Here is a 52166-nt window from a genome sequence, read left to right as displayed (position 1 = left end):
CGAGAGACGATTTGCCCGCGTCATCGTTGCATCCATATGGGCGTGTCCCGCGGCAACCTCCCCGATTGCGCCGCGAAAATGGTCGATCCGGCCGGAAATCTCCGCCGCCGCATCGCGTGTTTGCGCAGCCAGGGATTGCACCTCTCTGGCGACGACCGCGAAGCCTTCCCCCGCAGCGCCCGCGCGGGCAGCCTCGATGCTGGCGTTGAGCGCCAGCATGCTGGTTGCCCGCGCGATATTATCGATCAGGGCGATGACCGCGCCGATATCGTCAGCCTCCTGCGCCAGCGCCTCGCTGCGCGCCGCTCCGGAACGGCTGCGGGCCACCGCTTCCTTTATTGCGTCGCCGGCATCCCGGACCTCGGCTTCCATCGTCGCGAACAGATTCCCCAGTTCCGAGCCGCCTGCGGCGATTCCCGCAAGCCGGTCGGCCGTCTGGAGCGCGGCTACCGCCATCGCCCCTGCATCCGCATCATCGAGCGCCGCACGCTCCGTCGCCTCGCCGGCCAGGGTCGCCAATTGGTCCGCCATCACCACCAGGTCGGTGATCAATCGTTCGACATCGGCCCTGAAGTCGGCGCTTTCCTGCGCGATTTTCTCGATACGCTCGGTCCGGGCCATAGCCACGCGCGCGTCCCGCTCCGCAGTCAGCCGCAACAACAGCGATCCACTGAGCACGCCGGCAAAAGCGCCAGCGTCGGTCACGATCAACCCTTCGCACCCGTCCCCCTGCGCAGCGTAGAGATCGACCAACGCCTCTATGCCCATCGCCCGATCCGCGATCGCGCAAGGCCGGACATGGTCATCCAAGCGACCGCCGAAGCTGGGATTGCGCAGCAGGGCGTGGCCAAAGGGATTGAAAAGGATCCGGCGCATGTCGCGCTCATAAATTGCGCCCAACGGCCTGCCGGCGCAGTCCAGCACTGGCAACAAACGCAGCCCGGAATCGCGCTGGAAATGATCCACAGCCTCACTAAGCGGGCAGTCGAGGCGAACAGCCGGCGCATGCGCGGTCAGATACAGGTCGGCCGGAGCCAAAGAGGCCGCCGAGGCAGGCGGTGCGAAGGGCAGCACGGTTGCGGTCATGGCCCGAACCATAGGGCCAAATCGTAAAGGCACCGTTAGGCTTACGTTACAATTATATGACAACCACTTGTTTTTTCATGTTTTTCTTTATCGCTCCGCACGGTAGCCAAATGCCTCCTCCGCAAGCTTCACCACCGCCGGATCCGCTTCCGGAAAGTGAAGCGGCACAAGCTTTTCGAGGCGGTCAGCGACATAGGTGAGCGCCGCGATGCGTCCTGCCTTGCGATGATTATTGTCGATGACATGCCAGGGCGCATCTTTCCGGTCCGTCTTGCAAAACATGTCATGCATCGCGTCGAGATAATCGTCGCGCCGTGCCCGATTGCGATAATCGTCCGGTCCCGTTTTCCAGCGTTTCCAAGGGGTGTCGAGCCGCTGCGCCAGTTGTTCGTCCTGTGTTTCCTGCGTGATATGGACGAAGAGTTTCACGATATTGGTGCCGGCGTCGATCTGCTGCCGTTCGAAGGCGTTAATCTCCTCATAGGCGCGCTTCCAGTCGGCCTTGTCGCAATATCCCTCGACCCGTTCCACCAGAACCCGGCCATACCAGCTACGATCGAAGATCGCGATGTTGCGGCCCGCGGGCAGGCGCGTCCAGAAGCGCCAAAGATAATGATGATCGCGCTCTTCCTGCGACGGCGCGGAAATGGGATGCACCTGATAATAGCGCGGATCCCAATCGGCCGTCATCCGCTTGATGATCCCGCCCTTTCCCGCCGCATCCCATCCTTCCAGCAGGATGACGCTGCGCCGATTATGGACGATATGCGCCACCTGGATCTTGGCCAGCCGTTCCTGGAGGGCCGCCAGATCGGCGTCATAATCGCCTTTGTATTTCTTGCCCTTTTCATAGTCGGACAGGTCGATTGTCATGGGCGCGTCTCCTGCGTGTCCGTTTCCACGATTAGATCGGACGGCTGGCAGGAGAGCAAGGCCTTCAGCGCAGCGCAACGCGCGTATCGACCAGTCGAACGTCGTGCATCATGTTCAGATAGGCCTGAAGATAAAATTTGTGGGACGCCCCCACGATCACCAGCATGCGCTGCCCCGGCGCCGCCCCCAATATATCACGGATGTTCGCCGCCATGCGCAGATTCCGTGTTTCCCAATAACCAGCGTAGTTTCGCCCATATCGCTGCGGCGAGGGTTCGTTCAAGGCTGCTCCAAAATCGCTGTCATAGATAATGCGGGCCTGGTCGGGCGCGTTATAGTTTCGATAGAGCGTGAGAACCCCTTCGCCCGAACCTATGCCTTTAGACAATGTCGCGTCCGCCGCCTTGCGCCGGTTGGTGGCGGAATTGTCCCATGCCTTCATGAGCGCTTCGCCAGCGGCCTTTTCTTCCTCGGCATTGCGATAGGCGCGATCGGCGCTATGATCATCTATCTGGGCCAGCCGCTCCAGCCCCAGCCGCGCGGCGAGCGGCGCCGCGATCAAAAACTCCTCATTGCGCCGTCCCCGCAGCATTTCCAGTCGCGCGACCAATGTCGCGTCGAGGCCGTCGCCCGCATGGCGCTCGGACGGCGGCAGCCTCAACCATTGGACCAGCGCCGACCCCTGATCGGCCGATGCGAGAAACAGCGCGGCGAGATGCCGACGATCGCCGGCTGTGGGATTCGCCGGCCAGTTTGCCAGCAGACGATCGACGTGGGCCGTGGCCGCCAGAACGTCCAGCGCGGTCGCCTGCCGGGCTGGTGCCGCGTCCCAGCAATAATCCTTCACCGTGTCGGCATAACGCGAGGGGAAACGGCGCAGCGCATCACATTGCAGTCCGGATAGGGATTCCACGGCAATTGCCTGCGGTTTCCATCCTGCCAGCCTGTCAAGCAGCGGATCGAGTTGCTTCGCCTCGAAACTCTCCGGCCAATTGGACAAATGTGGTGTACCCAACACCATCACCTCATTGGGCGGTCCGGCAACATCCTTGAGCGTGCCGGGATCGAAACCGGCGCCGGCCAGAAATGCGAGAACCCATAAGGAGGCGGGGGACATAAGGGACACTCCTGCTTGACCAAGCCGACCTTATCATAGTGTATTATTCAATCAATACAGCTTGACGCACATAGGGCAAAATGGCCCCCGTCGCGGGACGGGGGCCATTACCTGGTATCGGCTTTCAACGGAGATATTATCCCTTGGCCTGCGGCTCCACCACGCGGACATGGAGTTCGCGCAACTGCTTGAATTCCGCCGCGCTGGGCGCGCCCATCAGCAGGTCCTCGGCGCGCTGGTTCATTGGGAACAGCGTGATTTCGCGCAGATTTTGCGCGCCGCAGAGCAGCATCACGATGCGGTCGACGCCGGCCGCCATGCCGCCATGGGGCGGCGCGCCATATTGGAAGGCGCGGTAGAGGCCGCCGAAGCGCTCCTCGACATCCGCCTTGCTGAGGCCGACCAGCTCGAACGCCTTGACCATAAGGTCAGGCGACTGGTTGCGGATCGAACCGGACGCAATTTCATAGCCGTTGCAGACCATGTCATACTGGAAGGCGTTGATCGTCAGAGGGTCCTGATTTTCCAGCGCGTCCAGGCCGCCCTGCGGCATGGAGAAGGGATTGTGCGCGAAGTCGATCGACTTCGTATCCTCATCATATTCATAGAACGGGAAGTCGACGATCCAGCAAAGCTCGAACCGGTCCTTGTCGATGAGGTCAAGCTGTTCGCCGACACGGATGCGGGCGAGACCGGCGAGCTTGGCTGCCTGCGCTTCCTTGCCGGCGGCGAAGAAGACGCCGTCATTGGGGCCAAGGCCGAGCGCTTCGATCAGCTTTGCGGTCGCTTCGGGTCCATGATTCTTGGCGATCGGGCCGCCGGGGACGCCATCCTTGATGTTGATATAGCCAAGGCCCGAATAGCCTTCGCCGCGCGCCCACACATTCATGTCGTCGAAGAATTTGCGGCTGCCCGCGCCCGCGCCAGGCGCGGGGATCGCGCGGATGCGCGCGCCGCCATCGACCAGCGAAGCAAAAATTCCGAAGCCCGAGCCAACGAAATGGTCGGTCACGTCCTGGATGATGATAGGGTTGCGCAGGTCGGGCTTGTCGCTGCCATATTTCAGCATCGCCTCGGCGTGCGGGATGCGCGGGAAGCTGCCGGCCGGGGTGACGGGCTTGCCGTCGGAGAAGGCTTCGAACACCTGCGCGATGACCGGCTCCATCGTGTTCCAGACGTCTTCCTGGGTGACGAAGCTCATTTCGAGGTCAAGCTGATAGAATTCGCCGGGCAGGCGGTCAGCGCGCGGATCTTCGTCGCGGAAGCAGGGCGCGATCTGGAAATAGCGGTCGAAGCCCGCGACCATCAGCAGCTGCTTATATTGCTGCGGCGCTTGCGGAAGGGCGTAGAATTTGCCCGGATGGATGCGGCTGGGCACCAGAAAGTCACGCGCGCCTTCCGGGCTGCTCGCGGTCAGGATCGGCGTCGAATATTCGGTAAAGCCCGCGCCTTCCATGCGGCGGCGCATGTCGGAGATGATCTTCGTGCGCTTGACGATGTTGGCATGCAGCGTCTCACGCCGCAGGTCGAGGAAGCGATAGCGCAGGCGGATATCTTCGGGATAGTCCTGTTCGCCCGCGACTGGCAGCGGCAGGTCGGCAGCGGCAGACAGGACGGCCGCGTCCAGCGCTCGAATTTCGATCTCGCCGGTCGGCAGGTTGGGGTTCACCGCTTCCGTGGCGCGGGCGACGACCTTGCCGGTGACGGTGACGACGCTTTCGGCCCGCAGCCCCTCGATCACCTGAAAGACAGGCCCGTCCACTTCGGTCACGATCTGCACCATGCCATAATGATCGCGCAGGTCGATGAAGACCAGATCGCCATGATCGCGCTTCCGATGCACCCAGCCCGATACGCGGACCTCATTGCCGGCATCGGCGATGGTCAGGGCGCCGCAGGTGTGGGTGCGATAGGCGTGCATGGCGTTTTGATCTTTCAGAATCGTTTTACGGAAATGACAAATTGTTGCGGCCCGGCTATGGGCTTGCCTTGTCGACCTTTCGACCAGCCCGCCGGACGCGGGCCAGCCCATAATAAGATCGAAGACCATATGCAAATTCATCCGCTGATTACCGACAGCAAGACGCTTTCAGATTTTTGCGCCCGCATTGCGAATTCCCCCTATGTCGCCGTCGACACGGAATTCATGCGGGAAAATAGCTACTGGCCCGACCTCTGCCTGGTGCAGGTGGCCGATTCCCACGAGGCGGCGGCGATCGACCCCAAGGCGCCGGGCATCGACCTGACGCCGCTGCTCAACCTGCTCGTCGACAATGAGGACGTGCTCAAGGTCTTCCATGCCGGCGGCCAGGACATTGAAATCGTCCACAACCTGACCGGCAAGGCTCCCCACCCCATGTTCGACACCCAGATCGCGGCCATGGCGCTCGGCCTTGGCGAGCAGATCGGCTATGGCAATCTCGTCGATGCATGGCTGGGCGTTCAGCTCGACAAGGGGGCGCGCTTCACCGACTGGGCGCGGCGACCGCTCGACAAGCGGCAGATCGACTATGCGATCGGCGACGTCACCTATCTGATCAAAATCTTCCCAAAAATGCTGGAAGAGTTGAAGAAGACCGGGCGCGGCGACTGGCTGGACCAGGAAATGGAGCGGATCAGCAATCCGAGCAATTATGAGAATGATCCGGCGGATGCGTGGAAGCGCGTGCGCATCGCCAGCCGCAAGGCCGATGTGCTGGGCCGCCTCAAAGCGCTGGCCGCCTGGCGTGAGATGGAAGCGCAGGACAAGAATCTCCCGCGCGGTCGCATCGTGAAAGACGAGACGCTGGCCGATATCGCAAGCCATCCGCCGCGCGCCCAGGAGGATCTTGGCAAAGTGCGGGGCCTGTCCGCCACGTGGAAGACGAACGACATCGGCGCGCGGCTGATGAGCGCGATCAAGGCGTCCCAGCCACTGGACCGCGACGAAATGCCTGAACGCGATCCCAAGCGGCCGGGGCTGGGCAAGGACGGCGCGCTGGTCGCCGACCTGCTGAAACTGCTGCTCAAAATCCGGTCACGCGACATTGATGTGGCCGCGCGCCTGATCGCGCGCAGCGATGATATTGATGCGCTGGCGGCGGGCGTGCGCGAGGGACTGTCGATCCTGGAAGGCTGGCGTTATGAACAATTTGGCCGCGACGCGGTTGATCTGGTCGAGGGGCGGCTTGCCTTTGCGGTCAAGGGCGGGCGGCTGAAAATGACGCGAACCGAATAGGAGACGGAGCGATGCGCTGGGCAATGACGGCATTATCTTTGGCCGGCCTGACCGGCTGTGCCGGTGCCAATGGCTCCGGCCCCCAAACGCCGCCGCCCGCGATGGCGGATGGCCCCTGCCGTGACGCAGGGCTGGACCGGTTCGTTGGACAGAAGGCAAGCGGCGACGTCGGCGCGCAATTGCTAGCTGCATCGGGCGCAAAGACGCTGCGCTGGGGCGCTCCGGGCATGGCCATGACGATGGATTTCCGTCCTGACCGGCTAACCGTCAGCTATGATGAAGCAATGATGATCACCACCGTTCGCTGCGGATAAGCACTCGCGTGTCCAGCATCGTTCGATGACAGCCTCTGCCGATCTGGCCATTCGGATGGCCCGTGCCGCCTTCAACCGCGCTTTGGCCGAGGCGAATTTGAAGGCGATCGAGCCGTTGCTGGCACGCGACGTCGTGCTGGTGACGGGAACGGACAGCGCCGTGCTCATGGGCAAACGCGCGCAACTCGCCACCTGGAAGCGGGACTTCGCCGCATCGGACCGCTTGGTCTACACGCGCACGACCGAACACGTCACAATTTCCGCGGTCGAGCCGATCGCGATGGAAGAAGGACGATGGTCCGGCGCATCCACGGAGGATGGGCGTATCCTGGCAGCTGGAAGCTATTGCGCGAAATGGCGCGAAATGTCGGGCTCCTGGCTGATCGAAGCGGAGATTTTCGTCAGTCTGGCCTGACGCGCGCGATCACAGCTCAAGCCCGATCAGAGTTCCGCTGCCAATACGATCGACATGGCGCTTGCCGTCGATCTCCAGCCAGTCGGGTGTGACTTCCAGCCGCCGTCCGCGGATGGTCGTGCGCAAATGTTCGACCGCGATCCGGTTGCGCGCTACGATGCGCAGCACGCACAGGCCGTCACCCCGTGCGGCCATCATCGAATAGCGATCGCCACGCAGCAGGAAGTGCCAGCTTCCATCCAGCGGCTTCCATTCATTGCCGTCGATCACCTGCATCGCATCGCCGTCCGCATTGCCCAATCGGACGCTGATGCGTGTCGCGCCATTGGTCCGGCGCGGAGGCGCGAACATCAGGATCGCTTCGCCATCCAGCGTGATGGGAATGGGCGTATCACGAAGCAGGCGCGATCCGCCCACGATCAATTGAGGAAGTTCCGCGGAAAATGGCAGGCGATCCCGTGCGAAATGGCGCTGCCGCACGACCGGGTTGGCATGAAAACTATGCACCTGCGTCGGCGTCAGCCGACCTTCCTCCACCAAACCATGGCAAGTGGGGCAGAACAGCGTCACGCCGGGACTGTCGGGCAGACGCAGATAGCGATAGATGGTGACGCCGCACCGGACGCAGGCGAAGCCGCAGGCCTGGCGGACGGTCGCGCGTTCCTCGGCCGTCAGGTCCGGCAAGGACGGCATCACTCGCAAGCCCACCATGGCGACACCCCTTCATTGCCCTGCCCGCCCAAATGCGGCCAAGGGTTCCTGACATGGCGTCCTCACGGTTGGAGCTCTGCCGGCTCCATGATGCTGCTATCGTTGAAATATATGCGCCCAAGTCAAGGGGCTGCGTGAAATAGTCTATCGCTGGGGCAACAGGTCCACGTTTCGCGACGCGGCGATCGCCCTTATCCGGTCCGGGTTCGGCATGTTCTTGATCGCGATCTCGGCATAGTCGCCGGCGCTGAAAAGTTCGACATGGCCCACACCAAAGATGCGCTGCCCGAGCGTCTGGGTTATCCGCACCGACCGGATGCTCGACAGCGCGATTTCCGTCCGCTGCTTGGACAACAGGCCCTTTTCCATCAGTACTTCGCGATCCGACAGCGCCAGTCGCTCGCCCTTGTGCAACACCCACCAGATCGCGATGGCGAGGATGCCGATTATAGATATGAGGAGCAGCACGAACAGCACGGGATGTGCCCGGAACATCGCAGGATGCTCGTCATATAGCCAGGTGTCGCTCATGCCGCCTCCCGCGAATGTCCGGTGTTTCACCATGAGGCCCGGCCGTTCGTCAAGCGGCATGCTCACAGGCGCTTGCCTCATTTGGCGCTGTGCAAGCCTGTGTTCAGCCAAGCCATTACATTTTGCGACAAATTTGTCCGACATATGCCAGAATCTTGCGACAGATGTCAGCTAGATCGGCCATGGAAACTTCAATGATTTGCCCGGGGGTGTTCGTGCGTCGATCCGCATATCTGATCCTGTTGCCTTTGCTGACCGGCGCCGCGCCCGGCGCCCTGATAGCGCAGGAGGTCGATCAGCGGACTGCCCCGCCGCAGGACGACGTGGACGAGGGCGAGGAAATCATCGTCACCGGGCAACCGGAACGGGGTGCGGTGATCGGCGATATCGAACCGGAGCAGAAATTGTCGTCCGCCGACGTAAGGGCGCTGGGCGTCACGTCGATCGCTGAACTTATCACCGAACTGGAGCCGCAGACCAACGGAACGCCGATCATCCTGCTGAACGGAAAGCGGATTTCGAGCTTTTCCGAGATCCGCGACATTCCGTCAGAGGCTGTCGCGCGGGTCGACATTTTGCCCGAGCAGGTTGCCCTCTCCTATGGCTATGCGCCGACGCAGAAGGTCGTCAATGTCGTCCTGCGCCAGCGTTTCCGATCCGAGAAGGCAGAGGTGCAACTGGGAACGACGACAGAGGGCGGTCGGGACAGTGGCGAGGTCGAGGCCGGGCTGCTGCGCATCCGGGGCGATAACCGCTTTTCGCTGGACCTGGAATATAGCCGCGCCGGGCGGCTGCTGGAGAGCGAGCGCGATATTATCACCACGCCGGCCCGTCGCCCCTATGCGCTGGGCGGCAATGTCACGGGAATTGCCGATGGGGCCGAGATCGACCCCGCCCTGTCGGCACTGGCCGGGCAGACCGTCACCGTTGCCGCCGCCCCGGCAAATGCCGCCAATGGCGCGCCGTCGCTGACGGACTTCGTCGCCGGCGCGAACATAGCTGCCGTCACCGACCTGACCGCCTATCGGACGCTCAGCCCAGCGACAGAGAATTTTTCCGCGAACGCAACGTTGGCGCGGGCGCTGGGCGGCGTGTCGGCGACGATCAACGGCCGGTTGGCGCTATCGGAAAACGACACGCTTCAGGGGTTATCGACCGCCGCGCTGGGCTTGGCTGCCGGGTCGCCCTTTTCCCCCTTTGCGCAGGATGTGACCCTCTATCGCTATCTGGCCCAAGGCGGCGCGCTGGCGCAGCAGGTAAGGGGCACAACCGGCCATATCGGCGTAACGCTCAACGGGCAGATCGGGCGCAAATGGCAATGGTCCTTCACCGGCAATGGAGACCTGTCGATCACCCGCACCCGGACTGATCGCGGCATTGATACCGATGCGATACAGACTGCGCTGAATGCCGGCGATCCTTCGGTCAATCCCTATGGCGATTTCGCTCCCGCGCTAATCGCCGCCCGGACCATCGACACGGCGCGCGCCAAAAGCCAGGCCGTAACCGGCGACCTGCTGGTGAGCGGGGCCTTGTTCCGCATGCCGGCCGGGGATGTCATGACATCCATCCGCCTGGGCGCGTCAGCAAATGGGTTTGAAAGCCGGTCGGTGCGATCGGGTATCGAGCGCAACACCGATTACAGCCGCGAAACCGGTAGCGGGCAAATCAGCGTCGACGTGCCGCTGACCAGTCGATCCAAAGGCATATTGGGCGGCGTCGGCGACATCGGAGTCAACCTGAACGTCGCGGCGCAACAGCTTTCGGACTTCGGCACCTTGTCCACTTTGGGCTATGGATTGCGCTGGCAACCGATAAGGGCGGTGCAAATCCTGGCATCCGCCAATCAGGACCGCGCTGCGCCTACCGGCGCGCAGATTACCGATCCGCTGATTTCCACGCCCAATGTGTCCGTGTTCGATTATGCCACAGGGCAAAGCGTGTTCGTGACGCAATTGTCGGGCGGCAACGGTGCGCTGAAAGAAAGCGTGCGCGATCAGTTTCGCCTGAGCGCACGCATAAAGCCGTTCGACAAGCCCAATCTGACGCTGACAGCGACCTATCTCAACAGCCGGACCAGCAACCCTATCGCCGCCTTTCCCACGCCCACGCCCGATTTGGAGGCCGCATTTCCGCAACGCTTCGTGCGCGACGAGGATGGCAGCCTGATCCAGGTGGACGCGCGGCCGATCAATTTCCTGCAATCGCGCAGCGAGCAGCTGCGGTGGGGCTTTGACCTGTCCGTGCCGTTGAAGTCGCATATCCAGAAGGTCATCGAGGCGTGGCGGGCCAACGGAGCACGGCCGGAGGATCGTCCGAAAGAGCTGGACGACATGCGCACGGCCTATGGCGGCAGCCGGAGGCGGAGCGAAGGATCGCCGGGCGGCGGACGCCGAAACACCGACGGCGAAAGGGACAGGTCGAACGATAGTGCCGGAAACGGCGATGGTGGGCAGGCGCGCGGCGATGGCGGCGGGCCGAGGCGGGGCTTTGGCGGCGGACGCGGGCGTGGCGGCGGTCAGGGCGGCGGGCGGCTGAGCTTCAGCCTCTATCACACTTGGCATCTGGACGAGAGCATCCTGATCGCGCCTGGCGTGCCCGAGCTTGACCTGCTCAACGGCGACGCGACCGGATCATCGGGCGGGCAGCCCCGTCACGAGATCAAGGCGCGCGTGGGCTATTCCAACAATGGGATCGGCGCGCGGCTGGGGGTCGACTGGGAAAGTGGTACCCATGTCGATGGCGCGCTGGGCGGGAATTCACGGCTGGAGTTTGGCAGCCTGGCGACAGCGAACCTGCGCCTGTTCGCCAATCTGGGGCAGATGCCCGATCTGGTGAAATCCATGCCATTCCTAAAGGGATCGCGCATTTCGTTGCGATTGGACAATGTCTTCAATCAGCGGCGCGAGGTGCGCGATGCGACGGGGATGACTCCACTGCGTTATCGGCAGGATTATCTTGATCCGCTCGGGCGGACCATTTCGATCCAGTTCCGCAAACTGTTCACGCCGGCTTTTGGCGGCGGGCGATAGCGCGACGAGAGGTAGGATGGGGGTAAGATGACATCCGCGGTCCCACCGTCCCCCATGGCTGGCGGAAATGGCCTGATTGCGTCCTTTCCCCTGTAGCCGATTCGCTATAGGGCGGGCCCATGACCAATATTCTTCTCGTGATGGGGGGCGGCGCGGTCGGCGCGGCGCTGCGCTACCAGCTTGGCCGCCTGGCCGGGCATCTGACGCCGGGCGCGACTTGGCCCTGGGGCACCTTCGCCGCCAATCTGATCGGCGCCTTGACCATGGGCCTGCTGGCCGGATGGCTGACGCGCGAAAGCGGTGCGACCGGGCCGCTTAACAGCGAATCGCTTCGCCTGCTGCTGGGCGTCGGCCTGCTGGGCGGTTTCACCACCTTTTCCGCCTTCAGCCTGGAAACGATGCTGATGATAGACCGGGGCCAGGCACTCATGGCGATGGTATATGCCCTGGCATCGGTTGGCGGCGCGGTATGCGCGCTGGGGCTGGGCCTGATGCTGACGCGGAGCGCTGGCGCATGAAAGGGCGTCCTCCTGGCAAAAGCGGCCCGCCTTCGCGCGGCGGCAAGGGGAATGGAGGCCGCACGCCGGACCGCAAGCCAGCGGCTCGTGGCAAGGCGCCAGGGGCGCGCACGCGCGATGGCGACAAACCTGCCTTCAAGCCCCGCGCGCCGGCAGCGGCGAAATCGGGCGCCGCCCGCAGCGCACCGCCCAAGCCCGCCGTCGCCAAGTCCGTTGCTGTAAAGCCCAATCCCGCCAAGGGCGTATCGCTCGACGTGCGGCAATATCGCGTGGCTGCCGACGATGACGGCATCCGGCTGGATCGCTGGTTCCAGCGGCATTTGCCCGATGTTGGCTTCAACCTGGTATCGCGCTGGTCGCGCACGGGGCAGTTGCGGGTCGATGGCGCGCGCGCCGCGCCGGGCGACCGCATCAGCGAAGGGCAGATGATCCGGGTGCCGCCGGCCGAACAGAAGCCCGACGCGGCCGACCGGCCCAAGCGCGCCCGCATCGTCGATCTGACACCCGACGAGATCAGCTACGCGCAGGACATGGTGATCCATCGCGATGCGCAAGCCATCGTCATCAACAAGCCGCCAGGCCTTGCGACGCAGGGCGGGACCAAGACTGACGAGCATGTCGACAAATTGCTCGACGCGCTGCTGTTCGACGCCGAATCGCGCCCGAAGCTGGTGCATCGACTGGACAAGGACACATCGGGCGCGCTGTTGCTGGCGCGCACCAGCCGCGCCGCCGCCCATTTCGCCAAGGCCTTTTCCAGCCGCACCGCGCGCAAGGTCTATTGGGCGCTGGTGATGGGCGTACCCTCGATCGAGGATGGCATGATCGAATTGCCGATCGCCAAGCAACCGGGAACCGGCGGTGAGAAAATGCATGTCGATGAGGAGGAAGGGCTGCCCGCGCGGTCGCGCTATCGCGTGATCGAACGGGCGGGCAACCGCGCCGCCTGGGTCGAGTTGCAACCCTATACCGGACGCACCCATCAGTTGCGCGTGCACATGGCAGCGATCGGCCACCCGATCGTGGGTGACGGCAAATATGGCGGCAAGGACGCCTTCCTGTCTGGCACGATCAGCCGTAAGATGCATCTGCATGCGCGACGCATCCGGGTCGATCATCCCGATGGCGGGCGCGTCGACATGACGGCGGAGCTGCCCACCCATTTCGCCAACAGCCTGCACGAACTGGGGTTCGACCTGGCGCTGGGCGACATGCCGCTGGACGACGAAATCGACCGGACGCCCACGCGCGAGGATGAAAAGAAAGCCGCGCGCCAGCACGCCAAACAATATCGCAAGGGGCGCAAGGGCGAACGGCGCGCCCGCGGCAGCGCGCGCAAGGCGTGAGACAGCGCGCATGACCAATCGCCTGGCCGTGTTCGATTGCGACGGAACGCTGGTCGACAGCCAGCATAACATCTGCGCCGCCATGACCCGTGCGTTCGAGGCGGTGCAGATCATGCCGCCAGAACGGCTGGCGATCCTGGCGGTGGTCGGGCTGTCGTTGCCGGTCGCGATGGCGCGTCTGCTGCCGGAGGCGGAGAGCGATTTCCACGACCATCTGGCCGAGCATTACAAACAGGCCTTCCGGTCCCTGCGGCAGGACAATGCTGTGTCGGAACCGCTTTATCCCGGCATTGCCGACCTGGTCACGGAACTGGATGCGGCGGGTTGGCTGCTGGGCGTGGCGACAGGCAAGTCCGATCGGGGCCTCAATCTCTGCCTCACGCATCATGGCATCATTGACCGATTCGTGACGCTCCAGACCGCCGACCGTCACCCGTCAAAGCCCCATCCGTCGATGCTGCTGACGGCGATGGCAGAAGCAGGCGCGGCACCCGAGACAACAGTCATGATCGGCGACACGAGTTTCGACATCGACATGGGGCTGGCGGCCGGCGCGCGCGCGATCGGCGTCGCATGGGGCTATCATCCGCCGCAGGAACTGACAGCGGCGGGCGCCCATGGCATAGCCATGGACAGCGCAGACCTGCGCCGCCATATCGGCGCGCCATGAACGACAGCCCCCCTCCCCCACCCGTTGATCCAGAAAAGGTCGCGCGGCAGCGCCATTTCGCCATCGGCCTGTTCCGTCTGTCCGGCGCCTTCATCGTCATGTTCGGCTTCCTGGCGATCATGCAGCGATTTTCCTGGGTGCAGGGCGGCAAGGCCAAGGCATTCGGGACCATCATGGTGCTGACCGGCTTGTTCCAGTTCGCCGTGGTGCCCCGCTTATTACTGGCGCTGTTTCGCAAGAGGCCGCCGCAATGAAACGCTTTTACAAGGATGTGGCCATCGTCGCGGGCAGCGAAGGCTTTGCCATCGAACTGGATGGCCGGGCGGTGCGCACGCCCGCGCGCGCTTTGCTAGCGCTGCCCACCCGGAACCTGGCCGAGGCCGTCGCGGCCGAATGGCGGGCGCAGGAGGACGAAATCGATCCGGCGGCGATGATCTTCACCGGCCTGTCGAACGCAGCCATCGATCACATCGCGCCCAATCCGGGGGCGTTCGCGGCCGGCATCGCCCGCTATGCGCAGAGCGACCTGCTCTGCTATCGCGCGGACGGCCCAGAGGCGCTCGTGGCGCGGCAGGCGGGAACATGGGACCCGCTGCTGGACTGGGCAGCAAGCCGATATGATGCGCCTATGATCGTGACTCAAGGTGTCATTCCAGTGTCGCAACCCGAAGACAGCCTCGCGCGCCTGGAGGCGGCCGTGCGAACGCATGATCCTTTCATGCTCGCAGGATTGTCGACGCTCGTAACGCTGAGCGGATCGCTAATATGCGGGCTGGCGATCGCCGAGGGCGGGCATGAGCCCACAACAATCTGGCAAGCCGTGCAGGTCGACGAACAATGGCAGAGCGAACAATGGGGGGAAGATTCAGAGGCAGCGGCGCGGAACCTGCTGCGCGCCCGCGAGTTTTCCACAGCCGGAGCGTTTTGCACGATGAGCCGAGTTTAAGGGACTCGGAACCGGGCTATTGCTTCGTTCATTGAAGGAGTTGAGACGCGCGGAAATCGCGCTGGATCGATTGTTTCGATGCAACCAGTTCAAGGAGACCCTGACATTGGCCCGATATGCCAAATTCGCCTATCTGATGTTCGCCGCGCCGCTTGCCCTGGCCGCGCCCGCCATGGCGCAGCAGACGCCTGCTGCTTCGACCAGTCCGGCAGCTCCAACCACTCCGGCTACCCCCGCCGATCCGGCAGCGCCGGCTGACGCCACCGCAATGCCCGCCGATGGCGCCACTACACCCGCGCCGGCCACAACGGCACGCGAAATGACGCCGGACGAGATTGCCGCTTTCAATCAGGCCGTGACCGACTTCACGGCTGGCCAGAGCGCTCAGCAGGCCGGCGACAATGCCGGTGCCGTGGCGAAATATGACGCGGCGATCCCAGCCATCCGTACCGCGGTTGAGGCTGATCCCAGCAAGATCGACAATGTGAACTTCCTGGCCAATGCGCTATACGCAGACGCCGCCGCCTATGGGGCGATGGGGCAGATGGACAAGGTGGTGTCGCTGTACGACGAGGCCCTGCCCTACTGGCGCAAGGTCGTGGAAGCCAAGCCCGAGGATACGGCCAGTCGCAATATTCTGGCCGGCATGCTGATCCAGATGGGCAACCAGAAGCTGGCGGCGCAGGACACGGATGGCGCTGATCCCTATTATCAGGAGGCGCTGACGCTGGCCCGCAAGTCCGCCGCCGCCCAGCCGGCCGACGCGGTGAGCAAGAATATCCTTCTGTCCGCACTGATCGGCGCCAGCCAGACGACGACGGAAGAAGGTCTGCGCGATGAAGCGTTGAACATGGGCAAAGCGATGATGGCCGACGGCACGATCGATGCGACAAATCGCCCTTCGATCGAAATCATGACCGGCGCGAAAGCCAGCTGAATGACGGGCCGGGATCAGGCATGGACACGCCTGATCCCGGCACATCGCGTCATCCCTGATCCTGATAAGCCATTTGCAATACGCCCCAGTGGCGTCCGCAAATGTGGATGGATGCAATGACCTGTTTCAACAGGATGATGGCGCCTTCGGCAGTGGGGCGGCGATAGGCCTTGATGCAAAAGGGTTGCGTCGTACGGCACTGCTCGCGCGTATCGGGGAAATCGAAAATCAGCCCCTGACGCGAATGTTCGGCATTCCAGACTGACTGCCCCGGGCGTTGGGGATATGCGCGCTCTGGCATGGCGACCGCGCCAAAGGCATTGCGGTCCGTAAAGGTCATGCCGAACAGGCCCGTATAGGTCTTTGCCATTTCCTGGCGCACGCGGGCTGCCGGAACCATGATCGCTTGTACGGGATGGGTATATTGTTCGGGATCCGTGCCCGATATCGGCACATAGTCTTCGCTGAAAACGTCCGCTTCGGTGATATGCCCCTGAGCGATCGCCTGTTCGACCGCATCGGCCACGGCCTGGGCTGATTCGAGGCTGAACCGTATATAGGGCGAATCGGGAATATCGACGCCGCTTTCGGCCAGATATTGGAGCAGCAGATTGGTGTCTTCGCTGGCGCTGGTGATGCGGCCGGACAGACGCTGCAAACCACCGGCATTGTCGCTGGACGTGCTGGCCAAGGCTGACAGCCCAGCCCGGATTTCCCCCGCAGAACCCACCATCGATCCGATGCGTTGCGCGACCGTTTCGCTATTGCTCGACAGATCCAGCATCAGCGCGGCGAGGCGTTCGACCAGCGCTTCGATATTGCGCGTATCGGACTGGGCCGTCCGGGCCGTCTGGGCACCGCGCGAAATGCTGTCCAACATGCCGTCCGCCTCACCGGTCAGCGCAGCGATCGATCGTTCGATCGTCTGGGTCGCCGCTCCTGTTTCCTGGGCGAGCTTTTTCACCTCCGCCGCGACTACGGCGAAACCTCGCCCGGCGTCGCCAGCGCGGGCGGCTTCGATCGTGGCGTTGAGCGCAAGAAGATTGGTCTGGCTGGCGATGCCGCTGATCACGCTGGTGACATGGGCGACGGTTTTGAGCGCCTCACCAAAGCCGTCGAGCCGCGCATGGATACGGCTGACCTGCTCGATCAAGTCCACGAAATTCATATTGGCTGCCGACAGCTGCCGCCCGGAATCATCGATGATCGAGCGGGCTGCAATAGCCTTTTCGCGGGCATCCTGTCCGGCAAGCGACACGCGTTCGCCATCCTGCGAAAGCTGGGCCGCGGCAGAGCTGATCGCTTCAATCGTGCATGCCTGCTGCGTCACGCGTGTGGCCAATTCGCCGATATCGGCCTGAAGATCGAGCGTGCGGATGCCAAGGTCGCCAGATAATTTGGCGACCTTCATCACCGCGCGCGCGACATTGTCTGAATGCGTGTCCCTCATCACCATGTAGCCTTATGCCGGCATAGTAAATTATCGGTTAGCGCCACTTGCTTACCCTCTAGAGTGTCCCCGCGAGCGCGAGAATGACGCCTGCCGCGACAAGAATGAGACCAGCCAATTCGCTGCGACGCATGGTTTCGCACAGGTAGAAATGTCCGAACGCCATGGTGAATGCCACCTCCACCTGACCCACGATTCGCACGAGCGCGACGGGAGCGGTGGCAAAGCCGGTAAACCAGCAGGCCGAACCCAAGGCCGACAGAAGGCCGACCTGGCCGGACACGCGCCAGCTGCTCAAGACCCTGCGCATTTCGGCCGGCTCCCGCCACAATAGCCAGCCGCCCTGCATCATAGTCTGCAACGGGACCGTGACCGCCAACACGATCAAGGCGGCAAATACCGGAGTGTCGGTGTCCACACCCTGCGTCGCGCGGCGGATGCCGATCGCCGTGAGCGCAAAGAAAAAGCCGGAGGCGATGCCCGTGACTGCGGCTGGCTGACCTAAGGCGCGCACAAAATCCCATAGGCCCAATTTGCGACCGCCGGTCGACAGCAGCATGACGCCCGCGACCCCGCAACCGATCCCCGCCCAACTAAGCGGGGGCAGCGTTTCCCCCAGAAGAAAGAAAGACAAAACAGCGCCTTGGGCGGCTTCCGTTTTGGAATAGGCTGTGCCAACCACGAAATTGCGATACCGGAACGCACTGATCAGCAAATTGGTCGCGATGATCTGCGCCAGGCCACCAGCGCCGCAGAACAGCAGAAAATCCGCATTCAGCCGCGGCCAAGGGGTCGGAAAGACGACCAGATACAGTGCCAGCAGCGCCGTCGTGAAGGGCATGCCGTAAAGATAGCGGACAAGGCCCGCCCCGTTCAGGGAGAGGCTTTCGCTCACCCGGCGCTGAACCGCCGTGCGCCACGCCTGAAGCGCGCCTGCGACCAAGGTAGCCGGCAGCCAGATGGGTGAACTGAACATGCCGCGTCCTATAACGGGGACGCGCGCCCCGTCATCCCATCATCGCAACGAAGGTGAAGAAGAGCGATAACGATATGCAGGCAAAACCATAGAGCAGCGGCAAACGCAGAAGCGTGCTTGTCCGCGACAAATGGTAGGCATCCTTGAATTGCCGGTACATATGCCACGCCGCGAACAGCAGCAGCCCGGTCGTCACAATTCCGCTGGTCACATGCAGCGCCGTCAATATCATCGACAAGGAGAACAGCAGCGACATAAAAGCAATGGAATAGGTCACGTAAATGGCGTGATCATATATTTTATAGCGGCGGCTGAAGGGAAAGAGCAGCCACATGAACGGCAGCGAGATCAGGATCAGCGCCCAGGAAAATTTATAGGCGTTGGCCTTTAGCTTGTAGTAAGCGAGTTCGGGATTTTTGGCGGCGGCGTTGATGGTTTTTCCCACTGTCTTCGCGACGCCGCCATTGACGCCGTCGGAGGTCAGGGAGTTGGCGATATTGCCGGCCAGCGTCAATCCTTCCCGGTCCTCCCGCGCATCCTCCAATGTGCTGGCCAGTGCCTTGCGCCGTTCGCTCGACAGATCAGGCTTGGCCAGGTCTGCCTCCAGCGCGCGAATGCGGGCGTCAGCCTTTGCCTGTTCCTGGGTGAGTTCGGCCCGGGCGGCTGCATTCATCTGCACGCCCTTGCCTTCGCCTTCCGGCCCGTGATGGCTGGTCAGCGAAAAGACCGCATACATCAGGAAGGCACTGAACAAAAACAGCGCGAAAGGCGACACGAACTTCGCCCGCTCCCCATGCACATAACGCCGGGTCAGCTTGCCTGGCCGCAGCGCGAGTTCGGGCAGCGTCGTGAATATCTTGCCTTCCAGATGCAGCACGCCATGCACAAGGTCATGCCCGATCGCGGCGAAGCTGCGATGCATATGCGCCGCCTGGCCGCATTGCGCACAGTAAGGCCCGCCAAGCGGCGCGCCGCAGTTCAGACAATCGCCATGGCCGGCCTGGTGCGCCTCCCCATGGGCGGGCTCGACAGCCCGCGCCAGCATCGCCCCGGTGACCGCGTCACCTGTCGCCTCGATTCCCCCGTTCATACCGGCAGACTATCAGCGGTGTATCACCAACGCCAGACAGCGAATGAGCGCCTTACGATGTTGTCGGATCAGGCTGCGCCAAGCTTGCCCGAATACAGCAGTCGGCCCTGCCCCAGCAGTCCCAGCACCTGTGGCACCAAATGCGGCGCGACGGCAAAGCAGCCTTCGCTGCGGCCGCATTTGCCCCAGGTCGCCACATGATCTTCCGTCACATAATCCGCGCCATGAACGACGATGGCGCGCGCTTCGGCATTGTTGTTCTGGGGATCAAGCCCGGCAAGACGCATCGACCGCCCATGCTGGCCGACATATTCCGCCTCCGTGCGGAACGCCCCCCGGCAACTGGCGAGGGAATTGAATTCGTTGGAGAAGCTATGCAGCCAGCCGGAATGGCCAGGGTCCGATCCCCGCCCGTGCGACACGAGATAACTATTTGCCTGCCCGCTCACCAGGTCGACGATATGCATCCGCATGTCCTTCGATGGGGCGTCGAAATCGACGATGCCGACACGGTCACGCAGAGGGAAGGCCGATCCATGCTGGTCCAGCGCGGCGCGCGCGCGATCCAGCAGCGCAGCATAGCGCGGCGTCGGCCTGGCAGGCGCAGCCGCGACAGGAGGAACCGGAGACGGCGCAGCGGGTTGAGGCATGACGGGCGGCGCGGCACGGCCCATGCTGTCCGACAGAAACGAAAAAGCGAGCCCGCTCAAAGCGAACTTCGTAAAATTGCGGCGATCCATGGCCGCTCTTATAGCAAAAGACGCGCGCCGATTGAACCCGGGCTCTGGCCGGTCACTCGCTGCTGTTGCTCGCTTCGTCGGCAGGCTGCACCGCTTCGCCGTCACGCGGAAGGCGCGACGTCATGCCGGTCGCCTCCGCGTCATCGAGAATCTGTTGCTCCTGTGAGATTGACGGCGGCGGCGCAACAGGGGCGGCCTCGACCTCGTTCTTCGGCTCGGGCATCGGTACGTCCGGTTCCTCGACAATCACATTTTCGACTGGCGGTTCGACCAGATTGTTGACCGGCGCCGGGGCATCTTCTTCCTTCTTGCCGCAAGCGGCCAGAGCAAGGGCGCCAGACAGCGCGATCAGGGCGAATTTACGCATGGAATCAGTCCTTTGATGCGATGGAGGCGGGAGCGGGAGCGGCGGTGGGATCGGCGCGGCTGCTCGATGCCTCAATCTTTTGCGCCAGCAGTTTGTCCCAGCCATAGGGGTCGTTGCGGAAGGACACGACGCCATCACCATTGGCGAAGGCCGTCCAGTAGAGGAGGTAGACCGCGACATCTTGAGGCAGCGACACCCGCTGCGTCTTGCCTTCGTCGATCAGGTTCTGAATCTGGCCGTTGAGGTCGGGGGAGGCGGCGACCATCTGCTCGGCCAGCGCCACCGGCTTTTCCAGGCGGATGCAGCCGTGGCTTGCCAGGCGATCATAGCTCGAAAATTTCCCGCGCGCGGGCGTGTCGTGCAGGTAAACGGCGAACGGGTTGTTAAAGTCGAACTTCAAACGGCCCAGCGCGCTGTTGGGACCTGCCGGCTGCACGATGCGCTCGCCCCCTTCGGGCGTCTTGACGATCTTGTAACCCTGCCGGATCAGCGTCGCCCGTCCTTTAGGGAAAAGTTCACGCCTGGCGATCGACATCGGCACATTCCAGGGCGGATTGACGACAATTGAATGGATGCTGGACGACAGCATCGGCGTCTGGTTATCCGGGCTGCCAGTAACGGCACGCATGGAGGTAACCGGCTGATCCCCTTCGAACAGGGTCAGCACGGCAGCGGCGATGTTCACCTGTACCCGATTGACGGGCAAGCTGCGCGGCATCCAGCGCCACCGTTCCATATTGGCCATGATCGCGGCGATACGATCATCAACGCCGACGTTGAGCGCGGCAAGCGTTCGGGCATCCAGATTGCCGGTGGGGTTGAGGCCATAGCGGCGTTGCGCCCGTTGGATAATGTCGGCCAGTTTTTCGTCCGGCGAGACGCTGGGGTCCTCCATCGCAATGCGTTTGCGAATAGCGTCGGACGACGAAGAGGCGGACAGCGACTGCCAACCACCCTGGTCCCGAATTGCCTCGTAGCGGGCGAGCCCCTGCCGCAATGTCTCATACCCCGCCCAGGGCGGGGTCAGCCGGTTGGCCCAGCGGTCCAGATCATCGTCGGAAACGGCCTTGGCCAAGCCGGGGCGCGGATCGAATTTTTCCGGGCGCAGCGCCCAGATGTCGAGGAAGTCGGCCGTGTCGACGCGCCCGGTGCTGAGCGCGCGGGCGCGGTCGAGCATGGCATTCACGAGCGCTTCGCCATGGAGCGGGCCGCTGCGCTTCTGGCGGGCCATCAGCCCCTGCGCCGCGCCGGTCTTGAGCCAGTCATTGGCCCACGCCTCCTGCGCGGCGGACAGCGGCGGAATAGGGACGGGCGGACGAATTGCAGGAATGGGCTGCACCATGCCCGATCCAGGCAGGGTTGGCGCAACGGCGGGCGGCGGCGTCTGCGCCAGGGCAGGTTGAGCGGCAAGCGATGAAGCGGCAAGGCCGATCATCGCCGCGACGGGAAAACGGGTCATGGAGGGGCGGTTCATGCTGGACCAGATAGCGCAAAGCTCTCTAGGTTCAAATCGCGATAGTGGAAAAGATCATGCTGCACGTTGTTCACCATCCTGCCTATGTCTCCCCTGCAACACCCGGCAGCGCCTATCGTTTCGACAAATATGGGCTGGTGATGGATGCCCTGACAGAGAGCGGAACGGCGATGACGGTTCATACGCCCGAGGTGATGCCGCGCGAATGGATCGAGGCCGTGCATGACCCCGCTTATGTGGACGAGGTGATAAGCCTGAGCGTCCCGCCCGAAAAGATGCGCAGGATTGGATTTCCGATCACCGATCGCGTGGCGGCGCGGTCGCTGCTATCGCCGGGCGGCACGTGGGCCGCCGCGCGGCTGGCGAAAATCTATGGCTATGCAGCCAATGCAGCGGGCGGCAGCCACCATGCGCTGCACGACACAGGCGCTGGATATTGCGTGTTCAACGACCTGGCGATCGCGGCCACCCGGCTGATCGCGGAAGGTGACGCGAAACATGTCCTGATCCTGGATTTGGACGTGCATCAAGGAGACGGCACGGCGGCGCTGATGGCGGGGCGCACCGACGTCTTTACGCTATCCATTCATGCCGAGCGCAACTTTCCCGTGCGCAAGGCGCGATCCAGCCTGGACATCGGGCTGGAGGATGGCATCGATGACCATGGTTATATGGCGGTCCTGACTGATGCCCTGCCGCGCGTGCTGGACGACTTCGCGCCCGACCTCATCCTGTATCAAGCTGGAGTCGACCCCCATGGCGAGGATCGGCTGGGCAGGTTGAAGCTGACCGACGCCGGCCTTGACGCGCGGGACCGTTTTGTCCTGCGACAGGCCCGCAAGCGCACTATTCCGGTCGCCAGCACCATGGGTGGCGGCTATGGCGCGGATCGCATGCTGGTTGCGCGGCGCCATGCGGACTGCATGATCCGCATGGCGCAGGAAATCGGAGACTAACGGATCAGTGGGTGGTGGACGCAGTTGCAGCCACCCTGGATTCCATGATTTTAGCCGCGATCAGGCCCGCAGCGGCGAGCGCGACGAAATCGCTGAACGCAAGATAGAGGAAATAGCCCCAGGGCGCATGGTTGAAGACCGGCTGACCGATATGCAGCCAGAGCACGGCCGCAATCGAAAACAGGATGGTCACGCGCATGCGGCTGCCGAAATCGGCCAGAGCGAAACGCAGCGCGAGCGCGATCAGGATACCGACCGCCAGCGCGAGGATCAGCCCGCCGATCAGGGACGCGCCATCAGTGACCGGAAATCCGCTGCTGTTATAGAAGACCTGGGCGATGGGGCCGCGACCATAGAGGATGGTGCCCTGCGCGGTGGCCGGATCCGGGATGACATAGACGCCGGTGCCGGTGGCGTTCAGCCCCTGGGCGAGCGCAGCCTGAAGATTGGCGCTTTCCTGATCGCCCGCGCGGCTGAACGCGAGTGCGCTGAGCGGCGTGCCCCAGAAGATGAAGCCGATAATATACATGGCGAGACCGCCAAGCAGCCCCCCGATGACCGAACGAACCATGATAGACCCCCATCCCTGCGGTGAAATCGCCGATTAAACGCGGGGTGAGGCAATTTTATCCGTTCAGTCGGACGGTCGGGCCGCCTTTTCCACGATTCCCGACACACCTTCGCGACGATCCAACTCGTCAAGGACGCTATCCAGCGGGATATCAAGATCAGCCAGCAGCATCAGCAGATGGAAAAGCAGGTCCGCGCTTTCGCCCACGGCGCCGGCGCGATCATCGGCCATGGCCGCGATCACCGTTTCCACCGCTTCCTCGCCGACCTTCTGCGCAATCTTCGCGCGGCCTTTGGCCGCCAGCTTTGCGACATAGGACGCCGTCGGGTCGGCCGTGCGCCGCTGGCGGATGGTCTGTTCGAGATGATGAAGAGTCGCGCGCATGGGGCGCATCAAGCGCCGCGCGCGCGACCCGTCAAATGAATTTTACTTCCGGCGATTCTTGCGGCGCGCGACAACCGCGCGGCCACACAGAACGGCCGCGCCCATCGCGAACAGCGCCATTTGCTCGGGCTCGGGCACCGGCGTCGGCGTGCCGCCCGACGAACCGCCAGTGGACGAGCCGCCGCCCGACGAGGACGAACCACCGCCGCACTTGCCGAACCAGCATCCCCAGGTCGCCTGCGCCGGCGCGGGCACGGCCGCGCCCATCAAACCAGCGACCCCAACCATCAAAAGCATCTTCCCGTATTTCATGTCACACCCCTGCTGCCAAAGAATGGAATAGTTCGAGGGCAGGAAATACGGGACGCGCACGCATCTTTCCAATGGATTAACCACGATAACGGCGGCGGGAATGTATCGTTATGATCCACCCGTTAATCAGGCGGCGCGGACCGGCACCCCTGCGGCCGCCAGCGCGCGATGCGCGTCGCCCACGCTATGCTGACCAAAATGGAAGATCGAAGCGGCCAGAACGGCGCTGGCATGCCCCTTGATCACGCCGTCGACAAGGTGATCGAGCGTGCCGACGCCGCCGCTGGCGATCACGGGCACGGATACCGCGTCGGCAATGGTGCGGGTGAGCGCCAGATCATAGCCCTGCCGCGTCCCGTCCCCATCCATCGAAGTGACCAGCAATTCGCCCGCGCCCAGTTCCGCGAGGCGCAGCGCATGCTCCAGCGCGTCGATGCCAGTGGGCTGGCGCCCGCCATGGGTGAAGATTTCCCAGCGCCCCTCCCCAACCTCGCGCGCGTCCACGGAGCCGACGATACACTGGCTTCCGAAGCGATCGGCGATGTCGGCGACCAGTTCGGGACGGACGACCGCGGCGCTGTTGACCGCGACCTTGTCCGCACCCGCCAGAAGCAGCGCGCGCGCGTCATCCGCGCTGCGCACGCCGCCGCCGACCGTGACCGGCATGAAGCACACCTCCGCCGTGCGCCGCACCACGTCCAATATCGTGCCGCGCGCCTCATGCGTGGCGGTAATGTCAAGGAAGCAGAGTTCATCCGCGCCGGCCGCGTCATAGAGCCGCGCCTGCTCCACCGGGTCGCCGGCATCCTTGAGGTCAACAAAATTGACGCCCTTGACCACGCGGCCATTGGCGACGTCGAGGCAGGGAATGACGCGGGTGCGGACGGTCATGCCGCCGCCTGCGCGACCGCCATGGCCGTCTTGAGATCAAGGCGGCCGTCGTAGAGCGCCCGGCCCGTAATGACGCCTTCGATCCCTTCATCGGCGTGAAGGCTAAGAATGCGAATGTCGGCAATGCCCGCCACGCCGCCGCTGGCGATCACGGGAATATCGGTGGCGCGCGCAAGATCGACAGTGGCGTCAATGTTGCACCCCTTGAGCAGGCCGTCACGGCCGACATCGGTGAAAAGCAGGCTGGCAACACCCGCATCTTCAAACCGGCGCGCCAGATCGACGACCGGCATGTCGCTCTTTTCCGCCCAGCCGTCGGTGGCGACGAACCCATCGCGCGCATCCACTGCGACGACGATGCCGCCCGGAAAGTCGCGGGCCGCCGCCTTGACAAAGGCGGGGTCCTTGAGCGCCGCAGTCCCGATCACGATGCGCGACACGCCAAGGTCGAACCAGCGTTCCACCGCAGCACGATTCCTGATGCCGCCGCCCAACTGCACATGCCCCGGAAAGGCATCGATGATGGCTTCCACCGCAGCGGCGTTGACGGCTTCGCCAGCAAAGCTGCCGTCTAGGTCCACCACATGGAGATGCTGCGCGCCTGCCTGAGCAAATATGTGCGCCTGCGCGGCAGGATCGTCGCCATAAATGGTGGCGCGATCCATGTCGCCTTCGGCCAGACGGACGACCTGGCCACCTTTTAAATCAATGGCTGGAAAGACGATCAGGGACATGAGCGAAACCTTTACGCGCAGCGGCCGTCAGGGCCGCCAGTCGAGAAAGCGGGACAGGAAGGACAAGCCATAAGCCTGGCTTTTTTCCGGGTGAAACTGACAACCGATGATCGTGTCGCGCGCGACCGCAGCGATCAGCGGGCCGCCATGATCGGTCCTAGCAGCGACATGAGCGGGATCGGCCGCCTCGAAATGATAGCTGTGCAGGAAATAGGCTTCCCCCGGCTGGAGCAGACCGGGCGCGCCCGTCAGCGCCACATCGTTCCATCCCATATGCGGCACCTTGGCTTCGGCGTCGGCCGGTTCGATCCGCCGCACCGTGCCCGGAATCCAGCCCAGCCCTTCATGGCGACCAAATTCCTCGCCCGCGTCGGCGAGCAGTTGCATGCCCACGCACACGCCTAGGAAAGGCGTGCCCCGCTGATTCACGGCCTCGCCCATCGCCTCGACCATGCCGGGAATCGCGACCAGCGCGTCGCGACAGGCCCGGAACGCGCCGACGCCCGGCAGCACAATACGGTCGGCCCGCGCCACCACCTCCGGATCGGCAGTGATAGCGACGTCCTGCGCGCCCGCTTTTTTCAGCGCATTATGCACCGAATGAAGATTGCCCGCGCCATAGTCGATGAGGGCGATGGTCATCGGCTTACAACATGCCCTTGGTCGACGGGATGGCGTCGGCCTTGCGCGGATCGACCTCCACCGCCTGACGCAACGCCCGTGCCAGCCCCTTGAACGCGCTTTCAACGATATGATGATTGTTGCTGCCGTAAAGCAGTTCGATATGCAGCGTGATGCCGGCCGCCTGGGCGAAGCTGTGGAAGAAATGCTCCACCATTTCGGTGTCCCATTCGCCCACCTTCGTGACGGTGAAGGGCAGCTTGCACACCAGCCATGGACGGCCGGAAATGTCGAGCGCAACGCGGCTCAGCGTCTCGTCCATCGGCGAATAGACGCTGCCGTAGCGGCTGATCCCGCGCTTGTCGCCCAGCGCCTTTGCCACGGCTTCGCCAATGGCGATCGCGGTGTCCTCTGTGGTGTGGTGCTGATCGACATGCAGGTCGCCGACCGTCTTGACGGTCATGTCGATCAGCGAATGGCGCGAAAGCTGTTCGAGCATATGGTCGAAAAAGCCGATGCCGGTCGACACGGTGTAAAGCCCGGTGCCATCCAGGTTGACGGTCACATCGATCTGCGTTTCCGCAGTGTTGCGGTGAATTTCGGCCGTGCGCATGGCCGCCCTATAGCGTGTGGGACGCAGCATGCAATGTGCGCGCGCAAGCTGGAGCGGGCTTGACCCCATGCTTAGGGCCGTTAGGACATTGCGCCATGAGCGATGACCTGCCCGACAGCCTGATTCCCTATGACGAAATCGTGCAGGAGGCGCTGCGCGCGGTCGTCGGCCGCGTGCTGGACGAAGTGCAGCAGACGGGCGGGCTGCCTGGGACGCATCATTTTTACATCACCTTCAAGACACAGGCTCCGGGCGTCGACATTCCCAAGCATCTGGTCGAACGCTTCCCTGACGAAATGACGATCGTACTCCAGAATAAATTCTGGGACTTGAAGGTCAGCGATCAGCATTTCGAGGTGAGCCTGACCTTCAACCAGGTCGCGGCGCATCTGGTCATCCCTTTCAGCGCGATCACGGCCTTCGTCGATCCGGCCGTCAATTTCGCGCTCCAATTTCAGGTGCAGTCGGATGAAGTCCCCGAACCGCATGACGAAGCGGAAAATGACGGGCCGCAGGTGACGAACGAGGATGGATCGAACGTCGTCACGGTGGATTTCGGCAAGAAGAAATAAGCGGCGGCCAACGCCTCTGGTTCAAATCGCATCGCCTGTTACAAGGTCCGCATGCGCAGTCTCTATCCACCCATCGAACCCTTTGCCTCCGGCCACCTCGACGTTGGCGACGGGCATCGCATCTTCTGGGAACGGTGCGGCACCCCGGGCGAGAAGCCTGCCGTCTTTTTACACGGCGGGCCGGGCGGCGGCTTCAGCTCCGATCATCGGCGGCTGTTCGATCCCGCCCGCTACGATCTGCTCCTGTTCGACCAGCGCGGATGTGGGCAGTCCACACCGCATGCATCGCTGGACGCAAACACGACCTGGCATCTGGTCGCCGATATCGAACGGCTGCGGGCCATGATGGGCGTCGACCAATGGCTGGTGTTTGGCGGCAGTTGGGGATCGACGCTGGCGCTTGCCTATGCGCAGGCGCATCGCGCGCAGGTGAGCGAACTGGTGCTGCGCGGCATCTTCATGATCCGCCAATCGGAAATAGACTGGTATTATCAGGAAGGCGCGAGCCGCATCTATCCCGACAAATGGGAAAGGTTCGTCGCCCCCGTCCCTGAAACAGAACGCGGCGATCTGGTTGCGGCCTATCGACAACTGCTGACCGGCGACGATCCTGCCGCACGGATCGCTGCGGCGCGGGCCTGGAGCGTGTGGGAGGGCGAGACCGTGCGCCTGCTACCCGACCCGGCGCTGTCGGCGGTGCATGACGCGGATGATTTCGCGCTCGCCTTCGCACGGATCGAAAATCATTATTTCACGCATCGCGGCTGGCTGGACGATGGTCAATTGATCGCCAATGCCGCTATACTGGCCGACATTCCCGGCGTCATCATCCATGGCCGCTACGACATGGCCTGCCCCGCCGAAACCGCCTGGGCTTTGCACAAGGCGTGGCCGCAGGCGCGCTTCGAACTGATTGAGGGCGCGGGCCATGCCTATAATGAACCGGGCATATTGGACGCACTGATCCGCGCGACCGACGGTTTTGCAGGCTGAAGGGAGAGCATGCAATGATAAGATTGACCGGAACGGGCATGCTGGGCATCGCCATCCTCTTCATGGTCACGCTATCCGGCGTTCTATGGGGCTGTCCGGCCTATAATGTCTACAGCAAGGAACTGTCGGGCCGCGCCGCCCTGGCCGAAGCGCAATCCTCCCGCCAGATCGCGGTGCTCGAAGCGCGGGCGCGGCTGGAAAGTGCGAAGATGCTCGCTGATGCAGAAGTCGTGCGCGCAGAAGGCGCGGCACGTGCCAACCGAATCTTGCAGGATAGTCTGGGCGGTCCGGACGGCTATTTGCGCTATCTTCAGATTCAGGCCATCGACGCTAAAGACGCGAGCATCATTTACGTCCCAACCGAGAGCGGATTGCCTCTGCTGGAAAGCAGCCGGCTGGCGCCACGGACGAATGCGGCTAACTGATTTGGAACTGTCGAACGAAACCTGCTTTTGCCTTGAAAGAACGCGACCAGGAGTGGTGCAAATGATGACACGGATGCTGGGATGGGCGATGGTGCCCATGATCGCAACGCTTGCCGGTTGCGGGGAGCCCGCCAGGGATCAGGCCGTGACCGGGGGCAATCAGGCCATCGCTGAAAGCGGCGCTGCGGCGCAGGTCGCCCAGCTGACGCCCGAGCAGCGCAATGGTGTCTTCGAGAAGGCGATCCGTGATTCGGGCGTCGCGTGCCCCGCCGTCACGGGATCGGAGCGGACGGAGATTCGACCGGGCGTCAAAGGCTGGAAAGCGCAATGCGACAATGACAGCGCGCATCTGATCGAAATCACGCCGGACGGTACCGCGAAGGTGACAAGCCGGACTTACTGATAACGGATTAAGCGGCGTAGATGGCAGGGCGGTAGCGGGCTTCCGGAATGGGATGACCGTGCTCGCGCGCGAAATCGAGCCATAGCCCGATCGCTACTTGGACCTCCGCAATGGCTTCACCTGGCGTGTCGCCATGCGCGGAGCACGGTTTGAGGTCAGGCACATCTGCAATCCAGACCTTGTCCTCCTTCGACCAGAAGACATTGATGTGATACTGATGGTCCATCATTCGTCCATGCTGAGTCCTTGTGCTTCGATCATATCAAGGAATTGCTCGACCTGATAGGTATTGGCATCCTTGCCATTGGGTTGGATAATCAAAGGACGGTCGATGCCGGCGCGGCCGTAGACATGATGACTGCCGCTGACGCGGGTAAGGCGAAAGCCGAAGGCTTCGAGTAGCCTTTGGAAATCGCGAAAGCTGATGTTGCGGCTGCCTTGGAGCAGTCGTTGCAAGAGTTTGGCGGGTTTGACCATCGGGACATCCTTTCGATCCAACTTTTGCCAACTCGTGACATCGATTTGAATCGACTTCGCTATCCCCAGGAAGAAACTCTGGGATTTTCCACACAGCCCTACCGCCCGAATTTCCGCTGTGTCTTCCCATATCGCAGCTTCCGCGTCCCCGGTTTGCCCTCCGTCGCGCGGCCACGTGGGGCGGCAACCTGCTCGTCTGCGGGCAGGCCAAGTTCCTCCGCTTCCAGCTTGCGGATTTCGTCGCGAATGCGGCCGGCTTCCTCGAACTCCAGATCGGCGGCGGCGGCGCGCATTTTCTTTTCCAGGTCCTCGATATAGGCGCGCAGATTGTGGCCGACCATATGCGGGCGATCGTCCAGCCCAGTGTCGACCGTGACCTGATCCTTGGATGCCACATGGGCGATGATGTCCCCGATCTGCCGCTTGATCGTGGTCGGCGTGATGCCATGCTCCAGATTATAGGCCTGCTGCTTCTCGCGCCGTCGCGACGTTTCGTTGAGCGCGCGTTCCATCGACCCGGTAATGCGGTCGGCATAGAGGATCACGCGGCCCTCCACATTGCGCGCCGCGCGGCCAATCGTCTGAATGAGCGAGGTTTCGGAGCGCAGGAAACCCTCCTTGTCCGCGTCGAGGATTGCGACCAACCCACATTCAGGGATGTCCAGCCCCTCGCGCAGCAGGTTGATGCCGATGAGAACGTCGTAGACGCCCAGCCTCAGATCGCGGATCAGTTCAATGCGCTCCAGCGTCTCGACGTCGCTGTGCATGTAGCGAACCTTGATCCCGGCTTCATGCATGAACTCGGTCAAGTCCTCGGCCATCCGCTTGGTGAGAGTGGTCACGAGCGTGCGATAGCCCTGCGCCGCGACCTTGCGGCATTCATTGATGAGGTCGTCGACCTGATCCTCGACCGGCTTGATCTCGACCGGCGGGTCGATGAGGCCGGTGGGGCGAATCACCTGTTCGGAAAACACGCCGCCGGTCTGCTCCATCTCCCATGGGCCGGGGGTGGCGGACACGCTGACCGTCTGCGGCCGCATCGCGTCCCATTCGTTGAAGCGCAGCGGGCGGTTGTCGATGCAGCTAGGCAGGCGAAAGCCATATTCGGCGAGCGTGATCTTGCGCCGGTGGTCGCCCCGCGCCATCGCGCCGATCTGCGGCACGGTCTGATGGCTTTCATCCACGAACAGCACGGCATTTTCGGGCAGATATTCGAACAAAGTCGGCGGCGGTTCGCCAGGCAGGCGGCCAGTCAGGAAGCGGGAATAATTCTCGATCCCCGCGCAGCTTCCTGTCGCCGCGATCATTTCCAGATCGAAATTGGTGCGCTGTTCAAGGCGCTGCGCTTCCAGCAGCTTGCCCTCAGCCACCAGTTCCTTGAGGCGCTCGGCCAATTCGAACCGGATCGCTTCCATGGCCTGCTTCAGCGTCGGGCCGGGGGTGACATGGTGACTGTTGGGGAACACTTTCACATAATCGAGGCTGGCGATCTTCTTGCCAGTGAGCGGATCGAATTCGACGATATCCTCAATCTCGTTGCCGAAGAAGCTGACGCGCCAGGCCGTGTCCTCATAGTGTGAGGGGAAGACTTCCAGATTGTCGCCCTTCACGCGAAAGTTGCCGCGGGCAAAGCCTGCATCGTTGCGCTTATATTGGAGCGCGACGAGCTTGCGGATGATCTCGCGCTGATCCTCCACCCCGCCCTTCTTCATCGAAAAGGTCATGGCCGAATAGGTTTCGACCGATCCGATGCCATAAAGGCAGGACACCGACGCCACGATGATGACGTCGTCGCGTTCCAGCAGCGCGCGGGTGGCCGAATGGCGCATCCGGTCGATGCTCTCGTTTACGCTCGACTCCTTCTCGATATAGGTGTCGGACCGCGGCACATAGGCTTCGGGCTGGTAATAATCATAATAGCTGACGAAATATTCGACCGCATTGTCGGGAAAGAAGCTCTTGAACTCGCCATAGAGCTGGGCCGCCAAAATCTTGTTGGGCGCAAGGATGAGCGCGGGGCGCTGCAACGCCTCGATCGTCTTGGCCATGGTGAAGGTCTTGCCCGAGCCGGTGACGCCGAGCAGCACCTGGTCCTTTTCGCCTTGCCTGGCCGCCGCCACCAGTTCGGCGATCGCGGTCGGTTGGTCGCCGGAGGGTTCATAGTCGCTTACCAGCGTGAACGGCCGCCCGCCCTCGCTCTTTTCCGGGCGCGCCGGACGATGCGGGACGAAGCTCTGGCCGGTTTCCGGCTCGGACAGGTCGGTGCGGATTTGAATTGTCATCGCGCCTTGATATGGTACCGGAACATAAGGGGTGCAACAGGGAGATCGGACGATGCGCGGAGCGTTTTTGACGATGCTGGGCTTGACCATGACGCTAGCGGCGTGCGGGGACCAGCCAGGCGAAAAGGCCGGTGACATTGCCGCGACCGACGCCATGAGCAAGGCGCAGGTGAAAGAAGCCGTGGACAAGGTGCAGTTGAAACCCGGCCAGTGGCAGGGGCGCTTTACCATCCAGGACATCGACCTGTCCGGCATGCCCGGTGCGCCGGCAACGATGGAAGAGCAGATGAAGCGGATGATGAGCCAGACATCCCTCACCTATTGCGTGACCCCCGAAGAAGCCGCCAATCCCGGTGCGGAGATGTTCTCGGGGCAGGACGACAAGAATTGCCGCTTCGCCGATTTTTCTGCCACGGGCGGCAAGGTGAAGGGCCGCGTCTCCTGCAAGGCGGAGGGCGGCACCATGAACGCCGCCATGTCGGGCAGCTACGCGCCCGACAGCTATGCGATGGACATGGACATGAAGATGGAGGGCGGCCCCGAAGGCCAGACCATGGCAATGACAGCGCGTTCCGAGGGCAAGTGGATCGGCCCGAAATGTGAAGAGAATAAGTGATTGTCCGGCTGATCCTTTTACTGTCACTCGGCCTGAGCATCTGTTGCAGGCTTGCGAACGCTGCCGAGCCGGACACGATCGTGGTGAACGGTCAGCGACTGACGAAAGAGGAAGCGCGCGCACGGGCGACCGACTTTGTCCGGCGCCTGGGCGTCGTCCAGGGAGACAGGCCGGCCGCGCGGTGGTCGTCGGGCATTTGCCTCAAGATCAAAGGTGTTTCGGCCGATATCGCGGACATTGTTGCGGCGCGCATGACGTCGACGGTCCAGAGGGTCGGCGCTCCAATCGCGGCGCGAAAATGCGAAACCAACCTTTTGGTCGCATTCGTAAGCGACGGACAAGAACTCGCCGCCCTTGTCAATGAACGGCAGCCCGGCAGCATGACGGATATCCAAGGTCCAGAACGCCGCGAATTGCTCGAAGGCGATGCGCCTATTCGCTGGTGGTATACGATTGCCTACGGATCGGGCGACGGCGACGCCCTGTCATCGACCCCCTCTCCCATCACCGGTGGCAATGGCGAGGCAGGGGCATCCATATTGCCCGATGGCGTGCCAACGGGTGGCTCCTATGCGCCGAGCCTTATCCGCAGTCAGGCGATCCGGCTCATAAGTGCTGCCACCGTCATCATCGACGTGAACAGGGCCGAGGGCATCACGTTGAACGCCGCCGCAGACTACGCCGCGTTCGTTGGCCTCGCCGAAATCCGCCGAAATTCGCCGTCTTCTGTTCGATCGATCATCAACCTCTTCCAGGCTGAATATGGGTCCGACAGCCTGACGGACTGGGATTTCCGTTTCCTCACCGAATTATATTCTCTTCCGCTCAACCGTCTGGGTCGGCTTCAGCGTGGCTATCTGGTCAAGGCGCTTGTCGACGATGATGATATTGGCGAGGGTGAATAGGGGTTTGCCCTGCTGGCTCTGCGACCGGCCGCTGGGTGCGCGGATCGAGTGGCATCATCCGGTTCCCAAGAGCCGGGGCGGGCGGGAGACGGTGGCGGTGCATCCCCTTTGTCATCGCACCATCCATGCAACCTTTACCAACGCGCAGCTGGCGCGCGACTTTGCCGGCCCCGCCGACTTACGCGCGGCCCCAGCGATCGCCACCTTCCTACGCTGGATCGAGGGAAAGCCGGCCGATTTCCATGTGCCCACGCGCGGCGCCCCACGACGGCGATGACAGGCCCCGGCGCGCTTTGGCCTTGCACTTTGCGGCCGGGCAGTAGAGCCTTGCGCCATGGATCGATAACGGTTGGGAAGAGAGGATATGCGATTTGTGATGCTGGGCGCGATGGCCGCGCCGATGCTGGCCCTCGGCGCGTGCGGCAGTGATCCGACGCCGGCGCCGCAGGCCGAAGAGCCGCCCATCGTCATGCAGGCCGGGGAATGGGAACTGACCCGCAAGACCACCGGCTATAATACGCCGACCGTGACGCCCGCCCAATATCAGGAGGCGTTGAAGCAGATTGGCGAGGAGAAACTGTGCATCGCCTTCGACGCCGATAATGCGCCGGACGCCGATGCACTGGCCGGACCCGAGGGGCAGGATTGCGTCTACAAGGACAAGCTGGTGCGCAAGGGACGGCTGATCGCGACGCTTAGTTGCAAGGCCGGCGCGGGCGTGTCGGAACTGGTGGTGGAGGGCAATTATACCAACGACAGCATGACGCTGGGCACGACGATGACCAAGACGGAGGGCGGAAAGCCGGTGCTGCGCACCACGCACGACCTGACCGCCCGGCGCGTGGGCGATTGTCCGAAGGCGGGCTGACCCGGCCCGCGACATCGACTGCGACAGGTGCACGGCTTTGCGCCGGGCTTCCGGTAAACGCGACAGCCATGCACCCGCTGTCGCGTTTGCCGAAATGCCCCTACCCCGCCTTGCTCCGCGCCGCCGCCAGCACATCACCGGCAAGCCGCGCGTAGTCGGCGCAGGCGTGCTGGAGCGCCGGGCCGCTGCCCGCGTCGCGCCATGCGCCAAAGCAATGGCGATTTTGCGCGGCGCGCATCTGCCGCAGGCGCGCGCGGCCTTCGACAGACAGGCCGAGGCGCGGCGCGGCCCGCCGCCAGGCTTCGGCGGCGCTGAAGATGCGGCGCTGCGGATGGACGCCAGGGTCCACCCCGGCGGCCACGCCCAGCCGATCTAGGCGGTCGGCCTCGACAATCAGGTCGGTCAGGAACAGGTCCAGTTCGCGCAGACCATTGCCGATGAGCCGAGCCGGCATGGCGTCGCGGCGACGCACCGAGGCGTCAGGACAGCCACTCAACGACATGCCATTGGCAAGGAAGGCGGCGGCGCGTTCGATACGGGCGACCTGATCGGCCAGAGCCGAATAGGGATCGCCCGGCACGGTCAGCTTTCGTCGCCCATCCGCAGCGCGGCAATGAAGGCTTCCTGCGGAATCTGCACGCTGCCATATTCGCGCATCCGCTTTTTCCCCTCCTTCTGCTTATCGAGCAGCTTTTTCTTGCGGCTGATGTCGCCGCCATAGCATTTGGCGGTGACGTCCTTACGCATCGCCGCGATCGTTTCGCGCGCGATCACCTTTCCGCCGATCGCCGCCTGGATCGGGATTTTGAACAGGTGGCGGGGGATGAGGTCCTTTAGGCGCTCGCACATGTGCCGGCCGCGCGCTTCGGCGGCCGAGCGGTGGACGATCATGGAGAGCGCATCGACCGGCTCATTATTGACGAGGATGCTCATCTTGACGAGGTCGCCCTCGCGCGTGCCGATCTGGTGATAATCGAAGCTGGCATAGCCGCGGCTGATCGATTTCAGCCGATCGTAGAAATCGAACACGACTTCGTTGAGCGGCAATTCATAGGTTACCTGGGCACGCCCGCCGACATAGGTAAGGTTCTTCTGGATGCCGCGCCGGTCCTGGCAGAGCTTCAGGATGCTGCCCAGATATTCGTCGGGGCAGTAGATCACTGCCTCGATCCAGGGCTCCTCGATCATCTCGATATGGTTGGGATCGGGCATGTCGGCGGGATTGTGCAGATGGCGCACCGTCCCGTCCTTCATATGCATGTCATAGACGACCGATGGCGCGGTGGTGATGAGGTCGAGATCATATTCGCGGGTCAGCCGCTCCTGGATGATCTCCAGATGCAAAAGGCCCAGGAATCCGCACCGAAAACCGAAGCCCAGCGCTGCCGAGGTTTCCATTTCGAACGAGAAGCTGGCGTCGTTAAGGCGCAGCTTGCCGATAGAATCGCGCAGCTTTTCAAAGTCGTTGGCATCAACCGGGAAGAGGCCGCAGAAGACGACGGACTGGACTTCCTTGAATCCCGGCAACGGCTTGGTTGCCGGGTTCTTGACCGTGGTGATGGTGTCGCCCACGCGCGTCTGACTGATGTCCTTGATCTGCGCGGTGATGAAGCCGATTTCGCCCGGTCCCAACTCAGCCAGCTGCTCGATCTTGGGCCGGAAACAACCCACCCGGTCGATCAGATGTTCGGTGCCGCCGATCATGAACTTGATATTCTGGCCCTTCTTGATGACGCCATTCATGACGCGCACCAGAATGACAACGCCGAGATACGGGTCATACCAGCTGTCGACCAGCATCGCTTCTAAGGATGCGTCCCGGTCCCCCTTGGGCGCGGGGATCTTGGTGACGATCGCTTCCAATATGTCGTCAATGCCGATCCCGGACTTGGCGCTGGCCAGCACCGCTTCGGACGCATCGAGGCCGATCACCTCCTCAATTTCCGCCTTCACCTTTTCTGGTTCGGCGGCCGGCAGGTCGATCTTGTTGATGACGGGCACGATTTCGTGATCATGCTCGATCGACTGATAGACGTTGGCCAGCGTTTGCGCCTCCACCCCCTGGGCGGCGTCGACCACCAGCAGCGCGCCTTCGCAGGCGGCCAGGCTGCGCGAGACTTCATAGGCGAAATCGACATGGCCCGGCGTGTCCATGAGGTTGAGCGCGTAGGTTTGCCCGTCCTTCGCGACATAATCGAGGCGCACGGTCTGCGCCTTGATCGTGATGCCGCGTTCCTTTTCGATATCCATATTGTCGAGCACCTGCGCGCTCATTTCGCGGTCGGTCAGGCCACCGGTGCGCTGAATAAGGCGGTCGGCCAGGGTCGATTTGCCATGGTCGATATGCGCGATGATCGAGAAGTTACGGATCTGGGACAGGTCAGTCATCGGCGCCCGATAGCAGCGATTCTCCGCCCTGTCAGCACGGCTGACGCGCGGTGCGCCATCTGTAGGCAAGTGGGTCACTCTATGCTAAGGGAAGCGCTCCTTTGCCGGGTCGCGCCATAAGAAAAAACGGCTGAACTTCACCGCATCAAGGGGAAAATTGGGGCAATGTCGAAAATCCTATCCGCGCTGGCCGCCACGGCGGTTCTGACCGCCGCGCCAGCGACGACCATCGCGCAGACCAACATGAGTTCCTCGGGCAAAACCTACAAGGACGGCACGACCAAGGGCGCGTCGTCCGGCCGGCGCTCGCAGGAGCGCGCAACCCGCGAAATCCCGCACTGCACGAAGATGCTGGGAACGGTCGCGATCGTCGAACCGGACAATCAGTGGTGGCGCGAACTTAATCTGGGCAGTCCAGAGGCCATCCTGAAGGTGTTCGTCCAGCAGTCCGGCTGTTTCCGCATGGTCAACCGCGGCCGGTCAATGCAGAGCCGCGCGATGGAACGCGCCATGGCGGACGCCGGCGAATTGCAGGCCGGATCGAATCTGGGCAAGGGCCAGGTGAAGGCGGCGGACTATTATCTGGAGCCCGACATCGTGTCGTCCAACCGCAATTCCGGCGGCGGCGGCATCGGCGGCGCGCTGGGCGGCCTGATGGGCGGCTTTGGCGGCGCGATCCTGGGCGGGCTTAACATCAAGAAGAAGGAAGCCAATGTCACCCTGTCGATCGTGAACGCCCGCACGACCGAGGAAGAGGCGCTGACCGAAGGCTATGCGCGCAAGACCGATGTCGGCTTTGGCGGCGGCGCAGGCGGCGGTTGGTGGGGCGGCTTCGCGGCGGCCGGCGGTGCGGGCTATCAGAATACGGAGATCGGCCAGGTCATCGTGCTGGCCTACCTCGACGCCTATACCAAGCTGGTGACGCAACTGGGCGGCTTGCCCGACAATGCAGCGGCGGCAGCGCCCGTCGCGCAATAAGGGTTGGCAACAAACGAAGCAAAAGGGCGCGGCCAGCGATGGCCGCGCCCTTGTCATGTCTGGCTGGGCGTCACGCCGGGTATGAGCATGCGGGCGGTGCGGCGACGCTTCCACCAGGCGAGGATGGCTTCGCCTGCCGGCCGTTCAACCAGGCGATTGATCGCGGTGCCGAGCAGCAGCGCCACGGTGAAGGCGGCAGCAAAGCCGATCCAGGGGCTGTAGCCGGCTTTCGCCATTTCCAGCATGATGACGAAGCCGACATGCTGATGGATGAGGTAGAAGGAATAGCTGATCCCGCCGAGCCAGATCAGTGGCTTCATGCGCAGGAAGCGAAGCCGCCCGTTGATGAGGGCGGTGAAGGCCGCAAGCAGCACGACGCCGACCAAAGTCACATCCCATGTTTCCATCGTCGCGATGGATAGCAACGCCAGAACGGCATAGGGCGCCTGCTGCTTGAGGCTGCGCTCCCCCCGCCAGCAGCGATAGGCGAGCATGCCGATCACGAAGAAGGGCGTGTAGCGTAGCACAAGCAGCATGATGACGCGTTCGGGCATGTCGGGCCAGGCCCAGTAGAGCCAGCGCAGCAGCAGCCACGCCGCCAGCAAAGGTTCCAGTCGACGGGTGCCGGCGAATTTCCAGATGCTGATCATGCAGAAATAGAAAGCGATCTCCACCGTCAGCGTCCAATAAGCGCCATCCACCTCCGGTAAGAAGGCAAAACCCTGGAGCATGGTGAAATTGGCGAGGATGGCGACGGGACCGATCAGCAATTGTGTCGCATGGGCCAGATATTCAACCGCCAGCGTCAGCAGCATCGCCACGAGATAGGCGGGATAAAGCCGTGCGAACCGGTTGACCATGAAGTCGGCGACCGTGCCAATTCGATCGAGGGTGAAGAAGATCGCAAAGCCCGAAATGGTGAAGAACAGCAGCACGCGATAATTACCGCCGGGAAAGCTGAACGGGACATGCGCCGCTTGCGGAAAAAGCTCATGGAAGCGCGTCGAATAATGGAAGATCAGCACGCACAGCGCGCCGATGCCGCGCAAGGCGTCCAGTTCGGTCAGGCGACCATGGTTGAGCTTCGGGCGATCCATGCGCCTCTATAGCAATCAAGCAGCAACAAGTCCGCCACGAAGATGGTTAACCAGACATGATAAGCGGCCGATTTGCAGCGCGGCCCTTCCCGCTTTGATACAATCTGACCAAGGTGGAGCGCTCAACGTGATCATGATCATCCGCGCGGGTTCCCGATGCGCAAAGAGCCGGCGCTGCCCATGCAGCGCCGGCTCTTGGTCAGGTGCCATGAGCGGCTATCCCGCCCTGTCAGAGGAACGGCGCCTTAGAGCGCCTTGCCATCCAGAATGGCGGCGATCGCCTTGGTCACGTCATCCATGTCCGCCATGCCGTCCACGCGGGACACGATGCCGCGCGCTTCATAGACAGGCAGGATGGGCGCCGTCTTGGCGCGATATTCGGCCATGCGCGTGCGCACCGTTTCCTCATTGTCGTCAGGACGGCGCTTGAATTCGTGGCCGTGGCACTTGTCGCATTCGCCATCGACCTTGGGCTGCTTGAAACGGTCATGATAGCCCGCACCGCAGGTGGCGCAGGTAAAACGGCCGGTGATGCGATCCACCAGTGCATCTTCATTCACCTCAAGCTCGATGACATGGTCGAGCGTTCGATCGCGGTCCGACAGGATGGTGTCGAGCGCATGCGCCTGCGCTTCGGTGCGGGGATAGCCGTCGAAGATGACGCCGGTTCCGGGCGAGAGGGCGTCCAGCGCCTCGCCGATGATGCCCGACACAATCTCGTCCGACACCAGTTCGCCCGCTTCCATCACGGCCTTGGCCTTGAGGCCGATCGGCGTCCCCGCCTTCACCGCTGCGCGCAGCATATCGCCCGTCGATAGCTGCACCATGCCGAGATTGTCGACGAGGCGCGCCGCCTGCGTGCCCTTGCCCGCACCTGGAGGGCCAAGCAGAATGATGTTCATTGCGCGCATACTCCCCTGTTCGTTGCGCTGTGTCAGAGTGTCGGCGCGCCCCTCAGCGCAACCGACCCTTGAGCTTCGCCTTCTTGATCAGATCCCCATATTGATGCGCCAGCAGATGGCTCTGAATCTGGGTCACCGTATCGACCGTAACATTGACCACGATCAGAAGGCTAGTGCCACCAAGGTAGAAGGGGATGCCCGCACGCGCGATCGCGAATTCCGGCACCAAGCAGATGAAGGCCAGATAGGCCGCGCCGATGACGGTGATGCGCGTCAGCACATAATCGAGATAATGTTCGGTATTCTTGCCCGGACGGATGCCGGGGATGAAGCCGCCATTGCGCTTGAGATTATCGGCCGTTTCTTCCGGATTGAACACCACGGCGGTGTAGAAGAAGCAGAAGAAGACGATGCCGAGCCCGTAAAGCGCCATGTAGACCGGGCTGCCGTGCGACAGATACTGGTTGAGCGTCAGCACGAAATCGCCCAGCCGGCTTTCGCCAGCGACCGTCTGGCCCGCAAATTGCGAGATGGTGAGCGGCATCAACAGCAGCGAACTGGCGAAGATCGGTGGAATGACGCCGGCGGTGTTGACCTTCAAGGGCAGATGGCTGCGGTCCGCCTGCATCAGGCCCTGGCGCGTCTGGCGCTTGGGATACTGGATCAACACCCGGCGCTGCGCCCGCTCCATATAACAAATGAGCAGGATGAGGCCGAGCGCCATGACGATGACCAGCATGATCAGCAGGCCCGAAATGGAGCCTTCGCGACCCGATTTGAACAGGTTGCTGAGCGTCACCGGCAACTGGGCGACGATACCGGCCATGATGATGAGCGACACGCCATTGCCAATGCCGCGCGAGGTGATCTGCTCGCCCAGCCACATCAGGAACATGGTGCCGCCGATCAGCGATACGACCGCGGTGAGGCGGAACAGCAGGCCGGGATCGACCACCGCCTGGACGCCCGACTGCGCGCCGAAGCTTTCAAGGCCAGCGGCGATGAAATAGCCCTGCACCGCGGTCAGGCCGACAGTGCCATAGCGGGTATACTGGTTGAGCTTCTTGCGCCCGCTTTCACCTTCCTTCTTGATCGCCGCGAGTTGCGGCGAGAGGGAGGCGGCCAACTGCACCACGATCGACGCGGTGATATAGGGCATGACGCCGAGCGCGATGAGGCTCATGCGCGACAACGAACCACCCGAGAAGGTGTTGAAGATGTCGAGGATGCCGCCATTGGTCTGCGCATACAGCGTCGATAGCGCGGTCGGATCGACACCCGGCAGCGGCACGAAGCTTAAGAAACGGAACACAATCAGCGCGCCAAGCGTAAACCACAGGCGCTTCTTGAGATCGGTCGCCTGGCTGAATTTCGCGAGGCTGAGATTGGATGCGAGCTGGTCGGCTCTCGATGCCATGGTGGCTGCCCTTCAAAATCACTCTTGGGCCGGACAGACGCCCGACCGGAATCGCTAACCCCTTAAGCACCCAACTCCGTTCATGTCGAGCGAAGTCGAGACACGGAGCGGTCAGCCTTGCGTTTCTCGACTGCGCTCGAAACGAACAGGGAGAGGAGAAGCGTTCGGAAACCCCGAAACACATGACCCCGCCGACCCATATCGGGCAGCGGGGTCCTGCTTGCAAGACTCGTTGGTCAGTTTAGGCCTTGGTTGCGGCCTTCTTGGCCGCCAGGGCGCTGCCCTTCTTGGCCTTGGCCTTTTCCGCGGCCGGGACGACTTCGATCACTTCGACCTTGCCACCCGCCTTTTCGACGGCTTCGACAGCACCCTTCGACGCACCGGCAACCAGGAAGCTGACCTTCGCGGTCAGTTCACCCTTGCCCAGCAGGCGAACGCCATCCTTGCCGCCGCGGGCCAGGTTCGCTGCCTTGAACGCGGCATGATCGAGCGTCGCGGCCGCGTCCAGCTTGCCGGCGTCGATCGCTTTCTGCACTTCGCCCAGGTTCACGATCGCGTAATCCTTGGCAAAGATATTATTGAAGCCGCGCTTTGGCAGACGCATATGGAGCGGCATCTGGCCGCCTTCGAAACCGTTGATGCTGACGCCCGAACGTGCCTTGGCACCCTTCTGGCCGCGCCCTGCGGTCTTGCCCTTGCCCGAGCCGATACCGCGGCCCACACGCATACGCCCCTTGCGGGCACCGGCATTGTCGTTGAGTTCGTTGAGTTTCATGTTCGCACTCGCTTTCGCTTTTATCGCGCTGATCCCCGCGGGACCCTGTGAAGGAAGCGCGCCATAGCGCTTCCGCTAAAAAAACGAAAGAGGGGTCGCCCCCTCTCCCGCTTCAATCTTCATGGATGGAAGGCCTTAGCCTTCGACCACTTCCACCATATGGGGCAGCTTCTTGATCGCACCGCGGACTTCCGCCGTGTCTTCCAGCTCCACCACGCGGTGCATCTTGCCAAGGCCCAGGCCGATCAGAATCTTCTTCTGGCTCTCGGGGCGGCGGATCGGCGAACCGATCTGCTTGATCTTGATGGTTGCCATGTCCTGTTACTCCGCAATCGCTTCGGCGTCGGCCTGCGCGACGTCCGCCGAGGCACCACCGCGACGCAGAAGGTCAGCGACCTTCTTGCCACGACGCTGCGCCACCGACTTGGGGCTGGTCTGCTCGCCCAGCGCCGCGAAGGTCGCACGGATCATGTTATAGGGGTTCGACGTGCCGTTCGACTTGGTCACGACGTCAGCAACGCCGAGGCTTTCGAATACGGCGCGCATCGGACCGCCCGCGATGATGCCCGTACCGGCCGGGGCCGAACGCACCGTCACCTTGCCCGCGCCAAAATGGCCCAGACCATCATGATGCAGGGTGCGGCCTTCCTTCAACGGCACGCGGACCATCGCCTTTTTCGCGGCAGCGGTCGCCTTGCTGATGGCTTCGGGCACTTCGCGCGCCTTGCCATGACCGAAACCGGCGCGACCCTTGCCGTCACCGACGACCACCAGAGCGGCAAAGCCGAAGCGCTTACCACCCTTCACCGTCTTGGACACGCGGTTGATGTGCACCAGCTTCTCGATCAGTTCTTCGCCCTGATCCTCGTCACGGTTGCCGCGACGATCATCGCGACGACCACGGCCGCCACGATCACCACGGTTGCGATCTCCGCCCCCGCGGTTGCCACGACCACGGCCGGGGCCGCGATTTTCGGTCTGGGGCTGCTCGCCGCCTTCGACGGCGGCAGGTGCGCCAGGCTGGGCCTGGATTTGGTTTTCGTCAGCCATGATCAGAACTCCAGCCCGCCTTCGCGGGCGGCATCGGCCAGCGCCTTGACGCGGCCATGGAACAGGAAGCCGCCACGGTCGAACACGACCTTGGTGACGCCAGCGGCGGTCGCCGCAGCGGCGACGCGCTTGCCGACATCGGCAGCGGCTTCGGCGGTGGCGCCAGTCTTGGCGCGCACATCCTTGTCCAGGGTCGAAGCGGCGGCGACGGTCTTGCCGGCGGCGTCATCAATGACCTGGGCGTAGATGTGACGGCCCGAGCGATGGATGCTCAGACGAGGCTTGTCACCCGAACGCGCCTTGAGCGCGGTACGAACGCGGCGACGACGCCGATCGAAGAGGGAAAGCTTTGCCATCTTACTTCTTCTTCCCTTCCTTGCGGAAGATGAACTCGCCGTCATACTTGATGCCCTTGCCCTTATAGGGTTCGGGCTTGCGCCAACGACGGATTTCGGCGGCCACCTGGCCAACCTGCTGCTTATCGATGCCGCTGATCTCGACCGTGGTGTTATCCGGAGTCTTGATCTCGATGCCCTCGGGCACCGCGAAATCGACGTCATGGCTGTAGCCGAGCTGCAGCTTCAGGGTCTTGCCCTGGGCATTCGCACGATAGCCGACGCCGGTGATCAGCAGCTTCTTGGTGTAGCCTTCGGTGACGCCGGTGATCAGGTTGGCGATCAGCGTGCGCTGCATGCCCCAGAAAGCGCGAGCGCGCTTGCTGTCATTGGCAGGCTGCACGGCGATCTTGCCGTCCTCGACGTTGTAGGTCACTTCATCAGCCAGCGGAATGGCGAGGGTGCCCTTGGGCCCCTTCACCGACAGCTGACCATCAGCGATGGACGCGGTCACGCCCGAAGGTACGGTGACCGGCTTTTTGCCAGTGCGGCTCATCAGAACACCTCCGCCAGCACTTCGCCGCCGACATTCTGCTCACGCGCTTCAGCGTCGGACAGAACGCCGCGAGGCGTCGAGACAATGGTGATGCCTAGGCCGTTGCGCACGATCGGCAGTTCCTTGGAACCTGAATAGACGCGGCGGCCAGGCTTGGACACGCGGGCGACATGCTTGATCGCCGGCTGGCCCTCGAAATATTTCAGCTCGATGCGCAGGCCGGCATGCTTGCCGAGCGCTTCCTCGGAATAGCCGCGGATATAGCCTTCACGCTGCAGCACGTCGAGCACGCGGGCGCGCAGCTTGCTAGCGGGGGACATCACGCTGTCCTTCTTCGCCTGCTGCCCGTTGCGGATGCGGGTGAGCATATCACCCAGGGGATCGGTCAATGCCATCTCAAATGATCCTTACCAGCTCGACTTGGTGACGCCGGGGATCAGGCCCTTGTTGGCCAGATCACGCAGCTGCACGCGGCAGAGACGGAATTTGCGGTAATAAGCGCGGGGACGCCCCGTCAGCTCACAGCGGTTCCGAATACGGGTCGGGTTGCCGTTGCGGGGGATCTCCGCCATCTTCAGACGCGCGATCAGACGATCGCTGTCGTCGGCCGCGGTATCATTCGCGATCGCCTTGAGCTTCGCATAGCGGCCGGCATATTTCTTCACCAGCTTCTTGCGGCGCTCGTTCTTGTTGATCGAACTCAGTTTCGCCATGACTTAAGTTCTCTTCCTTAGCTTAAGCGTTGGGAGAGAAGCGGGACCTGCAATCAGGCCGCCTGCTTCTCTTCGAGCGGGAAGGGGAAGCCGAAGAGGCGCAGCAATTCGCGCGCTTCATCGTCCGTCTTCGCCGTGGTGGTCACGATGATGTCCATGCCGCGCACCTTGTCGATGCGGTCATAGTTGATCTCCGGGAAGATGATCTGCTCCTTGATGCCAAAGGCATAGTTGCCACGACCATCGAAGCTCTTGGGATTGAGACCACGGAAGTCGCGCACGCGGGGCAGCGCAATGTTCACCAGGCGATCCAGGAACTCATACATGCGCTCGCGGCGCAGCGTGACCTTGGCACCGATCGGCATGCCTTCGCGCAGCTTGAACTGGGCGATCGACTTGCGGGCCTTGGTGATGACCGGCTTCTGGCCGGCGATCAGTTCCATTTCCTCGGCGGCCGACGTGACCTTCTTCTTGTCCTGCGTCGCTTCGCCCACGCCCATGTTGAGCGTGATTTTTTCGATGCGGGGGACTTCCATGACGTTCTTGTAACCGAACTTCTCGGTCATCGCCTTGGCGATTTCGGCGTCATAGAGCGCCTTGGAGCGCGGAATATATTTGTCGGCCATTACAGCACCTCACCGGACTTGACGGCGACGCGGACCTTCTTGCCGTCGCGATCCTCGAAACGGACGCGGGTCGGCTTACCATCCTTGTCGGCGACAGCGACGTTGGAAATGTGCAGCGGCGCAGGCTTGCGATCGATGCCACCCTGGGGGTTGGCCTGATCGGGCTTGCGGTGACGCGCATGCACGTTGATGCCTTCGACCAGAACGCGGTCTTCCTTGGGCATCACCTGAAGGACGGCGCCGGTCCGGCCCTTGTCCTTGCCAGCCAGGACGACGACCTTGTCGCCCTTCTTGATCTTAGCAGCGCTCATTACAGCACCTCGGGCGCAAGGCTGATGATCTTCATGTGCTTCTTGGCGCGCAGTTCGCGAACGACCGGGCCAAAGATACGGGTGCCGATCGGCTCCTCGTTCTTGTTGATGAGCACAGCGGCATTGCCGTCGAAGCGAATCACGCTGCCGTCAGCGCGACGCACGTCCTTGGCGGTCCGCACGATGACGGCGCGATGCACGTCACCCTTCTTCACCTTGCCGCGCGGCTGGGCTTCCTTGATCGAGACGACGATGATGTCGCCCACGCCAGCGAAGCGCCGCTTCGACCCGCCCAGCACCTTGATGCACTGGACGCGCTTGGCGCCGCTGTTGTCAGCGACGTCAAGATTGGATTGCATCTGGATCATGGATCCGGTTCCTTCTTATTTGGCCTACCGGGTCAATTCCCGGCGGTTCCGAATTTCGTGTTCGACCCGGCAGATTCGAATGCACGAAGCGCGGGCCTGTAACCCTTTCGAAAAGAAAAGGCCAGCCCCGCGTTCGAACTTTCTAGCCCATATGGGCCGGCAACTAGTCCTCAGGCCGCCGTTTCGGGCGACTTGTGGGTGTCCACCCGCTCGATGACCTTCCAGGTCTTGAGCTTGGAAATCGGGGCGGTTTCCTCGATACGGACCGTCTCGCCTTCCTTGTAGACATTGCCCTCGTCATGGGCATGATATTTTTTCGACAGGCGGATGATCTTGCCGTAGAGCGCATGCTTTACCTTGCGCTCCACCCGAACCACCACCGTCTTGTCGGTCTTGTCGGAAACCACCGTTCCCGTCAGCACGCGCTTGGGCATCGTGTGATTTCCTTCTTACTTCGCCACGCGGGCGCGTTCGCCCTGCAGCGTCTTGATCTGCGCGATGGTCCGGCGCACTTCACGCACCCGGCTGGGCTTTTCCAGCTGGTTGGTAGCGGCCTGAAAGCGCAGGTTGAACTGCTCGCGCTTCAGGTTGTTGAGTTCGGTCGACAGTTCGTCGTCCGTCTTGGTCTTGAGGTCTGCGACATTTGCCACGGCTTAACCCTCCAGGTGCGAGGTGTCGCCGAGGCGGGCAACGACCTTCGTCTTGATGGGCAGCTTCATCGCGGCGCGCGAGAAGGCCTCTGCTGCGAGCGGACCGGGCACGCCGTCCAGTTCGAACAGGATGCGGCCGGGCTTGACGCGCGCCGCCCAATATTCAACCGAACCCTTGCCCTTACCCTGACGGACTTCGGCAGGCTTCTTCGACACGGGCACGTCGGGGAACACACGGATCCACAGACGGCCCTGACGGCGAAGGTGACGCTGAATCGCGCGGCGGGCCGCCTCGATCTGGCGAGCGGTGACGCGCTCGGGTTCCAGGGCCTTAAGACCATAGGCGCCGAAATTCAAAGCCGAACCGCCCTTGGCGTCGCCCTTGATCCGACCCTTGAAGGTCTTGCGGAACTTCATTTTCTTCGGTTGCAGCATGACGCTATTACCTTCTTATCTTCAGCGCGCCGGGCGCACGCCGGAGGTCTGAGCCTCCAGCATCAGCCGGTCGGTGGCCATCGGATCATGCCCAAGGATTTCGCCCTTGAAGATCCAGACCTTGATGCCGCACACGCCATAGGCGGTGTGCGCCGTGGCTTCGGCATAGTCGACATTCGCGCGCAGAGTGTGCAGCGGAACGCGGCCTTCGCGATACCATTCGACGCGCGCGATCTCCGCGCCGCCCAGACGGCCACCGCAGGTGATCTTGATGCCTTCAGCGCCCAGACGCAGGGCTGACTGCACCGCGCGCTTCATCGCACGCCGGAACGCCACACGGCGCTCCAGCTGGTCGGCGATGCCCTGCGCCACGAGCTTGGAATCAACTTCCGGCTTGCGGATCTCGACGATGTTCAGCGACACGTCGGATGAAGTCAGGTTGCCCAGCTTCTTGCGCAGCTTTTCAATGTCCGCGCCCTTCTTGCCGATGATGACACCCGGACGGGCGGCATAGATCGACACGCGGCACAGCTTGGCCGGGCGCTCGATCACGACCTTTGAAATCGCGGCCTGGGGCAGCGTCTTCATGATATACTGGCGGATCTTGAGATCTTCCAGCAGGAGACGGCCATAGTCCTGGCCTTCCGCGAACCAGCGGCTGTCCCAGGTACGGTTGATCTGCAGACGCAGACCGATCGGGTTGCTCTTGTGACCCATGTGCTTACGCCTCCGCTTCTTCGCCAGCTTCACGCACGACAATGCGCACGCGGCTGAAGGGCTTGAGGATCCGGGTGGACTTGCCGCGGCCGCGCGCGTGGAAGCGCTTCATGGTGAAGCTCTTGCCCACCGATGCTTCCGCAACGACCAGTGCGTCGACGTCCAGATTGTGGTTATTTTCCGCGTTGGCGATGGCCGAAGCCAGCACCTTGCGCACGTCGACCGCCATCGCCTTCTTCGAGAAAGCGAGGATGTTGAGCGCGTCCTCGACCTTGCGGCCGCGGATCAGCGTGGCGACCAGGTTCAGCTTCTGGGCCGAACCACGGATCTGCGTGCCAACGGCGAGCGCTTCATTGTCGGCGACGCGACGGGGAGCCTTTTCCTTGCTCATCAGCGCTTGCCCTTCTTGTCGGCGGCGTGGCCGGGGAAGAAGCGGGTCGGGGCGAATTCGCCCAGCTTGTGACCCACCATATCCTCGTTCACGGAGACCGGAACATGCTTGCGGCCGTTATAGACGTTGAACGTCAGGCCGACGAACTGCGGCAGGATGGTGGAACGGCGCGACCAGGTCTTGATCGGCGCACGGCCACCCGCGTCCTGCGCGGCTTCCGCCTTCTTCAGAAGGCTGAGGTCCACGAACGGACCTTTCCAGACGGAACGAGCCATCTCGCTTACCTCTTCTTCTTCGCGTGGCGGCTACGGATGATGAACTTGTCCGTCGCCTTGTTGTGGCGGGTGCGCGCACCCTTGGTCGGCTTGCCCCATGGCGTCACCGGATGACGACCGCCCGAGGTCCGGCCTTCACCACCACCATGCGGGTGATCGACCGGGTTCTTCGCAACACCGCGCGTCAGTGGACGCTTGCCCAGCCAGCGGTTACGACCGGCCTTGGCGAGATTGGTGTTGGCATTGTCCGGGTTCGACACGGCGCCGATGGTGCCCATGCAGTCCGAACGAATGTAGCGCTGCTCGCCCGAGGACAGGCGGACCATCACCATGCCGCGATCGCGGCCGACGAGCTGGGCATAAGTGCCCGCCGAACGGCAGAGTTGACCGCCCTTGCCCGGCTTCATCTCGATATTGTGGATGATGGTGCCGACCGGCATCTGGCCCAGTTCCATCGCGTTGCCCGGCTTCACGTCGGTCTTCTTGCCGGCGATGATCTTGTCACCGGGGGCAAGACGCTGCGGCGCCAGGACATAGGCCTGGGTGCCGTCGGCATAGTTGACCAGCGCGATGAAGGCGGTGCGGTTGGGGTCATATTCCAGACGCTCGACCGTGCCTTCCACGTCCCACAGGCGACGCTTGAAGTCGATGATACGATAGCGCTGCTTGTGACCGCCGGCGATACCGCGCGAAGTCACATGGCCCTTGTTGTTACGGCCACCGGTCTTGCGCTTGCCTTCGGTCAGCGCCTTGACGGGCTTACCCTTGTGCAGGCTCGACTTGTCGACGAGGATCAGGCCGCGCTGTGCGGGACTGGTCGGATTATAGTGCTTGAGTGCCATCTATCCCGCCTCAGATTCCGGTGGTGACGTCGATGGACTGACCTTCGGCCAGCGTCACGATCGCCTTCTTCACGTCATTGCGCTTGTAGGGCTTGCCCTTCCAGCGCTTGACCTTGCCCTTCTGGACCAGCGTGTTGACCGCCTTCACGGTCACGCCGAACAGGGCTTCGACAGCTGCCTTGATCTCCGGCTTGGACGCGTCATTGGCGACCTGGAAGACCACGGCATTGTTTTCGGAGAGAAGCGTCGACTTCTCGGTGATGACCGGCGCGACAACGACGTCGAAATGACGATTGTCCACGGTCGCGGCTTCTTTCTTAGCCATTGAAACGGGCCTCCAGCTTTTCGACCGCGGCGCGGGTAAGCACCAGCGAATCGGCCTTCAGGATGTCGTAGACGTTGGCGCCAACGGCCGGCAGCAGGTTGACGCCGACGATGTTCGCCGAAGCCTTCGCGAAGCTGACATTCACCGCGTCGCCGTCGATAAACAGCGCCTTGTTGAGGTTCAGCTTGGCGAGATGCGCGACCAGGGTCTTGGTCTTGCCTTCCGCCACGTCGAAGCTGTCCAGAACGATCAGCGATCCGTCCTTGGCCTTGGCCGACAGCGCCATCTTGAGACCCAGGGCACGGACCTTCTTGTTGAGGTCGTGACCAAAGTCGCGGGCGCGGGCGCCGTGCGCCTTACCACCGCCGATGAAGATCGGCGCCTTGCGGTCGCCGTGACGGGCCGTACCGCCGCCCTTCTGACGGCCGAACTTCTTGCCGGTGCGGGCGACGTCCGAACGTTCACGGGTGGCACGAGCGGGCGCGCGACGCTTTTCCAGCTGCCAGGTTACGACGCGGTGCAGGATGTCGGTGCGGGGCTCGACGCCGAACACGGCATCGTTCAGCTCCAGCTCGCCGGCAGTCTGCGCGTCGAGGGTCTGTACATTGACCTTCATGGTTTAGCCCTCCTGGCCTTCGGTCGCTTCGGGAGCGGCCGCTTCATCAGCGGGCGTCTCGGCCGGAGCGTTGTTGCTGTTGGCAGCAGCCTTCAGGCTGGCCGGATAGGGAGCATCGGCGTGACGCGGAACCTTGACGGCATCCTTGACGGTCAGCCAGGTGCCCTTGGCGCCCGGAACGCTGCCCTTGACGAACAGCAGGCCGCGCTCGACATCGGTACGCACGATTTCCAGATTCTGCTGGGTCCGCTCGCGATCACCCATGTGACCGGCCATCTTCTTGTTCTTGAAGACGCGACCCGGATCCTGGCGGTTACCGGTCGAACCATGGGCGCGGTGGCTGATCGACACGCCGTGGGTGGCGCGCATACCGCCGAAGCCCCAGCGCTTCATCGCACCGGCAAAACCCTTACCCTGGGTATGACCGGCAACATCGACCAGCTGGCCGGCAACGAAATGATCGGCCGCGATTTCGGCGCCGACATCAAGGAGCGCATCCTCGGCGACACGGAATTCGACCAGACGAGCCTTGGGCTCAACCTCGGCCTTGGCGAACTGGCCGCGCTGCGGCTTGGCCACATTCTTGACCTTGGCGACGCCCGCGCCGAGCTGAACAGCGATATAGCCATCCCGATCGGTTTCCTTGCGCGCCACGACCTGGTTGCCTTCAAGGGCCAGAACCGTAACCGGTACGTGCCGTCCGTCCTCCTGGAACAGACGGGTCATCCCGACTTTCTTAGCGATCACGCCTGTGCGCATCACTGATTACTCCCATAGAGGCCCGCCTTAGCAGCGGGCGTATCCAACGAAAAAACCGCGCAGGATAACTCCTTCGCGGCCCAACCCAAATTAGCGATCACCCCGTCAGGGTCGGATGCCAACCCCTCTCGGGGAAGGCGACGGGGGACCAGGACCACGCGCCTTACCGGTTCACCGGTGGGGCCGTGCGGTATCCCTTGTGTCGTTTGAGCCTCTGCCTTGGCAAAGTGCCCGATACCCTGCCCGCCCATAAGCCCGAAGGCGGGGAGCAGGGACTTGCCGGCGTCAGGCCAGCTTGATTTCCACGTTCACGCCGGCAGCCAGATCCAGCTTCATCAGCGCGTCGACCGTCTGCGGCGTCGGCTGCACAATGTCAAGCATACGCTTGTACGTGCGGACTTCGAACTGCTCGCGCGACTTCTTGTCGATATGCGGGCCACGGTTGACCGTGAACTTTTCGATGCGCGTCGGAAGAGGAATGGGACCGCGGATGAGGGCGCCAGTGCGGCGGGCGGTGTCGGCGATGTCGCCGGTCGCCTGATCGAGCACGCGATGATCGAACGCCTTGAGGCGAATGCGGATATTGCTGTCCATTGTTCCTGTACCGATGCGAAAGAGCCAAAAACCCGGAGCATTTTCGAAAGTCAGCCGGAGCAGCCGATGACTTGCGGAAATGCGCCAACAAAAAATATCCGCCCCTTCCCTGCCCTTCTAGCTCCAAGGGAGCCGGAGAAAGGCGATCCGGGGCGGCAAAAATTCCGAGCGGCGCGAATCAGACGATTCGCGCCGCTGCGGTCCTATATTACTTCGAGATCGTGCCGACAACCCCCGCGCCGACGGTACGACCGCCTTCACGGATGGCGAAGCGCAGACCCGGATCCATCGCGATCGGGGCGATCAGCTTGACGCCGAGCTTCACATTGTCGCCGGGCATGACCATTTCCGTGCCTTCGGGCAGGATCACTTCACCGGTCACGTCGGTGGTGCGGAAGTAGAACTGCGGACGATAGTTGGCGAAGAACGGGGTGTGGCGACCGCCTTCTTCCTTCGACAGCACATAGACTTCGGCATCGAATTCGGTGTGCGGGGTGATGGTGCCGGGCTTGGCCAGAACCTGGCCGCGCTCGACTTCCTCACGCTTCGTGCCGCGCACCAGGGCGCCGATATTGTCGCCCGCACGACCTTCGTCGAGCAGCTTGCGGAACAT

Annotated in this window: 69 protein-coding genes and 1 pseudogene (1 of these 70 cut by a window edge); 20 read left to right on the top strand and 50 right to left on the bottom strand. The window is 62.8% G+C overall.

Features of this window, described 5'->3' with window-relative positions; all coding sequences use genetic code 11:
* From B2V90_RS16080 to aspS, 4 genes are all read right to left on the bottom strand, one after another.
* On the bottom strand, positions 1–1086 hold the 5' portion of the coding sequence (locus tag B2V90_RS16080) for a methyl-accepting chemotaxis protein (protein WP_228221581.1). It extends 243 nt beyond the left edge of the window; only the first 1086 of its 1329 coding nucleotides appear in the window; it begins with the start codon at positions 1084–1086; its stop codon lies off the left edge, out of view.
* Positions 1087–1173: 87 nt separating this feature from the next.
* Positions 1174–1959: a polyphosphate kinase 2 family protein gene (locus B2V90_RS16075; RefSeq protein ID WP_228221582.1), complete on the bottom strand. Its 786-nt coding sequence runs from the start codon at positions 1957–1959 to the stop codon at positions 1174–1176.
* A gap of 64 nt (positions 1960–2023) precedes the next feature.
* On the bottom strand, positions 2024–3076 hold the full coding sequence (locus B2V90_RS16070) for a DUF5694 domain-containing protein (RefSeq protein ID WP_228221583.1): 1053 nt from the start codon (positions 3074–3076) through the stop codon (positions 2024–2026).
* Positions 3077–3212: 136 nt separating this feature from the next.
* Entirely contained in the window at positions 3213–4997 is a 1785-nt protein-coding gene (aspS, locus tag B2V90_RS16065) for an aspartate--tRNA ligase (RefSeq protein ID WP_228221584.1), read from the bottom strand.
* 129 nt (positions 4998–5126) lie between these two features.
* Here aspS and rnd point away from each other — a divergent pair, with 129 nt between their 5' ends.
* From rnd to B2V90_RS16050, 3 genes are read left to right on the top strand one after another with little or no spacing between them, the layout of a single operon-like run.
* Positions 5127–6293 carry a ribonuclease D gene (rnd, locus tag B2V90_RS16060; RefSeq protein ID WP_228221585.1) on the top strand — a complete coding sequence of 389 codons (1167 nt, stop codon included), beginning with the start codon at positions 5127–5129 and terminating at the stop codon, positions 6291–6293.
* Between the two features lie 11 nt (positions 6294–6304).
* Positions 6305–6607 carry an I78 family peptidase inhibitor gene (locus tag B2V90_RS16055; RefSeq protein ID WP_228221586.1) on the top strand — a complete coding sequence of 101 codons (303 nt, stop codon included), beginning with the start codon at positions 6305–6307 and terminating at the stop codon, positions 6605–6607.
* A gap of 25 nt (positions 6608–6632) precedes the next feature.
* The gene (locus B2V90_RS16050) at positions 6633–7022 is read left to right on the top strand and encodes a DUF4440 domain-containing protein (protein WP_228221587.1); all 390 of its coding nucleotides are present in this window, start codon (positions 6633–6635) and stop codon (positions 7020–7022) included.
* 9 nt (positions 7023–7031) lie between these two features.
* Here B2V90_RS16050 and B2V90_RS16045 read toward each other — a convergent pair whose 3' ends face one another.
* Positions 7032–7733: a hypothetical protein gene (locus B2V90_RS16045; RefSeq protein ID WP_228221588.1), complete on the bottom strand. Its 702-nt coding sequence runs from the start codon at positions 7731–7733 to the stop codon at positions 7032–7034.
* A 144-nt stretch (positions 7734–7877) separates the two neighbouring features.
* A complete protein-coding gene (locus tag B2V90_RS16040; RefSeq protein WP_037542456.1) occupies positions 7878–8264 on the bottom strand; it encodes a PH domain-containing protein in 387 nt (128 codons plus the stop codon).
* A 215-nt stretch (positions 8265–8479) separates the two neighbouring features.
* On the opposite strand from B2V90_RS16040, the gene B2V90_RS16035 reads away from it, so the two are divergent.
* The 7 genes from B2V90_RS16035 (at position 8480) to B2V90_RS16005 (ending at position 15713) form a co-directional block, all read left to right on the top strand.
* A complete protein-coding gene (locus B2V90_RS16035; RefSeq protein ID WP_228221589.1) occupies positions 8480–11296 on the top strand; it encodes a TonB-dependent receptor in 2817 nt (938 codons plus the stop codon).
* Between the two features lie 119 nt (positions 11297–11415).
* Complete coding sequence (crcB, locus tag B2V90_RS16030; RefSeq protein ID WP_228221590.1) at positions 11416–11814, top strand: fluoride efflux transporter CrcB; 399 nt, start codon at positions 11416–11418, stop codon at positions 11812–11814.
* Positions 11811–13160 (top strand): RluA family pseudouridine synthase, encoded by a 1350-nt coding sequence (locus B2V90_RS16025; protein WP_228221591.1) that lies wholly within the window; start codon positions 11811–11813, stop codon positions 13158–13160. Before crcB ends, B2V90_RS16025 begins: the two co-directional genes overlap by 4 nt.
* Before the next feature lie 10 nt (positions 13161–13170).
* Positions 13171–13830, top strand: coding sequence for an HAD-IA family hydrolase (locus tag B2V90_RS16020; RefSeq protein WP_037542018.1), 660 nt, complete (start codon positions 13171–13173; stop codon positions 13828–13830).
* Positions 13827–14084, top strand: coding sequence for a hypothetical protein (locus B2V90_RS16015; protein ID WP_228221592.1), 258 nt, complete (start codon positions 13827–13829; stop codon positions 14082–14084). Before B2V90_RS16020 ends, B2V90_RS16015 begins: the two co-directional genes overlap by 4 nt.
* Positions 14081–14776 carry an ATP12 family chaperone protein gene (locus tag B2V90_RS16010; protein WP_228221593.1) on the top strand — a complete coding sequence of 232 codons (696 nt, stop codon included), beginning with the start codon at positions 14081–14083 and terminating at the stop codon, positions 14774–14776. Before B2V90_RS16015 ends, B2V90_RS16010 begins: the two co-directional genes overlap by 4 nt.
* Before the next feature lie 106 nt (positions 14777–14882).
* A complete protein-coding gene (locus B2V90_RS16005; RefSeq protein WP_293922262.1) occupies positions 14883–15713 on the top strand; it encodes a hypothetical protein in 831 nt (276 codons plus the stop codon).
* A 49-nt stretch (positions 15714–15762) separates the two neighbouring features.
* Here the strand turns inward: B2V90_RS16005 and B2V90_RS16000 are convergent, their stop codons facing one another.
* The 6 genes from B2V90_RS16000 to B2V90_RS15975 form a co-directional block, all read right to left on the bottom strand.
* Entirely contained in the window at positions 15763–17124 is a 1362-nt protein-coding gene (locus tag B2V90_RS16000; RefSeq protein ID WP_228221684.1) for a methyl-accepting chemotaxis protein, read from the bottom strand.
* Positions 17125–17221: 97 nt separating this feature from the next.
* A complete protein-coding gene (locus tag B2V90_RS15995; RefSeq protein ID WP_228221594.1) occupies positions 17222–18139 on the bottom strand; it encodes a DMT family transporter in 918 nt (305 codons plus the stop codon).
* 31 nt (positions 18140–18170) lie between these two features.
* On the bottom strand, positions 18171–19229 hold the full coding sequence (locus B2V90_RS15990) for a DUF3667 domain-containing protein (RefSeq protein ID WP_228221595.1): 1059 nt from the start codon (positions 19227–19229) through the stop codon (positions 18171–18173).
* Positions 19230–19297: 68 nt separating this feature from the next.
* Positions 19298–19969 carry a murein L,D-transpeptidase catalytic domain-containing protein gene (locus B2V90_RS15985; RefSeq protein ID WP_009820677.1) on the bottom strand — a complete coding sequence of 224 codons (672 nt, stop codon included), beginning with the start codon at positions 19967–19969 and terminating at the stop codon, positions 19298–19300.
* A 52-nt stretch (positions 19970–20021) separates the two neighbouring features.
* Entirely contained in the window at positions 20022–20336 is a 315-nt protein-coding gene (locus B2V90_RS15980) for a hypothetical protein (protein ID WP_009820676.1), read from the bottom strand.
* Between the two features lie 4 nt (positions 20337–20340).
* Positions 20341–21795, bottom strand: a complete 1455-nt coding sequence (locus B2V90_RS15975; protein WP_293922257.1) for a L,D-transpeptidase family protein — start codon at positions 21793–21795, stop codon at positions 20341–20343.
* Between the two features lie 71 nt (positions 21796–21866).
* Here B2V90_RS15975 and B2V90_RS15970 point away from each other — a divergent pair, with 71 nt between their 5' ends.
* Positions 21867–22766 (top strand): histone deacetylase family protein, encoded by a 900-nt coding sequence (locus B2V90_RS15970; RefSeq protein ID WP_228221597.1) that lies wholly within the window; start codon positions 21867–21869, stop codon positions 22764–22766.
* Positions 22767–22770: 4 nt separating this feature from the next.
* On the opposite strand, the gene B2V90_RS15965 is transcribed toward B2V90_RS15970, so the two are convergent.
* The 7 genes from B2V90_RS15965 to hisB form a co-directional block, all read right to left on the bottom strand.
* Positions 22771–23337 carry a hypothetical protein gene (locus B2V90_RS15965; protein ID WP_228221598.1) on the bottom strand — a complete coding sequence of 189 codons (567 nt, stop codon included), beginning with the start codon at positions 23335–23337 and terminating at the stop codon, positions 22771–22773.
* Between the two features lie 63 nt (positions 23338–23400).
* Positions 23401–23721 carry a phosphoribosyl-ATP diphosphatase gene (locus B2V90_RS15960; RefSeq protein WP_228221599.1) on the bottom strand — a complete coding sequence of 107 codons (321 nt, stop codon included), beginning with the start codon at positions 23719–23721 and terminating at the stop codon, positions 23401–23403.
* Between the two features lie 42 nt (positions 23722–23763).
* Positions 23764–24033, bottom strand: a complete 270-nt coding sequence (locus B2V90_RS15955) for a PEP-CTERM sorting domain-containing protein (protein ID WP_009820671.1) — start codon at positions 24031–24033, stop codon at positions 23764–23766.
* 126 nt (positions 24034–24159) lie between these two features.
* Positions 24160–24924, bottom strand: coding sequence for an imidazole glycerol phosphate synthase subunit HisF (hisF, locus tag B2V90_RS15950; protein ID WP_228221600.1), 765 nt, complete (start codon positions 24922–24924; stop codon positions 24160–24162).
* A complete protein-coding gene (hisA, locus tag B2V90_RS15945; protein ID WP_009820669.1) occupies positions 24921–25658 on the bottom strand; it encodes a 1-(5-phosphoribosyl)-5-[(5-phosphoribosylamino)methylideneamino]imidazole-4-carboxamide isomerase in 738 nt (245 codons plus the stop codon). The genes hisF and hisA overlap by 4 nt, the downstream gene beginning before the upstream one ends.
* Positions 25659–25685: 27 nt before the next feature.
* The gene (hisH, locus tag B2V90_RS15940) at positions 25686–26300 is read right to left on the bottom strand and encodes an imidazole glycerol phosphate synthase subunit HisH (RefSeq protein WP_009820668.1); all 615 of its coding nucleotides are present in this window, start codon (positions 26298–26300) and stop codon (positions 25686–25688) included.
* Positions 26301–26304: 4 nt separating this feature from the next.
* Positions 26305–26892: an imidazoleglycerol-phosphate dehydratase HisB gene (gene hisB / locus B2V90_RS15935; protein WP_031298759.1), complete on the bottom strand. Its 588-nt coding sequence runs from the start codon at positions 26890–26892 to the stop codon at positions 26305–26307.
* Positions 26893–26987: 95 nt separating this feature from the next.
* Between hisB and B2V90_RS15930 the strand changes: the two genes are divergently transcribed.
* From B2V90_RS15930 to B2V90_RS15915, 4 genes are all read left to right on the top strand, one after another.
* A complete protein-coding gene (locus tag B2V90_RS15930; RefSeq protein WP_228221601.1) occupies positions 26988–27464 on the top strand; it encodes an SspB family protein in 477 nt (158 codons plus the stop codon).
* 51 nt (positions 27465–27515) lie between these two features.
* Positions 27516–28457, top strand: coding sequence for a prolyl aminopeptidase (pip, locus tag B2V90_RS15925; protein WP_228221602.1), 942 nt, complete (start codon positions 27516–27518; stop codon positions 28455–28457).
* Between the two features lie 14 nt (positions 28458–28471).
* Entirely contained in the window at positions 28472–28882 is a 411-nt protein-coding gene (locus B2V90_RS15920) for a membrane protease subunit (protein ID WP_228221603.1), read from the top strand.
* 61 nt (positions 28883–28943) lie between these two features.
* Positions 28944–29285 carry a hypothetical protein gene (locus B2V90_RS15915; protein WP_228221604.1) on the top strand — a complete coding sequence of 114 codons (342 nt, stop codon included), beginning with the start codon at positions 28944–28946 and terminating at the stop codon, positions 29283–29285.
* Between the two features lie 7 nt (positions 29286–29292).
* Here B2V90_RS15915 and B2V90_RS15910 read toward each other — a convergent pair whose 3' ends face one another.
* The 3 genes from B2V90_RS15910 to uvrB all read right to left on the bottom strand — a co-directional run bounded on the left by B2V90_RS15910 (position 29293) and on the right by uvrB (position 32044).
* Positions 29293–29514 (bottom strand): type II toxin-antitoxin system HicB family antitoxin, encoded by a 222-nt coding sequence (locus tag B2V90_RS15910; RefSeq protein ID WP_009820662.1) that lies wholly within the window; start codon positions 29512–29514, stop codon positions 29293–29295.
* A complete protein-coding gene (locus B2V90_RS15905; RefSeq protein ID WP_228221605.1) occupies positions 29511–29762 on the bottom strand; it encodes a type II toxin-antitoxin system HicA family toxin in 252 nt (83 codons plus the stop codon). Before B2V90_RS15905 ends, B2V90_RS15910 begins: the two co-directional genes overlap by 4 nt.
* Before the next feature lie 98 nt (positions 29763–29860).
* Positions 29861–32044, bottom strand: a complete 2184-nt coding sequence (uvrB, locus tag B2V90_RS15900) for an excinuclease ABC subunit UvrB (protein ID WP_228221606.1) — start codon at positions 32042–32044, stop codon at positions 29861–29863.
* Positions 32045–32096: 52 nt separating this feature from the next.
* On the opposite strand from uvrB, the gene B2V90_RS15895 reads away from it, so the two are divergent.
* A complete protein-coding gene (locus B2V90_RS15895; RefSeq protein ID WP_228221607.1) occupies positions 32097–32660 on the top strand; it encodes a DUF3617 domain-containing protein in 564 nt (187 codons plus the stop codon).
* A gap of 23 nt (positions 32661–32683) precedes the next feature.
* Here the strand turns inward: B2V90_RS15895 and B2V90_RS15890 are convergent, their stop codons facing one another.
* Entirely contained in the window at positions 32684–33055 is a 372-nt protein-coding gene (locus tag B2V90_RS15890) for a hypothetical protein (protein WP_228221608.1), read from the bottom strand.
* On the opposite strand from B2V90_RS15890, the gene B2V90_RS15885 reads away from it, so the two are divergent.
* The 3 genes from B2V90_RS15885 (at position 33041) to B2V90_RS15875 (ending at position 34433) form a co-directional block, all read left to right on the top strand.
* On the top strand, positions 33041–33565 hold the full coding sequence (locus B2V90_RS15885; protein ID WP_228221609.1) for a hypothetical protein: 525 nt from the start codon (positions 33041–33043) through the stop codon (positions 33563–33565). The genes B2V90_RS15890 and B2V90_RS15885 overlap by 15 nt on opposite strands.
* On the top strand, positions 33543–33842 hold the full coding sequence (locus B2V90_RS15880) for an HNH endonuclease (RefSeq protein WP_414711614.1): 300 nt from the start codon (positions 33543–33545) through the stop codon (positions 33840–33842). Before B2V90_RS15885 ends, B2V90_RS15880 begins: the two co-directional genes overlap by 23 nt.
* 87 nt (positions 33843–33929) lie before the next feature.
* Entirely contained in the window at positions 33930–34433 is a 504-nt protein-coding gene (locus B2V90_RS15875) for a DUF3617 domain-containing protein (protein ID WP_228221611.1), read from the top strand.
* Between the two features lie 100 nt (positions 34434–34533).
* Here the strand turns inward: B2V90_RS15875 and B2V90_RS15870 are convergent, their stop codons facing one another.
* Together B2V90_RS15870 and lepA are read right to left on the bottom strand one after the other, a co-directional pair.
* The gene (locus B2V90_RS15870; RefSeq protein WP_293922240.1) at positions 34534–35013 is read right to left on the bottom strand and encodes a hypothetical protein; all 480 of its coding nucleotides are present in this window, start codon (positions 35011–35013) and stop codon (positions 34534–34536) included.
* Between the two features lie 2 nt (positions 35014–35015).
* Entirely contained in the window at positions 35016–36821 is a 1806-nt protein-coding gene (gene lepA, locus B2V90_RS15865; protein ID WP_228221613.1) for a translation elongation factor 4, read from the bottom strand.
* Between the two features lie 243 nt (positions 36822–37064).
* Here lepA and B2V90_RS15860 point away from each other — a divergent pair, with 243 nt between their 5' ends.
* Positions 37065–37799 carry a CsgG/HfaB family protein gene (locus B2V90_RS15860; RefSeq protein ID WP_050763001.1) on the top strand — a complete coding sequence of 245 codons (735 nt, stop codon included), beginning with the start codon at positions 37065–37067 and terminating at the stop codon, positions 37797–37799.
* 53 nt (positions 37800–37852) lie between these two features.
* Here B2V90_RS15860 and B2V90_RS15855 read toward each other — a convergent pair whose 3' ends face one another.
* The 25 genes and pseudogenes from B2V90_RS15855 to tuf all read right to left on the bottom strand — a co-directional run.
* The gene (locus tag B2V90_RS15855; RefSeq protein ID WP_228221614.1) at positions 37853–38896 is read right to left on the bottom strand and encodes an acyltransferase family protein; all 1044 of its coding nucleotides are present in this window, start codon (positions 38894–38896) and stop codon (positions 37853–37855) included.
* Positions 38897–39141: 245 nt separating this feature from the next.
* The gene (locus tag B2V90_RS15850; protein WP_228221615.1) at positions 39142–39798 is read right to left on the bottom strand and encodes an adenylate kinase; all 657 of its coding nucleotides are present in this window, start codon (positions 39796–39798) and stop codon (positions 39142–39144) included.
* Between the two features lie 52 nt (positions 39799–39850).
* Positions 39851–41215, bottom strand: a complete 1365-nt coding sequence (secY, locus tag B2V90_RS15845; protein ID WP_009820650.1) for a preprotein translocase subunit SecY — start codon at positions 41213–41215, stop codon at positions 39851–39853.
* 241 nt (positions 41216–41456) lie between these two features.
* Positions 41457–41990, bottom strand: a complete 534-nt coding sequence (rplO, locus tag B2V90_RS15840; protein ID WP_009820649.1) for a 50S ribosomal protein L15 — start codon at positions 41988–41990, stop codon at positions 41457–41459.
* A gap of 135 nt (positions 41991–42125) precedes the next feature.
* Complete coding sequence (gene rpmD, locus B2V90_RS15835; RefSeq protein ID WP_009820648.1) at positions 42126–42305, bottom strand: 50S ribosomal protein L30; 180 nt, start codon at positions 42303–42305, stop codon at positions 42126–42128.
* Between the two features lie 6 nt (positions 42306–42311).
* Positions 42312–43040: a 30S ribosomal protein S5 gene (gene rpsE, locus B2V90_RS15830; RefSeq protein WP_009820647.1), complete on the bottom strand. Its 729-nt coding sequence runs from the start codon at positions 43038–43040 to the stop codon at positions 42312–42314.
* A 2-nt stretch (positions 43041–43042) separates the two neighbouring features.
* Positions 43043–43396, bottom strand: a complete 354-nt coding sequence (gene rplR, locus B2V90_RS15825; RefSeq protein WP_228221616.1) for a 50S ribosomal protein L18 — start codon at positions 43394–43396, stop codon at positions 43043–43045.
* Position 43397: 1 nt separating this feature from the next.
* Complete coding sequence (gene rplF, locus B2V90_RS15820; RefSeq protein WP_009820645.1) at positions 43398–43931, bottom strand: 50S ribosomal protein L6; 534 nt, start codon at positions 43929–43931, stop codon at positions 43398–43400.
* Positions 43931–44326 carry a 30S ribosomal protein S8 gene (gene rpsH / locus B2V90_RS15815; RefSeq protein WP_009820644.1) on the bottom strand — a complete coding sequence of 132 codons (396 nt, stop codon included), beginning with the start codon at positions 44324–44326 and terminating at the stop codon, positions 43931–43933. Before rpsH ends, rplF begins: the two co-directional genes overlap by 1 nt.
* 12 nt (positions 44327–44338) lie before the next feature.
* A complete protein-coding gene (rpsN, locus tag B2V90_RS15810; protein ID WP_009820643.1) occupies positions 44339–44644 on the bottom strand; it encodes a 30S ribosomal protein S14 in 306 nt (101 codons plus the stop codon).
* 53 nt (positions 44645–44697) lie between these two features.
* Positions 44698–45270 (bottom strand): 50S ribosomal protein L5, encoded by a 573-nt coding sequence (rplE, locus tag B2V90_RS15805; protein WP_009820642.1) that lies wholly within the window; start codon positions 45268–45270, stop codon positions 44698–44700.
* Complete coding sequence (rplX, locus tag B2V90_RS15800; protein ID WP_009820641.1) at positions 45270–45581, bottom strand: 50S ribosomal protein L24; 312 nt, start codon at positions 45579–45581, stop codon at positions 45270–45272. The genes rplE and rplX overlap by 1 nt, the downstream gene beginning before the upstream one ends.
* Positions 45581–45949 (bottom strand): 50S ribosomal protein L14, encoded by a 369-nt coding sequence (gene rplN, locus B2V90_RS15795; protein ID WP_009820640.1) that lies wholly within the window; start codon positions 45947–45949, stop codon positions 45581–45583. Before rplN ends, rplX begins: the two co-directional genes overlap by 1 nt.
* Before the next feature lie 170 nt (positions 45950–46119).
* Positions 46120–46383 carry a 30S ribosomal protein S17 gene (rpsQ, locus tag B2V90_RS15790; RefSeq protein WP_009820639.1) on the bottom strand — a complete coding sequence of 88 codons (264 nt, stop codon included), beginning with the start codon at positions 46381–46383 and terminating at the stop codon, positions 46120–46122.
* A gap of 15 nt (positions 46384–46398) precedes the next feature.
* Entirely contained in the window at positions 46399–46599 is a 201-nt protein-coding gene (gene rpmC, locus B2V90_RS15785) for a 50S ribosomal protein L29 (protein WP_009820638.1), read from the bottom strand.
* A 3-nt stretch (positions 46600–46602) separates the two neighbouring features.
* Positions 46603–47034, bottom strand: a complete 432-nt coding sequence (gene rplP, locus B2V90_RS15780; protein WP_007686573.1) for a 50S ribosomal protein L16 — start codon at positions 47032–47034, stop codon at positions 46603–46605.
* A gap of 21 nt (positions 47035–47055) precedes the next feature.
* On the bottom strand, positions 47056–47751 hold the full coding sequence (gene rpsC / locus B2V90_RS15775) for a 30S ribosomal protein S3 (protein WP_009820637.1): 696 nt from the start codon (positions 47749–47751) through the stop codon (positions 47056–47058).
* 4 nt (positions 47752–47755) lie between these two features.
* Positions 47756–48142, bottom strand: a complete 387-nt coding sequence (rplV, locus tag B2V90_RS15770) for a 50S ribosomal protein L22 (RefSeq protein WP_009820636.1) — start codon at positions 48140–48142, stop codon at positions 47756–47758.
* A complete protein-coding gene (gene rpsS, locus B2V90_RS15765; RefSeq protein ID WP_009820635.1) occupies positions 48142–48417 on the bottom strand; it encodes a 30S ribosomal protein S19 in 276 nt (91 codons plus the stop codon). Before rpsS ends, rplV begins: the two co-directional genes overlap by 1 nt.
* Positions 48418–48422: 5 nt before the next feature.
* A complete protein-coding gene (gene rplB, locus B2V90_RS15760) occupies positions 48423–49259 on the bottom strand; it encodes a 50S ribosomal protein L2 (RefSeq protein ID WP_009820634.1) in 837 nt (278 codons plus the stop codon).
* 10 nt (positions 49260–49269) lie between these two features.
* On the bottom strand, positions 49270–49584 hold the full coding sequence (locus B2V90_RS15755; protein ID WP_004208721.1) for a 50S ribosomal protein L23: 315 nt from the start codon (positions 49582–49584) through the stop codon (positions 49270–49272).
* Positions 49577–50200 (bottom strand): 50S ribosomal protein L4, encoded by a 624-nt coding sequence (gene rplD / locus B2V90_RS15750; RefSeq protein ID WP_009820633.1) that lies wholly within the window; start codon positions 50198–50200, stop codon positions 49577–49579. The genes B2V90_RS15755 and rplD overlap by 8 nt, the downstream gene beginning before the upstream one ends.
* 3 nt (positions 50201–50203) lie before the next feature.
* The gene (rplC, locus tag B2V90_RS15745) at positions 50204–50959 is read right to left on the bottom strand and encodes a 50S ribosomal protein L3 (RefSeq protein ID WP_037542012.1); all 756 of its coding nucleotides are present in this window, start codon (positions 50957–50959) and stop codon (positions 50204–50206) included.
* Positions 50960–51244: 285 nt separating this feature from the next.
* Positions 51245–51553, bottom strand: a complete 309-nt coding sequence (gene rpsJ, locus B2V90_RS15740) for a 30S ribosomal protein S10 (protein ID WP_007686587.1) — start codon at positions 51551–51553, stop codon at positions 51245–51247.
* 208 nt (positions 51554–51761) lie between these two features.
* Positions 51762–52166, bottom strand: a pseudogene (tuf, locus tag B2V90_RS15735) (elongation factor Tu); the annotation flags it as partial.

This window comes from Sphingobium sp. UBA5915 (genome assembly GCF_002431195.1).
GTDB classification, from domain to species: Bacteria; Pseudomonadota; Alphaproteobacteria; order Sphingomonadales; family Sphingomonadaceae; genus Sphingobium; species Sphingobium soli.
This window is presented reverse-complemented; position numbering and strand designations above follow the sequence as displayed.

Excerpts from the sequence above, each read along its gene's own strand:
- B2V90_RS15905 (WP_228221605.1), bottom strand. The coding sequence starts at position 29,762 with ATGGTCAAACCCGCCAAACTCTTGCAACGACTGCTCCAAGGCAGCCGC.
- rpsS (WP_009820635.1), bottom strand. The coding sequence starts at position 48,417 with ATGGCTCGTTCCGTCTGGAAAGGTCCGTTCGTGGACCTCAGCCTTCTG.
- pip (WP_228221602.1), top strand. The coding sequence starts at position 27,516 with ATGCGCAGTCTCTATCCACCCATCGAACCCTTTGCCTCCGGCCACCTC.
- rnd (WP_228221585.1), top strand. The coding sequence starts at position 5,127 with ATGCAAATTCATCCGCTGATTACCGACAGCAAGACGCTTTCAGATTTT.
- B2V90_RS16055 (WP_228221586.1), top strand. The coding sequence starts at position 6,305 with ATGCGCTGGGCAATGACGGCATTATCTTTGGCCGGCCTGACCGGCTGT.
- secY (WP_009820650.1), bottom strand. The coding sequence starts at position 41,215 with ATGGCATCGAGAGCCGACCAGCTCGCATCCAATCTCAGCCTCGCGAAA.
- rpsH (WP_009820644.1), bottom strand. The coding sequence starts at position 44,326 with ATGGCATTGACCGATCCCCTGGGTGATATGCTCACCCGCATCCGCAAC.
- B2V90_RS15885 (WP_228221609.1), top strand. The coding sequence starts at position 33,041 with ATGACGGATATCCAAGGTCCAGAACGCCGCGAATTGCTCGAAGGCGAT.
- B2V90_RS15980 (WP_009820676.1), bottom strand. The coding sequence starts at position 20,336 with ATGCGTAAATTCGCCCTGATCGCGCTGTCTGGCGCCCTTGCTCTGGCC.
- B2V90_RS15990 (WP_228221595.1), bottom strand. The coding sequence starts at position 19,229 with ATGAACGGGGGAATCGAGGCGACAGGTGACGCGGTCACCGGGGCGATG.
- B2V90_RS16010 (WP_228221593.1), top strand. The coding sequence starts at position 14,081 with ATGAAACGCTTTTACAAGGATGTGGCCATCGTCGCGGGCAGCGAAGGC.
- B2V90_RS15855 (WP_228221614.1), bottom strand. The coding sequence starts at position 38,896 with ATGGATCGCCCGAAGCTCAACCATGGTCGCCTGACCGAACTGGACGCC.
- hisA (WP_009820669.1), bottom strand. The coding sequence starts at position 25,658 with ATGTCCCTGATCGTCTTTCCAGCCATTGATTTAAAAGGTGGCCAGGTC.
- B2V90_RS15930 (WP_228221601.1), top strand. The coding sequence starts at position 26,988 with ATGAGCGATGACCTGCCCGACAGCCTGATTCCCTATGACGAAATCGTG.
- B2V90_RS15920 (WP_228221603.1), top strand. The coding sequence starts at position 28,472 with ATGATAAGATTGACCGGAACGGGCATGCTGGGCATCGCCATCCTCTTC.
- rplV (WP_009820636.1), bottom strand. The coding sequence starts at position 48,142 with ATGAGCAAGGAAAAGGCTCCCCGTCGCGTCGCCGACAATGAAGCGCTC.
- rplB (WP_009820634.1), bottom strand. The coding sequence starts at position 49,259 with ATGGCACTCAAGCACTATAATCCGACCAGTCCCGCACAGCGCGGCCTG.
- aspS (WP_228221584.1), bottom strand. The coding sequence starts at position 4,997 with ATGCACGCCTATCGCACCCACACCTGCGGCGCCCTGACCATCGCCGAT.
- B2V90_RS15995 (WP_228221594.1), bottom strand. The coding sequence starts at position 18,139 with ATGTTCAGTTCACCCATCTGGCTGCCGGCTACCTTGGTCGCAGGCGCG.
- rpsQ (WP_009820639.1), bottom strand. The coding sequence starts at position 46,383 with ATGCCCAAGCGCGTGCTGACGGGAACGGTGGTTTCCGACAAGACCGAC.
- B2V90_RS16025 (WP_228221591.1), top strand. The coding sequence starts at position 11,811 with ATGAAAGGGCGTCCTCCTGGCAAAAGCGGCCCGCCTTCGCGCGGCGGC.
- rplN (WP_009820640.1), bottom strand. The coding sequence starts at position 45,949 with ATGATCCAGATGCAATCCAATCTTGACGTCGCTGACAACAGCGGCGCC.
- rplP (WP_007686573.1), bottom strand. The coding sequence starts at position 47,034 with ATGCTGCAACCGAAGAAAATGAAGTTCCGCAAGACCTTCAAGGGTCGG.
- crcB (WP_228221590.1), top strand. The coding sequence starts at position 11,416 with ATGACCAATATTCTTCTCGTGATGGGGGGCGGCGCGGTCGGCGCGGCG.
- B2V90_RS16050 (WP_228221587.1), top strand. The coding sequence starts at position 6,633 with ATGACAGCCTCTGCCGATCTGGCCATTCGGATGGCCCGTGCCGCCTTC.
- hisB (WP_031298759.1), bottom strand. The coding sequence starts at position 26,892 with ATGCGCACGGCCGAAATTCACCGCAACACTGCGGAAACGCAGATCGAT.
- rpsN (WP_009820643.1), bottom strand. The coding sequence starts at position 44,644 with ATGGCGAAACTGAGTTCGATCAACAAGAACGAGCGCCGCAAGAAGCTG.
- rplC (WP_037542012.1), bottom strand. The coding sequence starts at position 50,959 with ATGCGCACAGGCGTGATCGCTAAGAAAGTCGGGATGACCCGTCTGTTC.
- rpsJ (WP_007686587.1), bottom strand. The coding sequence starts at position 51,553 with ATGGACAGCAATATCCGCATTCGCCTCAAGGCGTTCGATCATCGCGTG.
- B2V90_RS16000 (WP_228221684.1), bottom strand. The coding sequence starts at position 17,124 with ATGAAGGTCGCCAAATTATCTGGCGACCTTGGCATCCGCACGCTCGAT.
- B2V90_RS15755 (WP_004208721.1), bottom strand. The coding sequence starts at position 49,584 with ATGGCTAAGAAAGAAGCCGCGACCGTGGACAATCGTCATTTCGACGTC.
- rpmD (WP_009820648.1), bottom strand. The coding sequence starts at position 42,305 with ATGGCAACCATCAAGATCAAGCAGATCGGTTCGCCGATCCGCCGCCCC.
- rpsC (WP_009820637.1), bottom strand. The coding sequence starts at position 47,751 with ATGGGTCACAAGAGCAACCCGATCGGTCTGCGTCTGCAGATCAACCGT.
- B2V90_RS15875 (WP_228221611.1), top strand. The coding sequence starts at position 33,930 with ATGCGATTTGTGATGCTGGGCGCGATGGCCGCGCCGATGCTGGCCCTC.
- B2V90_RS15960 (WP_228221599.1), bottom strand. The coding sequence starts at position 23,721 with ATGCGCGCGACTCTTCATCATCTCGAACAGACCATCCGCCAGCGGCGC.
- rplD (WP_009820633.1), bottom strand. The coding sequence starts at position 50,200 with ATGAAGGTCAATGTACAGACCCTCGACGCGCAGACTGCCGGCGAGCTG.
- B2V90_RS15970 (WP_228221597.1), top strand. The coding sequence starts at position 21,867 with ATGCTGCACGTTGTTCACCATCCTGCCTATGTCTCCCCTGCAACACCC.
- B2V90_RS15910 (WP_009820662.1), bottom strand. The coding sequence starts at position 29,514 with ATGATGGACCATCAGTATCACATCAATGTCTTCTGGTCGAAGGAGGAC.
- B2V90_RS15975 (WP_293922257.1), bottom strand. The coding sequence starts at position 21,795 with ATGACCCGTTTTCCCGTCGCGGCGATGATCGGCCTTGCCGCTTCATCG.
- hisH (WP_009820668.1), bottom strand. The coding sequence starts at position 26,300 with ATGACCATCGCCCTCATCGACTATGGCGCGGGCAATCTTCATTCGGTG.
- B2V90_RS16070 (WP_228221583.1), bottom strand. The coding sequence starts at position 3,076 with ATGTCCCCCGCCTCCTTATGGGTTCTCGCATTTCTGGCCGGCGCCGGT.
- rplE (WP_009820642.1), bottom strand. The coding sequence starts at position 45,270 with ATGGCCGACAAATATATTCCGCGCTCCAAGGCGCTCTATGACGCCGAA.
- B2V90_RS15965 (WP_228221598.1), bottom strand. The coding sequence starts at position 23,337 with ATGGTTCGTTCGGTCATCGGGGGGCTGCTTGGCGGTCTCGCCATGTAT.
- B2V90_RS15850 (WP_228221615.1), bottom strand. The coding sequence starts at position 39,798 with ATGAACATCATTCTGCTTGGCCCTCCAGGTGCGGGCAAGGGCACGCAG.
- rplX (WP_009820641.1), bottom strand. The coding sequence starts at position 45,581 with ATGAGCGCTGCTAAGATCAAGAAGGGCGACAAGGTCGTCGTCCTGGCT.
- B2V90_RS16075 (WP_228221582.1), bottom strand. The coding sequence starts at position 1,959 with ATGACAATCGACCTGTCCGACTATGAAAAGGGCAAGAAATACAAAGGC.
- uvrB (WP_228221606.1), bottom strand. The coding sequence starts at position 32,044 with ATGACAATTCAAATCCGCACCGACCTGTCCGAGCCGGAAACCGGCCAG.
- rpsE (WP_009820647.1), bottom strand. The coding sequence starts at position 43,040 with ATGGCTGACGAAAACCAAATCCAGGCCCAGCCTGGCGCACCTGCCGCC.
- B2V90_RS15895 (WP_228221607.1), top strand. The coding sequence starts at position 32,097 with ATGCGCGGAGCGTTTTTGACGATGCTGGGCTTGACCATGACGCTAGCG.
- B2V90_RS16015 (WP_228221592.1), top strand. The coding sequence starts at position 13,827 with ATGAACGACAGCCCCCCTCCCCCACCCGTTGATCCAGAAAAGGTCGCG.
- B2V90_RS16045 (WP_228221588.1), bottom strand. The coding sequence starts at position 7,733 with ATGGTGGGCTTGCGAGTGATGCCGTCCTTGCCGGACCTGACGGCCGAG.
- B2V90_RS15860 (WP_050763001.1), top strand. The coding sequence starts at position 37,065 with ATGAGTTCCTCGGGCAAAACCTACAAGGACGGCACGACCAAGGGCGCG.
- B2V90_RS16020 (WP_037542018.1), top strand. The coding sequence starts at position 13,171 with ATGACCAATCGCCTGGCCGTGTTCGATTGCGACGGAACGCTGGTCGAC.
- rplR (WP_228221616.1), bottom strand. The coding sequence starts at position 43,396 with ATGGCAAAGCTTTCCCTCTTCGATCGGCGTCGTCGCCGCGTTCGTACC.
- B2V90_RS16040 (WP_037542456.1), bottom strand. The coding sequence starts at position 8,264 with ATGAGCGACACCTGGCTATATGACGAGCATCCTGCGATGTTCCGGGCA.
- B2V90_RS15985 (WP_009820677.1), bottom strand. The coding sequence starts at position 19,969 with ATGGATCGCCGCAATTTTACGAAGTTCGCTTTGAGCGGGCTCGCTTTT.
- rplF (WP_009820645.1), bottom strand. The coding sequence starts at position 43,931 with ATGAGCCGCACTGGCAAAAAGCCGGTCACCGTACCTTCGGGCGTGACC.
- B2V90_RS15880 (WP_414711614.1), top strand. The coding sequence starts at position 33,543 with ATGATATTGGCGAGGGTGAATAGGGGTTTGCCCTGCTGGCTCTGCGAC.
- rplO (WP_009820649.1), bottom strand. The coding sequence starts at position 41,990 with ATGAAACTCAACGAACTCAACGACAATGCCGGTGCCCGCAAGGGGCGT.
- B2V90_RS15955 (WP_009820671.1), bottom strand. The coding sequence starts at position 24,033 with ATGAAATACGGGAAGATGCTTTTGATGGTTGGGGTCGCTGGTTTGATG.
- hisF (WP_228221600.1), bottom strand. The coding sequence starts at position 24,924 with ATGACCGTCCGCACCCGCGTCATTCCCTGCCTCGACGTCGCCAATGGC.
- B2V90_RS15915 (WP_228221604.1), top strand. The coding sequence starts at position 28,944 with ATGATGACACGGATGCTGGGATGGGCGATGGTGCCCATGATCGCAACG.
- lepA (WP_228221613.1), bottom strand. The coding sequence starts at position 36,821 with ATGACTGACCTGTCCCAGATCCGTAACTTCTCGATCATCGCGCATATC.